The following is a 57312-nucleotide window of genomic DNA, read 5'->3' on the forward strand; positions in this document are numbered from 1 at the left end:
CCCTGCGGCGATGCCCCGGCCGCGGCGGCAACGGCCACCGGGCCGCCGGGGTAGAGCCCGGTGCGCGAGCCCGTGGGGTCGCCGCCGCTCCCGCCGGTTGAGCGCCCGTCCGCTGCACCCCCATCCGCTGCGCGCCCATCCGCTGCGCGCCCGTCGCCCAGCGCCGCGACGGTGCCGTCCGGGCGCACGAGCGCCGCGTGCACCGCGGGGTGCTGGGCCAGTGCGGTATCGAGTGACTCCTGGGCGGGAATGTCGAGGGAGGTCGCCACCGGCGCACCGCGCTGGGCCGACCCGGTGCGCTCGGGCTCCGGGAGGTCCGCATCGGCCGCGGCGGCTCCCTCGGCATCCCCGTCGGCCACCGTGCGCGAGGCCCGCTCGACGTCGGCCGGCCCCACGATCCGGACCGCAAAGCCCGGGCGCCCGCGCAGCGCGGAGTCGAAGGCCCGCTGGATCCCCGACTGCCCCACGAGCTGCCCCGCCCGGACGGCGGGGCCGCCGGCGCGGATCTGCTCCGCCGTGGCCGGACCCACGCGGCCCAGGGCGCTGGCCGCGAACCCGGTGCGCAGCGCGATCGGCCGGCGCTGGGCGTGGAAGACGGTGCCCGCCAGCGGTCGCAGCCGGCCCGCCAGCCGCCGGTATTCGCTGCGGCGCAGCGTGATCGCCTCGACGAACGCGTGGGGCTTCGCGCGCGCCACGCGGGCGGTCAGGGCCTCCCCGTCCACTCCCGTAATGGCCGCCGTGCGCCGCGCGACGGCGGCGGGGTCCTTCGCCCGTGCCCTCTCGATGCCCACGGCGACGATGTCCTGCGTGCTGGCGATCGCGGTGCCGTCCGCCGCGGTGACCGGCCCGCGCTCGGCGCCGGTGGTCTCGACGGCGAAGCCGCGGCGCTGGCTCAGCCGGGGGTGGATGATCGCGGGATCCCACACGGCGCGCCACGAGAGGCGCTCCTTGCGCACCGTCAGCGCGCTGTCATAGGTCCAGTCGGGGACCTGCGTGGCCGATCCGGGGTCCGTGATCCAGCCGATGCGCACCCGGGCCGTCGCATGCGCATCGTCGGTGCGCGTGACCTCGCCGACGTCGACGACTGCGGGATGGGCCACCCCCAGCGCGCCCAGCGGCGCAAGCGCCCGCTTGGCCCCCGCATCGGCGGCCCCGGGATCCGTCCACGGGCCGGAGCCCACGGCGCCGGACTCGAGGGACTCGGCGGCGCGGCGGGCCGCGGAGTCCGGTGTCGTGCCCATGTCCGGGTTGAGCCGGATGAGCAGTCCGAGGCCCAGCCCCAGCGCGACGAGGAGGATCGCCGCGAGCACAATGCGCGCGCGCTTCATCGGCCGGTCTCCCTCCCTGTGTTTGGATGGAGTCTAATGAACGCGCAGCCACAGACCCCCCACAGTGCCCGGAGCGGGCGGCCCGGTCCGCTTGCCCACGCCCAGCGCGGCGGCCGCATCGCCTCCCTGCGCTCGCCCGAGGGCCGCGAGCTCGTCGCCCGCATGCTCGCCGCGCTCTACGCCTATGCGGGCCTCGCCGCCGCCCTCCTGTGGCTGCTGGGCCGAGTCGCCCCGACCGTCGTGGTGTGGCCGGTCCTGGCCTCCGGGGCGCTCAACATCCCCGTCGCGCCCTCCCCGGTCTCCGTGGTGCTCCTGTGCCTGCTGGCCTGGGGGCTCAAGCGCCGCATGCGCCTGGCCCTCATCCTCGTGGTCATCACCGAGGTGCTGGGCGCGCTCATCTCCGTGCGCGCCCTGTTCTGGATCTGGACGCACGGCGTGCGGACGCACCCGCCGCAGTGGGTGGCGCTGCACACCGCGCTCGAATCCGTGGCGATCCTCGCCTGCGCGTTCTTCATCGTCGTCACCTGGTGGCTGCGGCCCGCCTATCCCGCCCGCGTGCCCGGCCGCGCCGTCGCCCGGGCCGGTGCCGTCCTGGGCGTGGGGCTGCTCGCGTGCGTCCTGTGGGCGGCGCTCATGTCCCAGCTCACCGCGCGCAGCGCCGAGCCGGGCATCCTCTCCGTGCTCGTGTCGTTCGTCCGCTCGTTCGGGCTGGGCCGCCCGCACTCGGGCGAGCTGCCGAGCCTGCCCATCTGGGTGCCCGGGACGATCTCGCTGCTCATCTCCGCCACCCTGGTGCTGGCCGCCTACGTCCTCATGCGCCCCGTCCAGTCGACCCACCGCTGGTCCGGCGAGCAGGAGGTGCGCCTGCGCGAGCTGCTGGCGCGCTGGCCCCAGGCGGACGCGCTGAGCTACTTCGCCACGCGCCGCGACCGCGAGGCAGTCTTCGCCCCCTCGGGCGCCGCCGCCGTGACCTACCGGCAGCAGGGCGCGCACTCCCTGGCCGGAGGCGATCCCGTGGGCGACCCCGCGCAGTGGGGCGCGGCGATCGCGGCCTGGCTCGAGCACTGCCGCACCCGCGGGCAGATCCCGGTCGCCTGCTCCGTCTCCGAGGCCGGGGCTCGCGCGTACTCCGCGTTCGGACTGGCCGTCATCCCGCTGGGCGACGAGGCCGTCATCGACGTCGACCGCTTCGACCTCAAGAAGGCCGCGATGACCCCGGTGCGCCGCGCCGCCGATCGAGCCGCCCGCGCCGGCGCGCAGATCCGCATCCGCCGCCAGGGCGAGATCGCCCCCGCCGAGCTCGCCGACCTCGGGACCCTGGCCGAGGCGTGGCTGCGGGGGGCCGACGACCGCGGGTTCTCCATGGCGCTCAACCGCTGGGGCGATCCGGCCGATTCCAGGACCGTCGTGGTCGAGGCCCTCGTCGACGAGGCGCCCGTGGGCCTGCTGACGTTCGTCCCGGCCGGCGCCTCGACGATCAGCCTCGACGTCATGCGCCACGCCGTCCAGGCCCCCAACGGCGTGACCGAGGCCATGGTTGCGGCGCTCGTGGCATGGTGCGGGGACAACGGGATCGCCGCCGTGTCGCTGAACTTCGTCGTGGGCCGGCGCATCTTCTCCGAGTCCGAGCGGATCGGGGCCGGGCCCGTCACCCGCTTCAACAGCCGCGTGCTCACGTTCTTCAACCGCTTCTTCCAGCTCGAGAGCCTCTACCGCTCCAATGCGAAGTACGACCCGCTGTGGTTCCCGCGCTTCATCTGCATCCCGGATGCGACCTCCCTGCTGCCGGCGGGCGTGGCGTTCTCCATGGCGGAGGGCTTCCTGCCGGAGGTGTTCGGCCGCATCCGCTCGACCGGGACCCTGGCGGCCGACCAGCTCGAGCGGATCGCGCAGCTGGGCGCGCTGCCGGCGCACGAGGCGCCCCACGGCCCCCGGCGCTCCCCCGTCTTCCACCACCGGCTCGCCCACGCGCGGGCGCTGCAGGACGCCGGGCACAGCCCGTACCCGATCGGCGCGTTCGACGGGATCGCCCTGGCCGACCTGCCCGCGGCCGGTCCGGATCCCGCCGCGCTGCTGGCCGCGTGGCCGGCCGCGCGGCCGGTGGTGGCGCGCATCCGCCGACTGCGCCGCCACGGCGGCGTCGTCTTCGCCGAGCTCGTCGACGGCCGCGCCCACGTCCAGGCGGTCCTCGAGCGCTCGGCGCTGGGCGAGGACTTCGGGGTGTGGGAGCACAACCTCGACACCGGCGACCTCGTCGCGGTCACCGGCCGCCCGGGCGCCTCGCGCAACGGCACTCCGTCGGTGCTCGTCAGCACCGTGGAGATCGAGTCGAAGGCGCTCGTGCCCATCCCCTTCGACGGGATCGCCGACCCCGAGTTCCGGGCCCGCCACCGCTCCCTCGATCTGCTCACGAGCCCGGCCGAGCTCGAGACGCTGCGCCAGCGCTCGGCGGTCATGGCCGAGGCCCGCGCGTTCCTCACGGCCCAGGGCCTGCGCGAGGTCGAGACGCCGGTGCTCAACACCGTCCACGGCGGGGCGTCCGCGCGGCCGTTCCGCACCTACATCAACGCCTATTCGGCGGACCTCACGCTGCGCATCGCCCCCGAGCTCTACCTCAAGCGCCTGCTCGTCGCGGGCTCCGGGCCGATCTTCGAGTTCTCCCGCAACTTCCGCAACGAGGGCGCCGACACGACCCACAACCCGGAGTTCACGGCGCTCGAGGCCTATGTGCCCTTCGCCGACTACACCGTCATGAAGGACCTCACGCAGGGCCTCATCAAGGCGGCCGCCACGACGCTGTTCGGCAGTCCGCGCCTGCCGCTGGGCAGCGTCCGCGGCACGGACTTCGCGTGGACCGACGTGGACTACGACTGGCCCATGGTGCCCATCGAGGATGCCCTGAGCGAGCGCCTGGGCCGGCCCGTGGGCCTCGAGACCGATGTCGACGAGCTGCTCGCGATCGCCCGCGAGCACGGCATCCCGATCGGCCCCACGATGGGGCCCGGGGCGATCCTCGAGGAGCTCTACGGCGAGCTCGTCGAGGCGACCACGACCGCACCCACGTTCTACTGCGACTTCCCCCAGGAGACGTCCCCGCTCACGGGCCCCCACCGGACGAAGCCGGGGCGGGTGGAGCGCTGGGACCTCGTCATCAACGGGATGGAGATGGGCACGGCCTACTCGGAGCTCACGGACCCGGTGGAGCAGCGCCGGCGCCTGACGGAGCAGTCGTGGAAGGCCGCGCACGGCGATCCCGAGGCGATGCAGGTCGACGAGGACTTCCTCGCGGCCCTCGAGGCAGGCATGCCGCCCACCGGCGGGATGGGCCTGGGCATGGACCGCCTCGTCATGCTCCTGACCCGCTCGACGATCCGCCAGGTCCTCACGTTCCCGTTCGTGCGCCCGCGCCGCTGAGCCGCGCCCGAGGCGCGGGCCGGTCGAACGTGCCCAGCCCGGGCGGGTGCGCGGGCTCAGCCCCCGTGCGAGAGCCGCTCGCCCTCCGCCCGCAGCTCGACCTTGCGGACCTTGCCGGAAACGGTCATGGGGAAGGACTCGCGGACCTCGACGTAGCGCGGGATCTTGTAGTGGGCGAGCTTGCCGCGGGAGAACTCGCGGACCTCGTCCGCGGTGAGCGAGGCGACGCCCTCGCGCAGGATGACCCACGCCATGAGCTCCTCGCCGTACTTCTCGTCGCTGACGCCCACGACCTGCACGTCGGCGATCGACGGGTGGGTGTAGAGGAACTCCTCGATCTCGCGCGGGTAGATGTTCTCCCCGCCGCGGATGACCATGTCCTTGATGCGCCCGGAGATGTCGACGTAGCCGTCGGCGTCCATGATCGCGAGGTCGCCCGTGTGCATCCAGCCGCCGGCGTCGATCGCCTCCGCCGTCTTTTCCGGCTCCTCCCAGTAGCCGCGCATGACCGAGTAGCCGCGGGTGCACAGCTCGCCCTTCTGCCCGCGCGGCAGGGTCAGGCCCGTGATGGGGTCGACGATCTTGACCTCGACGAAGGGCATGACGCGGCCCACGGTCTCCGTGCGGCGGGCCAGGGTGTCGTCCGTGCGCGTCATCGTGGACACCGGCGAGGTCTCCGTCATGCCGTAGCAGATGGCGACCTCGGACATGTGCATCTGGGAGATCACGCGCTTCATGACCTCCACGGGGCAAGGCGAGCCGGCCATGACGCCGGTGCGCAGGCTCGTGAGGTCGTAGTCGGCGAAGTTCGGCAGGTCGAGCTCCGCGATGAACATCGTGGGCACGCCGTAGAGGCTGGTGGCCCGCTCCTCGGCGGCCGCGGCCAGCGAGCGCTCCGGGTCGAAGCCGGGCGAGGGGATGATGGCGGAGGCGCCGTGGGAGAAGATCGCGAGGAAGCCGATGACCATCCCGAAGCAGTGGAAGAACGGCACGGGGAGCACCACGCGGTCCTCGCCCGTGTAGGCGAGCACCTCGCCGATCGAGTAGCCGTTGTTGAGCAGGTTGTGGTGGGTGAGCGTCACCCCCTTGGGGAACCCGGTGGTGCCGGAGGTGTACTGGAGGTTGATGGGATCGTCCGCGTCGAGGGCGCCCATGGCCTGGCGCAGCCGCACGGGCATCTTGGCGCCCGCGTCCGAGCCCAGGGCCCGCCCGCGCTCCATGAGCGCGGCGAACGACTCGGACGGCTGGATGGCCGCCGGGCGCTCGTCCTCGCCGGTGACCTCGGCGTGGGCGGTGTCGATGAAGACGAGTTCGAGGCCGCTTGCGCCCTGCGCGACCTCGCGGGCGATCTGCTCGAAGTTCGAATGGGGCGGGGCCGTCAGCTGGCTGATGAGCAGGCGGGTGCCGGACTGCCGGACGACGAACTCGAGTTCGTGCGTCCGGTAGGCCGGGTTGATGTTCACGAGGATCGCGCCGACCTTGGCGCACGCGTACATCGTCAGCGTCCACTCCGGCAGGTTCTGCGCCCAGATCCCCACGCGGTCGCCCTTGGCGATCCCGCGCTCGATGAGCGCGTAGGCCAGGGCGTCGACGTCCGACTCGAGCTCCTCGTAGGTCCACCGGCGACCCGAGGGGCGGTCGATGAGCGCGGTCGCCTGCGGTGAGGCGGCGGCGATCCGGGAGAAGTGGCCGCCGATCGTGTCGCCGAGCAGCGGGAACTGCGAGGGTCCCGAGGCGTAGGACAGGGCGGCGGGGGTGCGCTCCGGCTGGGTGGTTGAGGTCACGTCGCTGTGCTCCTTCGAAGGGGTCTGCTCGAGCGGGCCCGTGAGGGTGCTCCGCGTCACATCGAAGCCTAGCCCAGGGCGGCTGGCAGGATGGGGCCATGAGCGAATCCAACGCCGACACCCTGGCCCACTTCCCGACGCACGCCACGGACATCCTGCGCTACGGCGACACGGACCGGCAGGGGCACGTGAATAACGCGGTCTACGCCACGTTCTTCGAGACCGGCCGCGTGGCGCTGCTGGCAGACGCCCTGGGCCCCGGGGACGCCTGGCCGGGTGAATTCGTGCTCGCCCAGATCACGATCGACTACCTGCGCGAGGTCCACTGGCCGGGCACCGTGACGATCGGCTCGCGGGTGCAGCGCCTGGGCACCACCTCCCTCACCGTCGACCAGGAGCTCGCCAGCGGGGGCGAGGTGTGCGCGCGGGCGCGCAGCGTCATGGTCCAGATCGACGCGCACACGCGCCGCCCGCTGCCGTTGGACGAGGGTGCTCGCGGCGCGTTCGCGCGCTTCACCGCCGCGGGTGAATGACGCGAGCGAGTGATGCGGGCGAGTGACGGTGCCGGATGACGCGGCACGTCACGATTCGCAGAACAACGTCCCACCATGTGAAATGAGGCCCCCGGCAACGGCCGGTGTTACGCGTTCGAAACGGGCACGGTGCTAGTGTTCCCGGCAGATTGTTGCCCGCCTCACATGGAGTTCACATGGCCATCGACTTCCCCGCCGAGGGGGCCGCGCTGCTGCCCGACCTCGTCGAGCTCCGCCGCACCCTGCATCAGATCCCGGAGCTCGGCAACGAGCTGCCGCTCACCCAGTCCGAGGTGCTCTCCGCGCTCGACGGCCTGCCGTTGGAGATCACCCTGGGCCGCAGCGTCTCGTCCATCACCGCCGTGCTGCGGGGCGGTAAGCCCGGTCCGGTAGTGCTCCTGCGCGGCGACATGGACGCCCTGCCCCTGCACGAGGAGTCCGGCGAGGAGTTCGCCTCCGCCAACGGCCGCATGCACGCGTGCGGGCATGACCTGCACACCGCGGGCCTCGTGGGCGCCGCCCGCCTGCTCGCGGCCCAGCGGGACGAGCTGCCCGGTTCCGTCGTCTTCATGTTCCAGCCCGGCGAGGAGTCCCCCGGCGGGGCGCAGCCGATGATCGCCGAGGGCCTGCTCGACGCGGCTGGCGACCGGCCCATCGCGGCCTACGGGATCCACGTGGGACCCGGGCCGCTCGGCGAGTTCGCCACGCGCCCGGGCACCATGCTCGCCGGCGTCAACGACCTGCACGTCGTCTTCCGCGGAGTCGGCGGCCACGGCTCGGCGCCCCACCTGGCGCAGGACCCCGTGCCGGCGGCCCTGGAGTTCGGCACGGCCATCCAGTCGCTTGTCACCCGCAGGTTCAGCGTCTTCGACCCGGTGGTCGCCACTGTCACGCAGCTGCAGGCCGGCACCGCCGTCAACATCATCCCGGACACGGCGACCGTGGGCGCCACCGTGCGCACGCTGTCGAAGGACAGCACCGCGCGCTTCGGTCCGCTCGTCACCGAGCTGGCGGAGGGCATCGCCGCCGCCCACGGTGTCAGCGCCGAGGTCGACTGGGTCGAGCACTACCCGGTGACCGTCAACGACGACGCGGAGGCCGACTTCGCGCTGCGCACGCTGAGCGCAGAGTTCGGCGCCGCGCGCGTCATCACCGCACCCGATCCGCTCATGGGCTCCGAGGACTTCTCGTTCGTCCTCGAAGAGGTGCCCGGCTGCTTCCTGTTCCTGCGCTGCACGCCTGCGGACACGGACCTCGAGACCGCGCCGAACAACCATTCGGCCCACATCCGCTTCGACGACTCCGTCCTGGGCGACCAGGCGGCCGCGCTCGCACAGCTGGCCTACGAGCGGCTGCGCGCCGGCTAGAACCCAGCGCGGGCGCGGGCGCGAGCGCGCCCGCCCACTGAGCCCGGGTCGCCTCGGCGGCCCCTCCCATCCCGCACCACCGGCACCGGCAAAGGAAACCCATGACACCCATCTACGCAGCCGCGATCGTGCTGGCGTTCGTCGCCCTGGGCGAGCTCGTCTCGATCTGGTCGAAGGCCCGCGTGCCCAGCCTGCTCGTCGCCATGCTGGGCGTGTTCATCGTCGCGAAGGCCGGGATCATCCCCGACTCCGTCGTGAATGACTCGACCCTGCTCCAGGCCTACACGATCCTCTCCGCGCCCCTGCTGTTCCACATGGGCTCGATCATCCCGCTCAACACCCTGCTCAAACAGTGGCGCTCGGTGCTCATCTCCGTGGCCGGCATGGCCGTGGCCGTGGGCCTGCTGTTCGCCGTGGTCGGCCCGCTCTTCGACTTCCAGACGGTCATCGCGGGCGCCGGCCCGCTGGCCGGCGGCATCGTCGCCACGGGCCTGACGACGGAGGGCCTGACGAAGGCCGGTGTGGCCTCGACGATCGTCGTGCTGCCCGCCCTCGTGCTCATGCTCCAGTCCGTCCCCGCCATGCCGATGACGAACTTCCTGCTGCGCCGCTTCGCGATCGGCGTGCGCGACAGCGGGGAGCTCACGCGCCTCGCGGCCGAGAACCAGGCGGCCCAGGAGCACCAGGCCAAGCGCAAGAAGCTCGTCAACCTGCCCCAGGACCTCGTCGACAACCAGCTCTTCGTCCTGTTCCTCGTGCTCGTGGGCGGTTCGCTCGCCACGTTCCTGGGCGGCATCACCCACATCCCGTCGTCCATCGTCGCGCTCATCCTGGGCATCGTGTCCACGTACTTCGGCTTCACGCCGGAGCGCACGCTGGAGAAAGCGAACTCGTTCGGCCTGGCGATGGCGGCCGTCATCGCGGTCGTCATGGCCCCGCTGCTCAAGGCGACGCTGGCCGATGTCATCGCGGCGATCCTGCCGGTGCTCGCCATCCTCGTGGTGGGCGGCATCGGCATCATGCTGGGCGGCTTCCTCGCGACGAAGCTGCTGAAGTGGCGTTCGGCGCTCGGCATGTCCGTGGCGCTCACCGCCATGTACGGCTTCCCGGCGGACTACCTGCTGACGAACGAGGTGGCCCGCTCCACCGGCCGCGACGACGAGGAGCGCAAGGCCCTGCTCGACGTCATGCTCCCGCCGATGCTCGTGGGCGGCTTCACGTCCGTGAGCGCGGGCTCGGTCGTCATCGCGAGCATCCTCGTGAGCTTCATCTGAGGCGCGCTCTCGCCCGGCTCCGCTAGGAGCCCGACACGGCGAAGGGCCCGGCAGCCGAGCGGCTGCCGGGCCCTTCGCGCTGTCGCTGCGGACTGCCTCAGCGGGCCTGCACGCCGTTCTTGAACACGTGGCGCACGCGCTGGCGGATGTCGCCGACCCCGGTCTCGCGCAGGTCCCCGTCGAGGACCACGAGGTCCGCCGCCGTGTCCGCGGCGATCGTGCCGATGTCCTCGCGGCCCAGGACGGCGGCGGCCCTCGTGGTCGCCGCGCGCAGGGCGTCGACGTCGGTGAGCCCGATCGCGGCGAGCAGCTCGATCTCCTCGAGGTTCTCCCCGTGGGGGCCCACCCCGGCGTCCGTGCCCATCGCGATCGTCACGCCGGCCTCGTAGGCCCGGCGCACGGAGTCGTCGTGAGCGTCGGCGACGCGCTTGGCCTTCTCCACGAGCACCGGCGGCAGCGGCACGCCCGCGTCGGCCGCCGCGATGACCGCGCGCGGGGCCTGGAGCGTGGGCACGAGGACGGCACCGGCGTCCTTCATCATCTGGATCGCCTCGTCGTCCAAGTAGATGCCGTGCTCGATCGTCTTGACCCCGGCGCGCAGGGCGTTCTTGATGCCGTTCGTGCCCTGTGCGTGGGCCATGACGTACGTGCCCTGGGTTTGCGCCTCCTCGACGATGACCTCGATCTCCGCCTGCGTGAACTGCGAGTGGCGCGGATCGTCGGCTGGTGAGAGCACACCGCCGGTCGAGCAGATCTTGATGTGGTCCGCCCCGGCCCGCAGGATCCGGCGCACGGCCTTGCGGACCTCCTCGACACCGTCGGCCACGCCCGAGGGGCGTCCCGGGTGCTCCATGAGCATGGGCGAGTCGATGCCCGAGGGCATGTGTCCGTCACCGTGGCCACCGGTCTGGGACATGATCGTCACCGCGATCGTGAGGTCGGGTCCCTCCGTGAGACCCGTTTCGAGGGCCGCGCGCACACCGGCATCGGCGCCGCCGGCATCGCGGGCCGTCGTGACGCCGCCGTGCAGGGTCTTGCGCAGGTGGTCCGCGGCCTTGAAGAACTGGAGGGAGAACGGCTCGGAGAAGGCAGCGAGCGAGCCTGCCTGCGCGGTCGTCACGTGCACGTGCAGGTCGATGAAGCCGGGGGTGAGTGTGGCACCGGTGCAGTCGATGACCGTGCTGTCCGCGGGGCGCTCCGGTTCCCCGGCGGGGCCGATGGCCACGATCCGGCCGTCGGCGACGACGACGTCCTGGGGCGCGGGCAGGAAGTCGGTGCCGTCGAAGACGGTGGCTCCGGCGAAGACGGTGGATGCGGGTGCGCTCATGGGGTGCCTTTCGGACGGGTTGATGTGCCAGGCAGTCCTCGGGTGCCGTCGCTGCGGGTGAGGGCAGCGGCTGCGGGACCGCGGGTTGCGGCGGCTCGCGCGGTGCGCGGGCAGAGCGGGCGCGGACCGATCGTGCGGGCCTGCCCGGGCGCGCGAGTGCCGTGCTTCCCACGCTATCCCGAGGCGCGAACCGGCGCCCACCGGTCCGCGCCTCGGCGGCCTCATCCGGGACTCACCGGGTGTGGTGGGATTCCTGCAGCCCGTAGACGGGGGTCTCGATGCCCTGCTCGCGGGCCTTGAGCTGGAGGGCCAGGTACTTCGAGTAGTGGCGCGACTGGTGGAGGTTGCCGCCGTGGATCCACAGCTGCTCGACGTTCGTGGGCTTCCACATGTTGCGCAGCTCCCCCTCCCAGGGTCCCGGATCGCGGATCGTGTCCGAGCCGTAGCCCCAGCACTTGCCCACGGCATCGGCGACCTCCGGCGAGACGAGGTCGGCCAGCCACGCGTTCATCGACCCGTAGCCGGTGGCGTAGACGATGAGGTCGGCCGGGATGAGCCGGTCGCCGTCCACCACGACGCCGTCCGGGGCGATCTTCGTGACCTGGCCGCGCTCCAGTCGGATGCGCCCGTCGATGATGAGCTGGGAGGCGCCCACGTCGATGTAGTAGCCGGAGCCCCGGCGCAGGTACTTGAGGAACAGACCCGATTCGTCCTCGCCGAAGTCGAGTTCAAAGCCGGCGTCGGCCAGCGCCTGGTAGAAGTCCGCGTCCCGGCGCTTCATCTCCTCGTAGACGGGGATCTGCGCACCGGGCAGCAGCCGGTAGGGCCAGGAGGCGAAGAGCATGTCCGCCTTCTCCGTCGTCACGCCGGCCGCGAGCGCCTCCTCCGAGTACAGCGGTCCCAGTGCCAACTCCCGCAGCGAGTCGGAGCGGGAGATGTGGGTGGACGAGCGCTGGATCATCGTGACCTCGGCACCCTTCTCCCACAGGGTGGCCGCGATGTCGTGGGCGGAGTTGTTCGAGCCGATGACGACGGCCCGCTTGCCCTCGAAGGAGTCCTCGTCGCCGGTGAACTCGGAGGAGTGGCCCTGCCAGCCGGTGAAGTCCTCCGCGCCCTCGAAGTGGGGGATGTTCGGATAGCCGGACACGCCCAGGGCGAAGACGAGCTGCGTGGGATGGAGCTCCACCTCCTCGCCGCGGCGGTTGACGCGCACGGTCCACGTGCCGCTGGCCTCATCGAACTGGGCGGTTTCGCACTCCGTGCCGGACCAGTAGTCGAGCTCCATGATGTCGACGTAGTGCTCGAGCCAGTCGCCCATCTTGTCCTTCGAGGGGAAGACGGGCCAGTCGTCGGGGAACGGCAGGTAGGGCATGTGGTCGTACCAGACCGGGTCGTGCAGGTGCAGGGACTTGTAGCGGTTGCGCCACGAGTCGCCGGCGCGCTCGTTCTTCTCCACGACGATGGCGGGCACGCCCAGGCGGCGCAGGCGCGCGGCCAGGCCGATGCCGCCCTGTCCCCCGCCGATGATGAGGACGTAGGGCTGCTCCTCGTAGCCCAGGGCGGCGTCGCGCTGTGCGCGCGCCTCCTTCCACGTGGTGCGCCCACGGGTGATCTCGTGCTGGACGCCCAGTTCCCGTTTGGGTCCCTTCTTCTCCTCGAACCCGGTGAGCTCCTGGAGTGTGGTCAGCAGCGTCCAGCACTTCCCGTTGACCAGGCGCAGGTGGGCCCAGCCGCGGCCCACGGCCGTGGAGAAGTCCACCCACGCCTCGGCCTCCTCGGCCGTGCCGCTGGCGGGCTCGGCGAGCTGCCAGCCCTGGGGCTGGATGGCAGGCAGCTGGGCGGTGAGCATGTCCGCGATCGCGTCGAAGCCCTCAAGGGTGGTGAGGTTCCACGTGAAGGCCACGAAGTCGCGCCAGTAGCAGTCCTGGGCGAAGAGCCCGCGGAGGGCATCGAGGTCGCCCGCCTTCAGGTCCCGGTCGAAGCGGTCGAGCCAGTCCTGCACGGCGGCGGTGGCCGCCTGGGGATCCTCGGCCGCGGGGTCCGGCTGGGCCTGCGGGTGCTGTTCCCCGGCTGTGGGATCGATCGTGTTCGTCATGTCCACTCCCTTGTGTCCATTCGGTGCGTCCATCGCGTGTACGCTCATGACCCATCTCACACTAACCCTCTGACATGGGCCGTGCCATCGTGTTCACGACGCGAAAACGCGCCCGCCACGTGGGCAAACGTCTGGGCGGCGCGGTGTGCGCGGAGGGAGGCCGAATGGTGCAGGAGATCGCGCTGCGCGTGCGCAGCGCCGGCTTCGCAACGGTCAAGGGCACGGCCCACGCACCCCGGCCGGGCATCCGATTCGACGCGGCCGGTCCCGTGGGTGATCGCCGCTACTGCGTTGTGGACCCGGAGCGGGGCGCCGTGCTCAAGACCGTGCAGACGCCGCAGCTGCTGCGGGTGGCCGCCCGCGAGTGCGCGGCCGGCCTCGCACTCGACATCCCCGGTGCTGGCATCGTCGTCGCCCCGGTCGGCATGGGGCGCGCGCTTGACGTGGACTACTGGGGCAGGCGCGTGCGGGCCAGACTCGGAACCGGGCCCCACGCCGAGGCGCTCTCGGACTTCCTGGGCCGGCGCGTCGCGCTCGCCCGGGTGCCGCGCGGCGGGGCCGTGTACGGCGATCCGACCAGCATCGTGACGACCGGCTCGCTGCGGGCGCTCGGTGAGGCCACCGGACACCCGGACCTGCTCACGGAGTTCGTGCGCTTCCGGCCCACGCTCCTCGTCGAGTCCGACGAGCCGTTTGGTGAGGACGCCTGGGCAGGTGCCGAGGTGCGGGTCGAGCGGGTGCCGGCCGGCGCCTCGGGCGCGAAAGGCGATGGGGAGCGGACTCAGCCGGGGGCCGGTGAGGGCGGCATGGAGGGGCTGCGCCTGCGCGTGGGCGACCCCATTCCCCGCTGCGCGGTCATCGACCTGGACCCGGTCACGGGCGAGCGGGGCGGCGGGCTGCTACGGGCGCTTGCGGCAATGCGGCCGCGCAACGAGCGGGGCGAACCGCTGTTCGGCGCATATGCGCGGGTGGTGCGACCCACCGCTGAGACGCCCGGCACTGTAGGGCATTAAATTGCTTATATATAGCCAATATAAGCGTTACAGTGGCGCAATGGACTCCTCGCAGCAGGTCATTGCCGTCATTCTCGACATCGTGGGCTCTCGGCGCCTGTCCGACCGCGCGGCGGCTCAGGCCGGGATCGAGCGGGCCCTGGCCGCCAGCGCCGCGCACGCGGTGCCGCGCACCCCGCCCGCGCCCACGGTCGGGGACGAGTTCCAGGCCGTCTACGACGAACTGCCGACCGCGATCCTGGGCTGCACCCTCACCGCCCTTGCACTGCCCGAGGGCGTGGAACTGCGGGTGGGCTACGGCGTGGGGACCATCCGCAGCGTGCGGTCGGCGGACGATCACGGAGGCGCGGGCATTCAGGACGGCCCCGCGTGGTGGAATGCGCGGGAGGCCATCGAGCAGGCACACGGCCGCCAATCCGCCGGCAACCCCTGGGTCCGCAGCCGGCTGTGCGCGGGCGACGACGGCCCGCTCGCCGGCCCCGCCGAAGCCGCGGTGAACGCCGCACTCACCCTCGCCGACCACTGCCTCACGCGCATGAAGCGCCGGGAGCGCAGGGTGGCCGCGGCCGCCCTGCGCGGCACCCCGCAACGGGAGATCGCGAAGCAGGAGGGTGTATCGCAGTCCGCGGTGTCACAGCTGCTCCACCGCAGCGGCGGTGCGGCGCTGCGCGTCGCCCTGGACCTCCTGGCCGACCAGGCGAAGGCACGCTGAGGTGGGTGCGGCGATCCTGCTGGCTGCCACGCTGAGCGACCTGGGTGCGCGGCTGGTGTGCCGCGGAACCGACCGGGCGCCCCGGTGGGTGCTCCTCCTCGCGTGCGCCGTCGCCCTGTGCTCGGGCGCCGCCGTGGCCCTGAGCGTCTGGGGGTGGCCCGGCCTCGTCGCGTTCGTCGTGACGGCGATCGCGTGGGGTGCGGTGGCGGCGGCGTCCGACGCCGGAGCGCGACCCCGCCTTCACATCGGTGCGCTCTGCCTCCTGGGCGCAGCGCTCGCTGTCGCGGCCGCCATGGCCCCGTGGCACCAGGGGGCCACCGCTCCCGGCGGCGTTGCCTGGGACGCGCTCATTGCCTGGGCCGCCGCGGCGGGCTTCCTCACGCGACCTGCCAACGAGGCATGCCGCAGCGTCTTCGCGCTGCTCCACCTACGGCAGCCCAGCGGTTCTCAGGCCATCGGACCGGTGCGGCCGCCGCGCCGGTGGACGATTCGCGGATTCGCCGAGCGCACCGTCGAAGTCGAGGAGCCGGCCCCGGCGCCGGGCGCACCGCTGCTGGGAGGGGGCCGACTCATCGGCACCCTGGAGCGCGGCCTCATCGTGGCGCTCGTCATCGCCGGCATGCCGCCGGCACTGGCGGCCCTCGCGGCGGCCAAGGGCATCGTCCGCTTCCCGGAGATCGCCGCCGACCGCGAAACCGGCGCCAAGGCCGAGGAGTTCCTGGTGGGCAGCCTCATGAGCTGGTCGATCGCAGGGGCCGTGACGGCGTTCCTGCTGCTGGGGTGACGCCCCAATAAGATAAATCACTTATATCGCTACGATATAAGCGATTTATCGGCCATGTGGGCTCTGCAGGCCCAACAGCGCAAAGCCCCGGCCCGCGCTCTGCGCGGAACCGGGGCTATGGGATGAAGCGAACTGTGGAGCTATGGGGAATCGAACCCCAGACCTCTTCATTGCGAACGAAGCGCTCTACCAACTGAGCTATAGCCCCTCGGGACACCGCTACTGTACTCGCATCTGCGCGCGTGTCCAAACTGGCGCCCTGTCCCTCGCAGCAGCCGCCCGCAGCCCTGGCGAGGACAGCCACCGGACTCCGTGCGCAGGAACGCGCGCACCGCAGCCCTGCACACACGTGCAGGTCAGCTCGCCCGCCGCCGTCTCGCGCCGCGGGCCGATGCGCACGCGCCGCCGCGATCGGTGGTGGAATGGGGCGATGAGCGCAGACGGCGACGGCGGCGGCCCGCCCCCCGACGCACCGGGGGCGGCCGGCGGCGCCCCGCGCGACCCCCGGCGCCCGGGCATGCTCGTCTTCGCGATGTGCCTGGCCCCCATGGCCACGATGTTCAACTCGACGATGGTCAACGTTATGGTCCCGCAGATCGGCACGGCGTTCCGCGTGGGCTCCGGCAGCCTCGAATGGGTCAGCGCCGCCTACACGCTCAGCTACGGCGCCCTGCTCCTGCTGGGCGGCGGCCTGGGGCGGCCTGCGGCCGCAGGCGGGCGTTCCTGTGGGGCGTCGCCGTGTTCGCCCTGTCCTCTGCCGCGTGCGCCGCGGCCCCACCATGGGTCTGCTGCTGCTCTTCCGCTGCCTCCAGGGCGCCGGCACAGCGCTCATGCTCCCCCAGACGCTCGCGGTGCTCACCGCGGAGTTCGAGGAGCCGGCCCAGCGCGCCCGCGTCGTGGGCCTGTGGGCGGGGGTCTCCAGCCTGGGCCTCGCCGCCGGCCCCGTCCTCGGCGGCCTCATCACCAGCATCGCGAATTGGCGGTGGGGCTTCGGGCTCTCCGCCCTCCTCGGCCTCGCCGCCCTGGTGATGGGCGGGCGGGCGATCACCGCCGAACACGGCCGCCCCGCGGACCCGCCGAGCCTCGACGTGGTGGGCGCGGCCCTCGGGGCGCTCGGGCTGGGCGCGCTCGTCGAGGGGTTGCTGGCGCTGCCGGCCCACGGGCTGGGCGCCCCGCGGGTGGTGGGCGCGTTCGTCATCGCGGCCGTCGCGCTGCCCGGGTTCCTCGCCTGGCAGTTCGCCCGGCAGCGGGCGGGCCGATCGGCGCTCATGCCCCCGCGCCTGTGGCGCTCGCGGGCCCTCAGCGCCGCCAACATCTCCGGCGCCGCCTACTTCTTCCTGTTCTTCGGCACGATGTACTTCTACTCCGTCGACCTGCAGGACGCACGCGGGCACTCCGCGCTCAGCACCGGGCTCATGTTCCTGCCCATGATGGCCCTCACCGCCTTCATGGGCCCGGTGGCCGGTCGCATCACCGCCAGCCTGGGAGCCGGCCGCGTCATGCTCACCGGCCTGGCGATCGGAGTGCTCGGCAGCGTGCTGCTCGCCTTGCTGCCAGCGCACTACTCCGTGTGGGACTTCGAGTGGCGCATGGCTGTAGTCGGCATCGCGGCGGGTCTGATGAGCTCGCCCATGTCCAACCTGGCGGTCTCCGGGGTGCCCACGGCGGAGGCGTCGACCGCGGCCGCAGTGCACAACACGTTCCGCCAGATCGGCTCCACCATGGGCGTCGCGGTGCTGGGCGTCATCACAGCGCACGCCACCGCGGCCGCGGGCTCCTCGGGACGCGGCGCGGGTCTGCCCGGCCTCGACACCGCCATGCTCACCACCGCGGGTGTGCTCGGCGCGGCCCTCCTGGCCGCCGGTGCGCTGCTCTTCGGCCGCCGAGGCGCGGGCCGGGGCGCATAGCCCCGCTCTTCGGCGATGGCAGAGCGGGGCACCACAGCACGGCTGCGGGCAAGGCACGGCTGCGGGTGAGGCACGGCTGCGGGTGAGGTGCTGTGACGGCGCGGATTCGCTGCGGCGTCTGCTCACGCACCCTTCAGGGCGCGCACACGGGGCCCCGCTAGGGTGCGGGGCATGAACGCCGTCCTGCGCATCGCCGTCAACGCCCTGGCCCTGGCCGCCGCCGTCTGGCTCGTGCCCGCCCTCACCATCACGACGAGCTCCGGGCTCGCAGCCTCGGTGGGGACCGGCCCCGCGACCGCCGTCGCCTTCGCCGTCCTCGCGATCCTCTTCGGCCTCGTCAACGCGGTCATCCGGCCGATCCTCGCGTTCTTCGCGACGCCGCTGACCTGCCTGACGCTGGGCCTGTTCACCCTCGTCATCAACGCCGCGATGCTGGCGCTGACGGCGTGGCTGTCCCAGTTCACCCCGTTCCAGCTGGGCGTGGGCGGCTTCTGGTCGGCGGTCATCGCCGCGCTCATCGTCTCCGTGGTCTCCGCGGTCCTGGGGTGGTTCCTGCCCGACCGCGAGCGCAGCCGGGACTGACCCGGCCGCCCGCGGCGCGCCTCGGCGGCTGCCTCCGGGCGGGGCAGACGGGGCAGCTGGGGCGGGCGCCTTAGGCCAGATAGACCTTTCGCAGGCGCTCCGTGACCGTCAAGCGGGTGCGCGCGCCCGCGGCCAGGCGCACGATGCTGCCCGGGCCCACCTCGATGCTGCGGTCCTCGTCGAGGAAGTCGATGACCGCCCGGCCCACGACGACGATGAAGACCTCATCGGCTTCGACATCCGTGGCCGTGCCCTCCGTCATCTCCCAGACGCCCAGCTGCGCGCCGCGGAATGAGCCGAGCTCACCGGCGCCCGCCTCCGGGTGACCTGCCACGGTCTGCTCCTGCGGAAGCGGCTCGAGCAGCACCTCGACCGCGGTGGCCTCGATGGCCCCGTTGACCGGCAGTGCCCCCGCCGGCAGGTGCGCTGCCCCGGCTGCTTCCATGCGCTCATCGTCCATGTCCGTCTCCTCGCTCCTGCGCTCGGCCCACGCCGAGGCGGCCGTCGTCGCTGCTCTGCGCGGTGAGGCCCGCCCCGTGCGGAGCGGCCCGCGCTGTCTGCTGCGCACACCGTGTGGCTGGGGTTCGCACCGCTGGGCCTGGTTCGCTGTGCCCGGCACCGGCCGCGGTGCGCACTGCGGACCCGGCCGGCCCGCACCCTGCCATTGTCCCCGACCCCGGTGCCGAGCACGGCACCCACGCCGGGGGCACATCCGAATGGCACCAGCGCACTCGCAGCGGGCAGCGTGACCGTACCCGTCAGTGTGGCCGCACCGAGCCAGTGTGACCGCACCGAGCCAGGGCGCCCGCACCGGGCAGCGTGCGCGCACCGGGCCGGCGCACCAGCGCCGCTCGGTGCGGCCAGCTCGCGGCGGTTCAGGAGGCGCCAAGCACGGCTGGCTAAGATCGCGCACATGCCCACCACTCCCGTCATCCTCGACGTCGACACCGGCATCGACGACGCCCTCGCCCTCATGCTCGCCGTGCGCCACCCCGCCTTGGACGTGCGGGCCATCACGTGCGTCGCGGGCAACGTCGACCGCGACCAGGTGGTGCGCAACACGCTGGGGATCCTCTCGCTCGTGGGCGCGCCGGACATCCCGGTGGGCGCCGGGGCGGCCGCACCCCTCGTGCAGGAGCCCCGCCCGGCCGATCACGTCCACGGGGGCGACGGCGTGGGCGGCGTGGCACTGCCCCAGGACGGCCGCACCGCCGATGGGCGCGGGGCGCTCGAGCTCATGCGCGCAGCCCTGGAGGCGGCGCCGGCGCCCGTCACCCTCATCTGCCTGGCCCCGCTGACGAACCTCGCCCTCCTCCTGCGTGCCCACCCGGAGGCGGCCGCGCGGATCGGGCGCATCGTCTGGATGGGCGGGGCGATCGGGGCGGGCAACGCCACCGCCAGCGCGGAATTCAACGCCTGGCACGACCCGGAGGCCGCCGCGGTCGTCGTGGGCAGCGGCATCCCCCTGCTCATGTACGGCCTCGAGCCCTTCTACCAGGCCGCGGTGCCCGCCGGCGCCATCGACGAGCTGGCGAGCTCCCCGGATCCCGTGGCCGCCGCGGTGGGCGCCCTGCTGCGCCGCAGCCAGGAGATGGGCGCGGGCGAGGCGCGCCTGCCGTTCCCGGACGCTGCGACCCTGGGCGACGCCGGGGCCGTTGCGGTGGCCATCGACGAATCCCTGGCCGCCTGCACGGAGGCGCCCGTGGCCGTCGAGCTGCGCGGCGAGCTCACCCGCGGGCGCACCGTCGTCGACCTGCGCGAGGCGGCCGTCGACCTGCACGGCCACGCCCAGGCGCCCCACCGGGCGCCGCTGCGCCACACCACGCCCGGGGCCGCCACGACCGTGGTCACCGGCGTGGACGGCGGGGCCGTGCGCGAGCTGTTTTTCACCACCGTGCTCGGGCCGCACGCGCCGACCCTCGGCGAAGCGCCCCACGGCACGGCGACTGCGCCCGACACCGCCCGTGAACCGGTCGCAAGCGCATCGGCGCCCGCCCACACGTCCGCCAGCTCAACGTCGAGCGAAAGGGGGGCCCGCTGATGGGCCGCGTCATCGTCCTGGGCTCCCTCAACGTCGACGTCGTCGTCTCCGTCGACCGCCATCCCAAGGTGGGCGAGACGATCCGCGCCACGAGCATCACCACCATGCCCGGCGGCAAGGGCGCCAACCAGGCCGTCGCCGCCGCAGCTGCCGGCGCGCAGACGCACATGATCGGCGCGGTGGGCACCGACCCCCATGGGGATCGCTACCTGAGCCACCTGGCCGCCAGCGGCGTGCAGACCTCGGCGGTGCGCCGCGCCCAGGAGCCCACCGGCAGCGCCACGATCACCGTGGACTCCGCCGGCCGCAACTCGATCATCATCGACCCGGGCGCCAACGGCAGCGTGGGCCAGCCCGAGCTCGACGCGCTGGGCGAGCTCCTGGCGCCCGGCGACGTGCTCACGACGATGCTCGAGATCCCGGAGGGCATCGTGGCCGCCGCCTTCGAGCTCGCGGCCGCGCGGGGGGCCACGAGCGTGCTCAACCCCTCGCCGTGGAGCCCGGGGGCCGCAGACCTGGCAGGAGCCGCGGACCTCGTCGTCGTCAACACGCTCGAGGCCAACGAGCTGGGCCGCAGCGACGACGCCGTCGTCATGACGTTCGGCGAGCAGGGGGCACTGTGGGCCGGGGTGCACGCCTCGGCCCCGCGGGTCGAAACGGTCGACACCACGGGCGCCGGGGACACGTTCACCGGTACGCTGTGCGCCCGGCTGGCCCTGGGCGAGCAGCGCGATGCGGCCCTCCAGGCGGCGGTGCTCGCGGGGGCGGCGGCCGTCACCCGGATCGGCGCGCAGCGGTGGGCTGTGTGAGCACCGGCTCCGGGCGCGCTACGCTGGGGGCGGCGCCTGTGAACTGTGGGTGAAATCGAGTTGAATGCTCGCAACAGTCAGCGGGCGCGCAGACCACCGCACCCGCGAGACTAGGCAGCCTGTGGAATACGTTGTCCTCACCGTCGTGCTCGTCATCGTCCTGGCGCTGTTCTTCGACTTCACGAACGGCTTCCACGACACGGCGAACGCCATGGCGACCCCCATTGCCACCGGCGCACTCAAGCCCAAGACGGCCGTCACCCTGGCCGCGGGGCTCAACCTCGTGGGGGCGCTGCTGTCCACCGAGGTCTCCAAGACCGTCTCCGGCGGCATCATCCGGGAGGACCGGATATCCGGCGGGGTCTTCCCCTCGATCATCTTCGCGGGCCTGATCGGCGCGATCTGCTGGAACATGCTCACCTGGCTGCTCGGGTTGCCCTCGAGCTCCTCGCACGCGCTGTTCGGCGGACTGATCGGCGCCACGATCGTGGGCATCGGCGCCTCCGCCGTGAACTTCGGCATCGTCGTGTCCAAGATCATCCTGCCCGCCCTGCTGTCCCCGCTGACCGCGGGGATCATCGCATTCATCGCCACGAAGCTCGCCTACGCGATCACCCGGCGCTACGACAAGAAGCCCGACGGCCGCGACGGGTTCCGGATGGGCCAGATCCTCACGAGCTCGCTCGTCGCCCTGGCGCACGGCACGAACGACGCCCAGAAGACCATGGGCGTCATCACGCTCGTCTTCATCGCCGTGGGCTGGCAGTCCGCCGGCCACCACGAGCCGCAGTTCTGGGTGGTCCTCGCCTGTGCCGGGGCGATCGCCCTGGGCACCTACGTGGGCGGCTGGCGGATCATCCGGACGCTCGGCAAGGGCCTCACCGAGGTCAAGCCGGCCCAGGGATTCTCCGCCGAGACGTCGACCGCCGCCACGATCCTCGCCTCCTCCGCCCTGGGCTTCGCCCTGTCGACGACACAGGTGGCCTCCGGCTCCGTCATCGGCTCCGGGCTGGGACGGCGCGGCTCCAAGGTCAACTGGGGCACGGCCGGGCGCATCGTCATCGGCTGGGTGCTCACCCTCCCCGCCGCGGGCATCGTGGGCGCGATCTCCGCCCTCATCGTCGTGTGGCTGGGCCCCTGGGGCCTGGCGCTCGACGCGGTGGCCGTGGCCGCCGTGGTCTGCGGCCTGTTCGTGCGCTCGCGGCTCAACCAGGTCGACCACACGAACGCGGTCAGCGATGTCGCGGAGTCCGGCACCGCCGTCGTGCTCGACAGCGACCCGCCGCTCACCCCCCGGCAGGAGCGCGCCCGGCAGCGCCGCAAGCGCGCCAAGCAGGTGCGCGGGGCCGCGCAGAAGTCCCAGGAGCGCGCCGCGCAGGAGCGCTCCTCCGCCGAGGCGAAGGGAGACCGGCCGTGACCATCGACTGGTACGCCTTCCTCGTCGTCTTCGTCGTCGCCCTGGTGGGCGCTGGCGTCCTCGTCACGCTCTACGCGCTGGGCCTGCGGCTCCTCGTGGCGGCCGGCCGACCGCCCGTGGTGCCCCCCGCAGAGTTCCCCGACGCCATCACCGTCCTCACGCCCAAGCAGGCGGCGAAGGCGGAGAAGAAGGCCGCGAAGGCGGCCAAGAAGGTCGCCTTGTCCCCCGCCCAGCAGACGCTCGTGCTGGCGCTCGCCTACGCGTGCTTCGGGCTGTGCGGGGCATGCGTGCTGGCAGCGGTGGCGCTCCTGGTCTTCGGGTAGCACGGGCCTGCGGACAGCACTGGGCTTCGGGCAGCACGGTGGATCCCGCGTTCGAGCGCTGGCGCGCGGCCGGCGGCACCTGGCGGGTGCTGAATGGCGCTGGCGCGGCCGAGGTGCGGGTCGAGCTGCGCACGTGCGACGGTGGTGAGCCGATGGGCGTCCTTGCGGTCGCCGATGCCGCCACGTGCGCCTTCCTCGCCGAGCACCCCGAGGGGCCCGCCGACTGAGGTCGTGCAATGCGCGCGGCCGCGAATCGGGGGGACACCAGCCCCCATCCGGCCCACGGACGGGAGAAGCAGCCCCACCGGGACCAGCAACGCCGGGAACGCTGCGCTGGTGTCTGCTGCGGCGACGCTGTGCCGCGGATTACACTGCGAACTGAACGCCCGTTCGACAGGCACCCGGACAAAGGAGACGGACGCATGAGCTCCTTCTACAGCCAGCTCGACGACGCGGTGTACGCATCGCACCCGGCCACGGCCGGCCCGTGGAGTGCGGAAGCGCAGCACGCCGGGCCGCCCTCGGCGCTCCTGGCCCGGGCGATCGAGCGCCACGAGCCGCGCGAGGGCATGCGCCTGGCGGACTTCCGCGCGGACATCCTGGGCCCCATCCCCGTGGCGCCGCTCGAGGTGAGCGCGCGCACGCTGCGCGGCGGCCGGTCCATGGAGCTCATCGAGGCAACGGCCTCGGCCGGCGGGCGCCCGGTGCTCGCGGCCCGGGGGTGGCGGATCCTGCGCGCAAGTGCCGACTTTCCGCCCCTGCCGGCCGATGGCGCCGCCGCGGTGGCGGGATCGGGTCCCCGGCGCACCGCGTTGGAGCTGCCGCCCGCCTCCGCGACCCTGGAGGGCTCGCTCATCCCCGGCGCGCATGAGGACGGCTACCTCGCCGCCGTCGAATGGCGCTTCACCACCGGCGGGCCGGGCAGCGGGGGTGTCGCCGAAGTCTGGGGCCGCCAGCTCATCGACCTCGTCGAGGGCGAGGAGCCGGACGCGTTCCAGCGCGCGCTCGTCCTGGCCGACTCGGCGGGCGGGGTCACGTTCACGCTCGATCCCCGCCGCCACCGCTACATCAACTGCGACATCTCCGTGTCCCTGCACCGGGACCCGGAGGGCGAGTGGCTGCGCATGAGCGCGGAGTCCATCGCCTCCCCGGGCCACGGTGGCCTGGTCCGCAACGTCCTCGCCGATGGGCGCGGCGAGGTGGGAATCGGCGTGCAGACGATGGTCGCCCAGGAGCTGTGAGGGCTCAGTAGCGCTGGACGGGGGCGGAGGCGCGCACGATCTCCCGGAGGTCCTCGAGGCTCGCCGCGGGATCGATCGCACCCACCGCCCGGGCCTGGACGAGAAGATTGCCCATGGCCGTCGCCTCGACCGGGCCGGCGATGACGGTGCGGCCCGTCCGCTGGGCGGTCAGGCGGCACAGCGGCGCGTTCTGCGAACCGCCCCCCACGATGTGGATGACATCCGCGCGCCGGCCGGCAAGCGCCTCGGCCTGCTCGATGGTCTGCGCATAGGCCGCGGCGAGCGATTCGAGGATGCTGCGGACCACCTCCGGCCGGGTACGGGGCGGTTCGATGCCGCGCTGCGAGCACCACTGGGCGATGCGGGCGGGCATATCGCCCGGGGCGACGAATACCTCATCGCCCGCATCGAAGACGGGCACGGGCCGCTCGACGGCCTCGGCGGCGGCCAGCAGCTCCGCGAGGTCCGAGGCGCGCTCCGAACCGCTGGAACCGCGCTCCCACGTGCGCATCGATTCGCTGAGCAGCCACAGGCCCGAGACGTTCTTGAGGAATCGCACGCGCCCGTCGACGCCGCCCTCGTTCGTGAAGTTCGCCTCCTGCGCCGCCGTGCTGAGCACCGGTTCGTCCAGCTCGAGTCCCACCAGCGACCAGGTGCCACTCGAGATATAGGCGGCGCTGCGCGATTCCATGGGCACGGCGACGACCGCGGATGCGGTGTCGTGTGAGCCCACCGCCGTCACCGGCGTGCCGGGGGCCCCGATGCGCTCTCCCACCGCGGTGGTCAGCGTGCCAAGCCGCTCACCGGGGGCGATGAGGTCCGGCAGCAGCGCACGCGGATAGCCCAAGCGCTCGAGCAGCGCGGCATCCCAGGTGCCGCTGCGCACCCCCAGCAGACCGGTGGTGGAGGCGTTGGTCGCCTCCGCGCGGGCCTGCCCCGTCAGCCAGTAGCCCAGGAGATCCGGGATGAGCAGGAGCCGGTCGGCCAGCTCGAGCCAGCCGCCCTCGGCCTCCAGCGCCAGCTGGAACACGGTGTTGAAGTCCAGGTGCTGGAGGCCGGAGGCCGAGAACAGCTCCGCCGCGGTCAGCCGCTCGCGCACGAGCTCCACGCCGCGGGCCGTGCGCTCATCGCGGTAGTGGTAGGGCACGCCGAGCATCCGCCCGGTGCGCAGCAGCGCATAGTCCACAGCCCACGAGTCGATGCCGATCGAATCGAGGCCTCCGGCCTCCGCAGCCGCGGTGCACAGCCCGTCCTCCACGCTCTGGTAGAGCGCGGTGATGTTCCAGTGCAGGCCCACCCCGCCGTCCTCGGTCAGGCGAACCGGATCGTTTGAGAACCGCGCGATGTGGCGCATGCGCAGCCGCCCGCCCTCCACGGCGCCCAGGATGACGCGGCCGGACGTCGCGCCCAGGTCCACCGCGGCCAGCCGCGCCCCCGGGCCCGAGGTGCGGAGCGCCTCGGGTGCGGGAACGGCGCCGTTCGCGCCCGGTGCGGCTGCGCTCACCGCAGGAACGCCGCGGCGACGCCGGCGTCGACGGGCACGTGCAGGCCCGTCGTGTGGGAGAAGTCGGCCGTGCACAGCGCGTAGACGGCATTCGCGACGTTCTCCGGGACGACTTCGCGGCCCAGCAGGGTGCGCTGGGCGTAGAACTTGCCCAGGTCCTTCTCCTCGATGCCGTAGGTCTTGGCGCGCTGGGCGCCCCAGCCGCCGGCGAAGATGCCGGAGCCGCGCACCACGCCGTCCGGGTTGATCCCGTTGACCTTGACGCCGTACTGGCCGAGCTCCGCTGCCAGCAGGCGGACCTGGTGGGCCTGGTCGGCCTTCGTCGCGGAGTAGGCGATGTTGTTGGGGCCGGCGAACACGGAGTTCTTCGAGGAGATGTAGATGATGTCCCCGCCCATGCCCTGGTCGATGAGGTAGCGGGCGGCCGTCTTCGACACGAGGAACGAGCCCTTGGCCATGACGGAGTGCTGGAGGTCCCAGTCCTGCTCCGTGGTCTCCAGCAGCGACTTCGACAGCGACAGGCCGGCGTTGTTCACGACGAGGTCGATGCCGCCGAATGCCAGCACCGTCTCCTCGAGCGCGGCCTGCACCGCTGTCTCGTCCGATACATCGGCGGCCACTCCCACGGCGACGTCCGACGAGCCGAGCTCGGCCGCGACCTCCTGGGCCTTGGCCCTGTCGAGGTCGGCGACCACGACGCAGGCGCCCTCACCGGCCAGCCGAGTGGCGATCGCCTTGCCGATGCCGCTCGCGGCGCCGGTGACGAACGCGATGCGGCCGGCCAGCGGCTTTGGTGCGGGCTTGCGCTTGAGCTTGGCCTCCTCGAGCGCCCAGTACTCGATGCGGAACTTCTCCGACTCGTCGATGGGCGCATAGGCGGAAAGGGCTTCGGCGCCGGCCATGACATTGATCGCGTTGACGTAGAACTCGCCGGCCACGCGGGCGGTCTGCTTGTCCGCCCCGTAGGAGAACATGCCCACACCCGGGACCAGGATGATGGCAGGATCCGCACCGCGCATCGCGGGGCTCTCAGCGTCTGCGTAGCGCTCGTAGTAGGCGGCGTAGTCCGCGCGGTAGGCATCGTGCAGGTCCGGCAGCGCCGCGACGATCTGCTCGACCGTGGCGTCTGCGGGCAGGTCGACGACGAGCGGCTTGACCTTCGTGCGCAGGAAGTGGTCCGGGCACGAGGTGCCGAGCTCGGCCAGTGCGGGCATCTTCTCGCGGGCGAGGAAGTCGAGGACGACCGGGGAGTCCGTGTAGTGGCCCACCTGCGGTTTGTCCTGGCTGGCGATCCCGCGCAGGTGCGCGGCGATGGCCGCGGCCTTCCGGTTGCGCTTCCCGTCCGGAAGCGCCTCGTAGCCCTCGCGCACTGCGCCGAAGGGCTCGGCTGCGCCGTGCTCGCGGATGTATGCCTCGGCGGTGTCGATGATCCACTGCGAGTTGGTGCGCGCCTCCTCGCTCGTCTCACCCCACGCGGTGATGCCGTGGCCGCCCAGGATCGTGCCCACGGCCTGCGGGTTGGCCTCCTTGATCGCTGCGATGTCGAGGCCCAGCTGGAAGCCGGGGCGGCGCCACGGGACCCACACGACGCGATCGCCGAATACCTTCTTCGTCAGCTCCTCGCCGTCTGCCGCCGTGGCCAGTGCGATCCCGGAGTCCGGGTGGAGGTGGTCGACGTGGGCGGCGTCGACGAGCCCGTGCATGGCGGTGTCGATGGACGGGGCCGCACCGCCCTTGCCGAATGCGCAGTAGTCGAACGCGGCGACCATCTCGTCCTCGCGCTCGACCCCGGGGTAGACGCCGGTGAGCGCCTTGACCCGGTCGAGCTGGAGGACGGCCAGGCCCTCGGGCTTGAGCGTGCCCAGGTCTCCCCCGGATCCCTTGACCCAGACGACCTCGACGTCCTCGCCGGTGACCGGGTCGCGCTCCACGCCCTTGGCTGACGTATTGCCGCCGGCGTAGTTCGTGTTGCGGGGGTCCGAGCCGAGGCGGTTGGACCGCTCGATGAGCTCGGCGACGGTGGGATTGGTTGTGGGCACGGCTGCTCCTGCTGGTTGGTCTGGTCTGCGTTGAGAGAGGTGAGGCGGGGCTCAGGCGCCCCAGCCGGCCTGTTGGCCGCCCACGCGCTCGGCGGCGATCGTCTCCTGGTAGCCGGAGTCGAGGAAGGCGCGCATCGGGTCGGCCGGCAGGCCGCGGGACTCGCGCCACTGTGCGAGCTGCGGGCGCACGTCGGTGGAGAAGGCATCCATGAAGATCGCGTTGGCGGCCAGCACGTCATTGGCGGCCTGGGCCTGTGCCAGCGCTTCGCGGTCGAGGAGGAGGGCGCGGGCGGTCATCTCCTGGACGTTGAGCACGGAGCGGATCTGCCCGGCGGTCTTGTCCTCCACGTTGTGGCACTGGTCGAGCATGAACGCGACGGGAGAATCCGGGCCGTAGCCCCCGCCCCGGATGACCTCGACGAGGATCCGGAAGAGCTGGAACGGATCGGCCGCGCCCACGATGAGGTCGTCATCTGCGTAGAAGCGGGAGTTGAAGTCGAACGAGCCCAGCTTGCCCAGGCGCAGCAGCTGCATGACGATGAATTCGATGTTCGTCCCCGGTGCGTGGTGGCCGGTGTCCAGGCACACCATCGCGCGCTCGCCCAGGGCGCTGACCTGGGCGTAGCTCGTTCCCCAGTCCGGCACGTCCGTGTGGTAGAACGACGGCTCGAAGAACTTGTATTCGAGCACGAGGCGCTGCTTGTCGCCGATGCGGGCGTAGATCTCCTGCAGGGAGTCCTGGAGGCGGTCCTGGCGGCCGCGCATGTCCGCCTGGCCCGGGTAGTTCGACCCCTCGGCCAGCCAGATCTTGAGGTCGCGCGAACCGGTGGCGTCCATGATGTCGATGCACTCGAGGTGGTGGGCGATGGCCTTGCGGCGGATCGCGTCGTCCGCGTGGGTGAGCGCGCCGAACTTGTAGTCGTCGTCCTGGAACGTGTTGGAGTTCACCGTGCCCAGTGCGACGCCCTGTTCCGCGGCGAATTCGCGCAGGGCCGCGTAGTCGTCGACCTTGTCCCACGGGATGTGGATGGCCACGGTGGGCGCCAGGCCGGTGTAGCGGTTGACCTGTGCTGCGTCGGCGATCTTCTCCTGCGGGGTGCGGGGCGTGCCCGGTGTGCCGAAGACCTTGAAGCGGGTCCCGGAGTTGCCGAACGCCCAGGAGGGCAGTTCGATGGCCTGGGTGGCGAGCTGGTCGGCGATGTCGTCGAATGTCGGCATGGTGCGTCCTTTCGAGCCCGGGTGCCGGGCGGGGTTGAAGCAGTTGGGCTGGGCGCTCAGCCCAGGTTCGCGAGCTGGTCTTCGAGGTGGAAGATCTCGGCCAGGCGCACCTGGCCGGTGTCGAACGAGCCGCCGGCGGCGAAGAGCCGGCTCATGTGGGCCTGCCACTGGGCGTTGATCTCCGTGGCGCTCATCCTGTCCTGGGCGGTGGTGTAGTCATCCGTCTCCACGTATCCGATGATCATGCCGTCGGGTCGGGCGAAGAGGGAGTAGTTCGTCCAACCGGCGGCGGCCAGCGCGCGCAGCATGTCCGGCCAGACGGCGGCGTGGGCCTCGATGTACTCGTCGAGGCTCTCGGGGTCCACCTGCATCTGGAAGCAGATGCGCTCCCGCGGCTGTCCGACAGGCGGTCGCTGCTCGGCCGCCTGTCTCACTGCGGGCTGCCATCGCGCGCCGCCGAGGTGCCAGCGGCCGGGGCGGCCGCCGCGAGTGCTTCCGCGGCGAGCGAGGGCCGGATGGCGGCGCGGGTGCCGTAGCGCTCCTCCTCGATCTCCTCGAGGGTCTTGCCCGAGGTGTTCGGCGCCCAGATCGTGCCGATGAGCAGGGCGGCGACGAGAAGGGCGATGATGAGGGTGCCCAGCCCGTGCAGGCCGATCGATTCGAGCATGAGCGGGAACCACAGGGACAGGACGCCCACCATGACGCGGGCGAGCATGAAGAGGAAGCCCTGGGCACTGGCGCGGTAGCGCGTGGCGAAGAGCTCCGCGGTCCACAGGCCGTAGAACGCCTGGGCGCCCACACCGGACGAGATGCCCCAGCCGATCGCGAAGGCGAAGAGGGAGAAGTACCCGGGGGGCGAGTAGATGAGCACAGCCCAGGCGATGATGCCGATGAGCGCGAAGACGAAGTACAGCCAGCGCCGGGAGACGCGGTCGCCGAACTTCATGAAGCCGATGACGGTGAACAGGGAGGTGAGGCCCCAGACAAGAACCTGCAGCCAGTTCTGCTGCGCGGGATCGGTCAGGCCGGTGGCCTCGTAGACGCGCGGCTGGAAGATGCCGGCCTGGCCCGCCACCGTGTTCCACAGTCCGTAGACGCCGATGAGGAAGGCGAGCGCAGTGAGGTTGCGCTTCTTCGTGAAGAGCTGGCCGACCGATTTCCAGTAGCCCTGGCGATTCGGGTCATCGCGGTGTGCCTTCCAGCGCTCGGACTCCTCGAGGCCGCGGCGGACCCACCAGGTGATGAACGCGATGACGAAGAGGTGGGCGAAGACGATGCGCGAGCCCAGCAGGCCCAGCGGGCCCACCACGATCGCGAGGAGGAACCCGACCATCGGGCCGATCGACCAGGCGAGCTGGGCGACGCCCACGTGCGCGGCGCGCTGACCGTCCGGGGCCTCCTCGGCGATGTAAGTCCACGCCGCGGTGACGCCGGCGCCGACTGCGATGCCCATGGCGATGAACGCGGTGAGGAGTATGGCGAAGTTCACCGCGAAGACGGCGAGCAGCGCCCCGACCATGTAGAGCAGCAGATCGTAGGTGTAGATGAACTTGCGGCCGTAGCGGTCGGACAGGGGGCCGCCGATCGCCGAGCCGATCGCAGCGCCGAACGCGTTGGCCGACAGCGCGGCGAGCAGCCCGACGGCCAGGCTGGTGAGTCCGAACTTCTCCTGCCACATCGTCAGGCTCGTGGCGATCGCGATGATCGAGCCCGCTTCGATGTAGTTCGACATGGCCACCGCGACCGTGGCGCGCCAGCGCCGTCGCGAGGCCCGGATGGGCTTCTGAGCCGTCATCGGCTGCCTCCGTGGGTGATGCGGTTCGACGATGAACCGCGGTCGGTGAACGTATTGAAACGTTTCATTCGTCGGGAGCGACGCTAGCATCCTGTGATCCGTGTGACAAGATGAGAGACGCGGTTCGCCCGAATCCGCGGACACCCGTCCGGTTCGACGGTGCCACCGTCCGCCCGCCTCATCGCGGCTGGGCCGCACCGGCACTGAGGCCGGGCGGAGTCGGCGCAGCCGAAACGCAGCCCAGGCGGGCAGCCAGCGAAAGGAGCAGCGCGTGGCACGCATCGGAGTCCGCGACGTGGCGCGCGCAGCCGGCGTCTCCGTGGGCACCGTGTCCCACGTGCTCAACCACCGCGAAAAGGTCGCCGCCGACACCGTTGCCCGCGTCGACGCCGCCATCGCCGAACTGGGCTTCGTGCGCAACGGAGCCGCGCGCCAGCTGCGCAGCGGCCGCAGCCTCACGGTGGGCGCGGTCGTCCTGGACGCCGCAAACCCCTTCTTCGCGGACGTCATCCGCGGTGCGGAGGAGCAGGCCGACGCGAGCGAGCACGCGGTGCTCGTGGGCACCTCGGGTGCGGATGAGGCGCGCGAGCGGCGCTACCTCGACCTCTTCTCCGAGCAGGGCGCCGACGGCATCCTGCTCTCCCCCGCGGCGTGGCCGCCGCAGCGTCTGGCGCAGATCGCGAAGCGGGGCACGCCCGTGGTCCTCGTCGACGCGCAGCCGGAAGGCTCCGCGCTGCCGTCCGTCGCCGTGGACGACGTGGCCGGGGGCGCGCTGGCGGTGTCACACCTCATCGGCGCCGGGAGGCGCCGGATCGGGTTCGTCGGCGGCCCGCACCGCATCCGGCAGGTGGCCGACCGCTGGACCGGTGCGCAGCAGGCCGCAGAGCTCGCCGGTGGGAACGTGGAGCTCGAGCGCTTCGACACTCCTGCCACGACCGTGCTCGCCGGCCGCGCTGCCGGCGAGCAGCTCATCATGCGGCCCGCCCCGCGCCGACCCGATGCGCTCTTCTGCGCGAACGATCTGGTGGCAGTGGGGGTCATGCAGGCCCTGGTGCTGGCGGGGGCCGCCATTCCGGACGACATCGCGCTCATCGGCTACGACGACATCGACTTCGCCGCGGCGACGATGGTGGCGCTGAGCTCCGTTCGCCAGCCCGCCCGCGAATTGGGCGCCACCGCCGTGCGCATGCTACTGGGCGAGGACGACCGGACGAGTGTGACGTTCGCCCCGGAGCTGGTGGTGCGGGAGTCCACGGACGGCTGAGGGGCCGAGCTGCGCTCCCTCAGCGCCGTTTGATCGAGCGCAGCTCGCCGGCCCAGAACTTCGCGATCCGCGCGCGCCGAGCCGAATCGTCGGTGAGGACGTCGGCCAGGCCCAGGCCGCGGGCGAGGTCGAGGGTGAGCTGGATGAGTCGGCGCGTGCGCTCATCGGAGATGTCCGCATCGAGCAGCTCGACCGCCTGCTCGAAGACGCCGCGGGCGAACTTCGCCTCGAGCGGCAGGATGCGGTCGCGCAGCGCGGGCTCCCCCGCCGCCGCCGTCCACACGTGCAGCGCCGCCGTGAACGCATCCGAGGTGTAGTAGTCCATGATGCGCGCGACGAGGACGTCGAAGCGCTCGTCGCCGTCGGGCAGCCGCTCCTCATCGCGCATGGTCAGCTGCAGATTGCGCTCGAACATCGCATCGAGCGCCGTGAGGAAGAGGTCCTCCCGCGTGCGGAAGTGGTGCTGGAGCGCCCCCCGGCTGATCCCGATGCGCTCGGCGACCACCGTCGTCGTCGTCGCCTGCCAGCCGCGCTCGGCGAGCGCCTCGATCGTCGATTCGAGGATGCGCTCGCGCGTCACGCGGCTGCGATCCTGCTTGGGCGCGTGGCCGTGCTGCGGAGCCGGCGAGGCGGGGGCGGGGTCTGCGGCGGTCATCGCGCTCGATTCTAGGGCAGGGGCGCCGCCCGCCGTCACGAGCGACCCGCGGCCCACGGCGGGTCCGCCTTGCGCGCGAACGCTGCCAGCCCGGCCTGGGCATCGGCCCCGGTGAAGAACTCCGCCGACAGGGCGACGAGGTCCTCCCCGCGCTCATCGACGGCGGCCAGCGCGCTGCGGTTGACCAGTGCCTTCGACGCCGCAATGGCCTTCGGCGCACCGCGCAGCAGGTCGGCCACGACCTCGTCGACCGCGGCGGTGACGCTGACCTCCGCACCGTCCACGGCGCGGGTGATGAAGCCCGCGGTCGCTGCCTCCGCGGCGCCGACGGGGCGCCGCGCAGCATCCAGTCCGCCGCGGTCCGGTCGCCCAGCCGCGCGAGCACCGGCGCCGCGATCATGGCCGCCACCACGCCGATCCGCACCTCGCTCAGCCCGAACGTGGAGCGGGGGCCGGCGATGACGATGTCGCAGCATGCCACCAGGCCCATCCCGCCGGCCCGCACGTGGCCGTCGAGGGCCGCAATGACCGGCAGTGGGGAGGCCAGCAGGGCCCGGTTGACCGCCTGGCTCGCCCGGCCGCGTTCGCGCATCGCGGCTTGGGCATCACCCGGGCCGCTCGGGGACTCGCTCCCCTGGCCCGCCTCGGCGCCGGTCGCTCCTTCGGTGTCCTGGCCCGGGCGGCGGGAAAGGTCGGCTCCGGCGCAGAACGTGGTGCCGGTGTGGGCGAGTACGAGGGCGCGCACCCGCTCATCGGCCTCCGCGGCGGCGAGGCCGTCCGCGATGCCGGCCAGCAGCTCGGGCGTGATCGCGTTGCGGTTTCTCGGCTCGTCCAGGGTCAGAGTCGCGACGCTGCCCTCCACCGCGTACTGCACGCTCATGATTCGCGTCCTTTCGCACCCGTGGCAGCTGGTTCGCCACCGGCACTGTCGGCTCCGCCTTCGGCCGGTGCCCCATCGTCCGCGATGACCGCGACGAGCGCCCCCACATCGACCTGGTCGCCCTGGGCCACCCGCAGCTCGGTGAGCGTGCCGGCCACGTCCGAGCGGATCGTGTGCTCCATCTTCATCGCCTCGATGGACAGCAGGGGCTGCCCGGCCTCCACGCGCTCGCCCACCCGGGCCTCCAGCCGGATGACGGTGCCGGGCATCGGCGCCAGCAGGCTGCCCGGCACCGCCTCGGCGGCCGGGTCGCTGTAGCGGGGCAGCCATGCGAGCGCCTGCGCCTCGGTGGGCGAGGACACGAGTGCCCCGCTCGCGGTGGGCTGGACAGCGAAGCGGCACTCCACCCCCGCGGCCCGCAGCGTCACCTCGCTCGGCGCCACCGCGACGACCTCCACCGCCTCGCCGACGGGCAGCGTCCCCGGCTCGAGCTCCCACCCGCCGCGCAGCCGGCGGTAGCCGATCTGGGCCTCGAGGCCGGCCACGCGCGCGCTGCGCCGGGTCCAGTCCGTGTGGAAGAGCCGCCAGCCGCCGATGTGCGGGCGGGGGTTGTCCCGCGCGATCGCGAGCGCGAGCGCGTCTTCACCGCTGCGCTGCCCCCCGGCCCGCTCACCGGCTGCAATGCTGCCCGGTGCAGGGACCGGCATGTCCGACAGCCCGGTGGGCTGGCCGGCCTCGACGGCAGCGGCCTGGGCGAGCGCCGCCGCCGCGGCCATCCACCCGGCCTCACGGCGCACACGATCATCGGGCCCCTGGGCCCCGAGCACCTCGGGGTGCTCTGCGAAGTACGTGGTGGCGGTCTCACCGGTGAGGAACGCCTCGTCGCCCAGCACGCGGATGAGCATGGCGGCGTTCGTCACGGGGCCGTCCCATTGCATTGTCCGCAGCGCCGCTGCGAGCACCCGGGCCGCCACGCGGCGGGTGGGGGCCACACCGATGATCTTGGCGATCATCGGGTCGTAGAACGTCGTGATCGCCTCGCCTGCCTCGATGCCGGCGTCCAAGCGGACATAGGGCTCCCCCGCATCGGCCAGGCGGAAGGCGGTGCGCGCACTCGGCAGCGCGAACGCCGTCACGGGGCCGGACTGGGGCTGCCAGTCCTCGGCCGGATCCTCCGCGTAGAGGCGCACCTCAATCGCATGCCCCCGGGGCGGGCCGGGCTCGGCACCCAGGGCTGCGCCGGCGGCGATGTCGAGCTGGAGGCCCACGAGGTCCAGCCCGCACGTCGCCTCCGTCACCGGGTGCTCCACCTGGAGCCGGGTGTTCATCTCGAGGAAGTAGAACGACCCGTCGTCGGCGGCGAGGAACTCGACGGTGCCCGCGCCCACATAGCCAATGCGCGCGGCGGCGGAGCGGGCGGCCTCGTAGAGGTCCGCGCGCATGGCCCTGCCCACCCGCTCCACGAGCGGCGCGGGCGCCTCCTCGACCACCTTCTGGTGCCGGCGCTGGATGGAGCACTCGCGCTCGCCCACGGCCCACACCGTCCCGGCACGGTCGCCGAACACCTGGACCTCGATGTGGTGGCCGGTGGGCAGGTAGCGCTCGCAGAAGACCGTGTCATCGCCGAAGGCGCTCGCGGCCTCGCGCGCCGCGGCGGCGACGGTCTCGTCGAGGTCGGCCAGCCGCTCGACGACGCGCATGCCGCGCCCACCGCCCCCGGCCGAGGCCTTGACGAGGATCGGCAGGTGCTCCTCGCCGATCGCTGCGGGGTCGAGGCGCTCGAGCACGGGCACACCCGCCTCGGCCATGAGCGCCTTCGACTCGACCTTCGAGCCCATCGTCTCGATGGACTCCGGATCCGGGCCGATCCACGTGAGCCCCGCCGCGGCGACGGCGCGGGCGAAGTCCGCGTTCTCGGAGAGGAACCCATAGCCCGGGTGGACGGCGTCGGCCCCGGCGCTCAGCGCGGCCGCGACGATGAGGTCGCCGCGCAGGTAGGTCTCCGCCGGTGTTGTGCCGGGAAGGGCCACCGCCGCATCGGCCTCGCGGACGAAAGCGGCCCCGGAGTCGGCATCGGAGTGCACCGCCACCGTCTCGATGCCGCGGGCGCGGCAGGTCGTGAAGATCCGGCGGGCGATCTCGCCCCGGTTGGCCACGAGCACGCGGCCGATCTCACCTGCGGTTCGCAGTGCCTGGTCGCTCATCGTCATCACATCCTGAAGATTCCGTAGGTGCGGTCGGACTCGATCGGCCCGTTCGCGATCGCCGACAGCGACAGTCCGAGCACCGTGCGGGTGTCGCGCGGATCGATGATGCCGTCGTCGTAGACCAGCCCGGAGAGGAACAGCGGCAGGGACTCAGCCTCGATCTGGCGCTCGATCGCCTGGCGGCGCAGTTCGTTCTTCTCATCGTCGAACGGCAGTCCGCGCGCCTCGGCCGAGGCCTTCGCCACCGAGGTCACGACGTCGGCCAGCTGCGCGCCCCCCATGACGGCGGACTTCGCCGAGGGCCAGGCGAACAGGAACCGCGGATCGAAGGCGCGACCGCACATGCCGTAGTGCCCAGCGCCGTACGAAGCACCCACGAGCACGGAGATGTGGGGCACCTCGGAGGTGGAGACGGCGTTGACCATCATGGACCCGTGCTTGATGATGCCCCCTTCCTCATAGCGCCGGCCCACCATGTAGCCCGTCGTGTTGTGGAGGAAGAGCAGCGGGGTGCGCTGGCGATTCGCGATCTGGATGAACTGGGTGGTCTTCTGCGCCTCCTCGCTGAAGATGACCCCCTTCGAATTCGCGATGACGCCCACGGGGTAGCCGTGGATGCGCGCCCAGCCGGTGACGATGCCCGAGCCGTAGAGCGGCTTGAACTCGTCGAAGTCCGAGCCGTCGACCACCCGGGCCAGGACCTCTCGCGGATCGAAGGGGATCTTGAGGTCACCGGGGACGACCCCCAGCAGCTCCTCGGCATCGAAGAGCGGCTCGACCGAGGGGCCCGGCGCCGGCCCCGCCTTGGCCCAGTTGAGCCGCGCGACGATCCGCCGCCCGATGCGCAGGGCGTCCTGCTCGTCGCGGGCGAAGTGGTCGGCCAGCCCGCTCGTGCGCGCGTGCATCTGCGCGCCGCCCAGGGACTCGTCGTCGCTGATCTCGCCGGTGGCGGCTTTGACGAGCGGTGGGCCGCCCAGGAAGACCTTCGAGCGGTTCTCGATCATGACGACGTGGTCGCTCATCCCGGGGTGGTAGGCCCCGCCCGCCGTCGAATTGCCGAACACGATCGCGATCGTGGGGATCCCGGCTTTGGAGAGCTCGGCCAACCTGCGGAACGTGTCGCCGCCGGGGATGAAGATCTCCGACTGCGTGGGCAGGTTCGCCCCGCCCGATTCGACGAGGCTGATGTGCGGCAGCCGGTTCTTCAGGCTGATGTCCATGAGCCGCAGGCTCTTCTTCAGCGTCCGGGGGTTCGAGGTGCCGCCGGCGATCGTCGGGTCATTGGCGGTGATGAGGCACTCGACGCCGGAGACCACGCCGATCCCGCCCACCATGCTGGCACCCACCGGGAAGTCCGAGCCCCACGCGGCGTAGGGGCACAGCTCCAAGAACGGCGTATCGCGGTCGATGAGCAGGTCGATGCGCTCGCGGGCGGTGAGCTTGCCGCGGCCGCGGTGGCGTTCGACGGCCTTCTCCCCGCCCGCCTGGGCGAGCTCGGCGTTGACGCCGTCGAGCTCCGCGAGCTTGGCCTCCATGGCCTGTGCGGCGGCGGTCCATTCGGCGCTGCCCGCCAGGGCCGAGGTGAGTGCGGTCATGCGGTGTACCCCATTCTCTTCGCGGCCAGGGCCGTCAGGATTTCGGTCGTGCCGCCCCCGATGCCGAGGATGCGTGTGTCGCGGTAGATCCGCTCGACCTCCGATTCGGCCATGTAGCCCATCCCGCCGAACAGCTGCACGGCCTGGCTGGCACACCATTCGGCGGCCTCGACGGCCATGTTCTTGGCAAAGCACGCGGTTGCCACGAGATCGAGCCCGCCCTGCGGCTCTGGGGCTGCCTGCTGATCGTCGTAGCGCGCGGCCAGCACGCGGGTGTAGACCCGGGCGGCGTCGATCCGCGCGGTCATCTGGGCGAGCGTGGCCTGGACGGTGGGGCGCGCGATGAGCGGGTCGCCGAACGTCACCCGGTCCCGACACCACTGCACGGTGAGGTCGAGTGCGCGCTGGGCGCCGGAGTACGCCTGCGCGGCCAGGCCCACGCGCTCCGTGACGAAGGCCTGGGAGATGTAGGCGAAGCCGGCGTTCTCCGCGCCGATGAGGTGGTCGGCGGGCACGCGCACCGCGTCGTAGTGCAGCTCCGCGGTGTCCGAGGAGTGCCAGCCCATCTTCGCCAGTTTCTTCGCGACGCTGAAGCCGGGGGAATCGGCGGGGACCACGAGGAGGGAGACTCCCTTGGCCCCGGGGCCGCCGGTGCGCGCGGCCGTGACGACGAAGTCGGCGCGGGTGCCGGAGGTGATGAACGTCTTCTCGCCCGAGATGACGTACGCATCGCCGTCGTGCTCGGCCCGGGTGCGCAGTCCGCCGACGTCGGAGCCGCCGGAGGGCTCGGTGATGGCGAGCGAGCCGATGAGCTCACCGGCGAGGGTGGGCCGAACGTAGGCGTCGATGAGCTCGCGCGAGCCGGCCGCGATGAAGTGGGGCACCGCGATCCCCGCGGTGAACAGCGAGGCGAATGTGCCGCCGGACATCCCGGCCTCGTGCGCCGCCTCATTGATCGTCAGGGACGCGCGCAGGCCACCGCCGCCGCCGCCCACGTCCTCGGGGAAGCTCGCGCCCAGCAGGCCGGCGTGCGCGGCGTGTTGGTGCAGTGCGCGGGGCAGGACACCCCGTGCCTCCCATTCCTCCTGGTGGGGCAGCACGTGCGCTGCCACGAAGCGCCGGGTGGTCTCCGCGAGAGCCGCGAGTTCCGCGGCATCGGGCCCGGTCTCCGGCTGCGCTGCGGCCGAGGCGGCATCAGGGCGCTGGGCTGCGGATCTCATGGGTTCTCCTCTCCGGCGCGGGTGTCGCGCCCGCCCGCCGGGGCGGTGCCGTCTGCGGGGCCGGTGCCGTCTATGGGCGCTGGGTTGGCCGTGGGTGCGTCGGCCGTGGGTGCTGCATCTGCTGTTGGTGCTGCGTGTGCCGTTGGACCGGCGCCTGCTGCCAGCTCGGCCGGCACGCGGATCGTGCGGCTGCGCAGCCATTCGGCCAGCCCCTTGGCCTGGGCGTCGAAGCGCGCACCGTAGGCAACGCCCTCGCCCAGAATGTCGTGGATGACGAAGTTGACCGCGTGCAGGCCGGGCAGCTCGGTGCGGTCGATAGCCAGGCCGGCGGTTTCCGGCAGCAGGGCGCGCAGGGCATCGGCGGTCAGCTCATCGTGCAGCAGCGGCCATGTGTCCGGCGTGCGGGCCCACACGCCGATGTTCGCGCCGCCGCCCTTGTCGCCGCTGCGAGCGCCGAAGAGCGCGCCGAGCGGCAGCGCCGCGCGGCCCGCCGCGGCGTCGGGGGCGCGTCCCGCCGGGTCGGTGCCCGCATCGCCGGCGGCCTGCGGCCCGGCCGGCACGGGGGCCGGTGCCGTAACGGGGCTCCCGGGCGCCTCGACCGCGGGGTGGCTCGTGTCCGCAGGGGTGGCTGCAAGCCGGCGGAACTCCGGCGGGGGCGCGATGGGCGCAGTGCTCCCATCGGGGGCGTGCACGGTGTGGGCCGGGGCGTCCTGAGGCACGCTTCCCGCGCGGAAGCGGCCGTAGACGCTCGCCTCCCCGGGGGGCGCGGCCATGAAGAAGCCGGGGATGGAGCCCAGCGCGAACTCGACACAGGTGTTGGCGAAGGCGCGCCCCACCGCCTGGGGGTCGCGGTCCCGGGCGATGAGGCGCAGGCGGGCGGTGGCCTGCTCCTGGGTCGCGGCGTCCGAGCGGTCGGTGCGCGAGAGCTCCCATTCGAGCTCCGCGGGCTCGGGCAGTCCCGCGGCGGCCAGTCCGGCTGCGAACTGTGCGCGCACCAGGGCGGCCTTGGCCTCGATGTCCAGACCGGTGAGAAAGAAGGTGAGCTCCTGGCGGAAGCCCCCCAGCTCATTGACCGAGACCTTGAGGTCCGGCGGGGGCGCCTCACCGCGCACTCCGCAGATGCGCACGCGGTCGGGGCCGGCGGCCTCGAGTCGGATCGAGTCGAGGCGCAGCGTGGCATCGGGGCCCGGGTAGCGGGCGCCGGCGACCTCGTAGAGGAGCTGGGAGAGGACGGTCTCCACCGTGACCGCGCCGCTCGTGTGGGCGGGCTTCGCGATGATCGACGAGCCGTCGGCGGCGACCTCCGCGATGGGGAAGCCCGGGCGGATAAGGTCCGCGATCTCGGTGAAGAAGGAGAAGTTGCCGCCGGTGGCCTGCATGCCGCATTCGATGACGTGCCCGGCCGCCATGGCCCCGGCCAGCGCGTCGTAGTCTGTGCGCTCCCAGCCGTGGAACCAGGCTGCGGGTCCCGTGACGAGCGAGGCGTCGGTGACCCGGCCGGTGACGACGACCTGGGCGCCCTCGGCCAGTGCGCGCGCGATGCCGAACCCGCCCAGGTAGGCGTTGGCGGCAAGCGGCTCGCCCAGGCTCAGCTCACCGGCGCGGGTGGTCAGGTCGTCGCCGTCGACGAACGCAACCGGCAGGTCGATCCCGGCCTGCGCGGCGGCCTCGGCTATGGCGGCGGCGAGTGCGGCCGGATTCATCCCGCCGGCGTTGGCGACGACGCGGGTGCCCGTTTCCGCCAGGCGCGACATGGCGCCGGTGACCTGGGCGAGGAAGGACTTGGCGAACCCCGCGGCCGGGTCCTTCGCCTTCTGGCGCGCGAGGATGAGCATGGTGAGCTCGGCCAGGTAGTCGCCCACGACCACGTCGACCCCGGCGTCGACGAGTTCGCCGAAGGCCGCGAGGCGGTCGCCGTAGAAGCCAGATGCGCAGCCGATGCGCAGCGTGCGCGGCTGGGCACCGGCTCCCGGCCCCTGGGCGGCTGACGCTCGCGCACGGCCCGGCGCCGCGGCGGTCTGGGGCTGCACAGCGCTCATGCGTTCGCGCTCCCGACCGCGGGGGCGCCGATCGCAGGTGTGCGGACCAAGGGGTCACCGGTCGCGGAGGCGCCGGACGCCCGGCCGGCACCCGTGGTGCGGGCCGGTCCGCGCTCCCCGGGTGCGGGCCCCTGGGTGGGCGCGCCCGCGAATGCCTGTGCGATCTCCATCCAGTGCCGCGCGCCCTCACCCACGATCGCCAGGTCGACGTCGGCGGGACTGCGGCGCTGCGTGACGACCGCGGCGAACCCCCAGGCATTGCCCATGATCCGCTCAGGCGCATCGGCCGGGCCCTCGGCGAACGAACCGTGGGGCAGGGCCAGCTCAACCCGCACTTCGGCGGTCGACACCTCGAGGCCGCGGGAGGCGAAGGCGAACCCGCGGGTGCGGCAGCCGATCCGCGCGACCGCGGCGAGCACGTCGGTGGCGGGCTTGTCGAGGCCGAGCGCATCGCAGACGTCGAGGCTGTGGGCCCAGGTCTCCATGACGCGGGCGGTGGCCATCGTGAGCGGCCGCATGGGCGGGCCGAACCACGCGATCTTCGCAGCGGGATCGGCCGCGGCGAGGGCCTGGGCGAGGGCCTCGCGCCCCGCGCGCCACTGGGCCAGGAGCTCCGCGGGCGCCTGGCCGGCGAGCCGGTGCGCCTCCTCGTCGACGAGGGCGGGCCGGGGATCGGCGCGCATGTCCGCCACGAGCGCGGCGAAGGCCGGGTCGCCGCGCACCGTCTGCACGCTGACGAGGTCTGTCCAGTGCAGGTGGGCGATCTGGTCGGCGATCGTCCAGCCCGTCGCCGGCGTGGGCAGCTTCCACTGCTCGGCGGGGAGGTCGGCGACGACCGCGTCGAGCCGCTGCGACTCATCGGCCAGGAGCGCAAGGGCCTCGTTGACGTCCATCGTGTGGCCTCCTGGTGCCGTGGAAGGGGGGTGTGGCTGCGGACCGCTCACAGGGGCGTGCAGCCTCTGCGCTGCCGCCGTCGCCGGTCCGGTCTGCGGCTCAGCGTGCCACAGTTCACACGAACAATCAATCACGTTTGCTTGTTTTGTCGAATGGCCCTAGTGTGTTGTCCACATCACACGTGGGCCGTGTTCCCCACGGTGACGGGATGGCCGCGCAGTGCCGCGCGGCCACCGCGACGACGCGAGGAGATCGCATGAGCGTTCCGCTCGGATCCTGGCCCGCCATCCACGCCCTGCGCTTCCCCGAGAGCACCGCGCTCATCGACGCGGATACCGGCGCGGCGCTCACCCACGCGGAGCTCGACGCGCTCACCACCGCTCTGGCGGCGGGCCTGCGCTCGAAGGGCGTCCTGCCCGGTGACCGGGTGGCGCTGCTCGCCCTCAATTCCGTCGAGATGCTCGCGCTCATCGTCGCGACGGCGAGGGCCGGGGCGATCGGAGTGCTCATCAACTTCCGGCTCACCGCGGAGGAGGTGCGCTACATCCTCAGCGACTCCGGGGCCGTGCTGCTCTTCGCGTCGTCCTCGCTCATGGACGTGGCGGATGCGGCCCAGCCCGATACCGGAGTCCGCGAGGTGATCGCCCTGCCCACGGCGGTGCAGCGCTCGCGCGGCCAGCGCACCGGATATCACGAGCTGGTCGACGCGGGTTCGGCCACCGCCGCGAGCACAGGTTCCGAGTCGCCGGAAGTCGATCCCGACTCCCTCGCCCTGCTCATGTACACCTCGGGTACTACGGGCCAGCCCAAGGGCGCAATCATCACCCACGCCAACCTGTTCTGGGCCTCGATCCTGCACAACTACAACGATGGAGGCTTCGACCGCTCCGATGTCTGCCTTGCCTCCGCACCGCTCTTCCACATCGGGGCCCTGGCGGTCAACACAATCGCCGCACTGTACTGGGGCGCCTCCTCCGTGGTCATGGAGTCGTTCGATCCTGGCCGGTGGGCACACCTCGTCGAGCACTACAAGGTGACAAGGGCCTTCAACGTGCCGGTCATGTGGGGAGCGATCCTCTCCTCCGGAGCTTTGGACCGCCACACGACGTCAACACTGCGGGCCTCTATGAGCGGCGGGGCCGCATGCCCCATCACGATCATCGAGGCTCTGCAGGACAAGGGGCTGAGCTTCTCCGAGGGCTACGGGCTCACGGAGACGACCGCCGGGGCCGCCATTCTGGCCGCTGCCGACGTGGTCGACCACGCCGGTTCAATCGGCCGACCGTGCATGCACGTCGACGCTGCCATCGTCGACCCGCTGGGCGAGCCGGTGCCTGTCGGCCAGGTGGGTGAGCTGGCGATGCGCGGGCCGAACATCTCCCCCGGTTACTGGCGGCGACCGGAGGCCACCGCTGAGGCCTTCCGCGACGGTTGGTTCTACAGCGGCGATCTCGCCACCGTCGATGAGGACGGCTACTACCGCATCGTCGACCGGAAGAAGGACATGGTCATCACCGGCGGTGAGAACGTCTACCCCACGGAGATCGAACAGGTCCTCTACCGCCACCCGCGGGTGAGCGAGGTCTCCGTCTACGGGCTTCCCGACGAGCAGTGGGGCGAGGCCGTCACCGCAGCCGTCGTGGTCAACGACGGCGAGGGCTCCGCCGAGGGGCCGGGTGAGCTCGTCGACGAGGCGGATCGCGCCGCACTCGCCGAGGAGCTGCGCGCCTTCGCCCGCGAGCGGCTCGCGGGCTTCAAGATCCCCAAGCGATTCGTGTTCCTGCCCGCGCTGCCGCGCACCGCGACCGGGAAGGTCCGCAAGGTCGAGCTCCGGCGAGCAGGCGGCGGCACGGGATCCGCGGTGCAGCGATGACGCCCCCGGACCGTCGGCCGCCGGTGCCCCATTCGCCGTTCCGCGCCGATGCGCTGGCCGAGCGCCGCATCCTCGTGACCGGCGGCGGCAGCGGGCTGGGCCGCGGCATGGCCGCCCACCTCGCCGCGCACGGTGCTCACGTGGTGCTCTGGGGCCGCCGGGAGTCCGCGCTCGCCGAGTCCGCCGAGCACGCCAACGCAGGAGCCGGTGCCCGGCTCGTGGCCTATCAGACCGTCGACATCCGCGACGCCGCGGGGGTCGACGCGGCCATGGCAGAGCTGTGGGCCGAACACGGGCCGCTCACCGGGCTCATCAACAATGCGGCTGCGAACTTCGTTGCCCCCACGCAGGACGTGAGCCCCAACGGCTACGAGGCGATCGCCTCCACGGTCATGGACGGAACCTACTTCACCACCCAGGCGGCCGGCCGGCGCTGGATTGCCGAGGGCCTGTCCGGCAGCGTCCTGTCCACGCTGGCGACCTGGGTGTGGACGGGGTCGGCCTACACAGTGCCCCTCGGCCATGTCGAAGTCCGCGGTGCACGCGATGACGATGTCGCTGGCCGTGGAGTGGGCGAAGTACGACATCCGCCTGAACGCCATTGCCCCGGGGCCCGTTCCCCACCGACTTCACGTGGACCGTGCTGGGCGCGGACAGCAGGGCCAGGCGGCTCTCCGATGCGCAGGCCGTGCCCGCGGGGCGCACCGGGGAGATCTGGGAGCTCGGCAACCTCGCGCTCTTCCTGCTCTCCGGGGCCGCGGACTACATCACGGGCCAGACCATTGCGATCGACGGCGGCCAGATGTTCGCCGGGCCCGGCACGTTCGCCTCCCTGTCGTCCATGACGGACGGCGAATGGGAGGACGTGCGCGAAGCCGCGAAGGCCGCCACCGCCGCCTCGAAGGCCCAGCGCAGCGTGTAGCCCACAGCCCTCACCGCCGGCGCGCAGCGCCGGGAAGCCCCACGACGGCCCCGCCCCCGAAGCACCCCAATGACCCGGAGGTCCACCACATGCCCACCGAACTCGCAGAATTCCGCTCCACCGTGCGCGCCGTCTGGGAGCGCGAGGTGCTCGCCCACATCGACGAGTGGGAGGCCGACGGCTTCTTCGACGCCCACGCCCTGTTCCCCATCCTCGCCCGGCACGGGCTGCTGGGACTGAGCCACAGCGCCGAGGACGGCGGCGAGGGCGCGCCCATGGAGTACCAGATGGCGATGGCGGAGGAGCTGGGCCGCGGCAATGCGGCCGGGGTCGCGATGGCGGTGAATGTGCAGATGCACATGGCCACGCCGTCGCTGGCCCGCTTCGGCACTCCCGAGCTCAAGGAGCGCTACCTGCGCCCGGCCATCGCCGGCGAGCAGGTCGCCGCGATCGCCGTGACGGAGCCCGGAGCCGGCTCGGATGTCGCCCACCTGGCGACGAAGGCCCACCGCGACGGCGATCACTGGGTCATCTCCGGGCAGAAGATCTACATCACCAACGGCACCCAGGCCGACTGGTTCTGCATGCTCGTGCGCACCTCTGACGAGGGGGGCTTCCGGGGCATGTCGCAGATCATCGTCCCGGCGGGCACGGAGGGCTTCGAGGTCGTGCGCAAGCTCGACAAGCTGGGCAACCGCGTCTCGGACACCGCGGAGCTGCGCCTCGAGGACGTGCGCGTTCCGGTGTCGAACACGATCGGCGAGGCCGGGCGCGGGTTCCAGCAGCAGATGCAGCAGTTCGTCATCGAGCGGCTCTCCGCCTGCTTCGCCGCCGTGGGCGCGTGTGAGTGGGCGCTCGGGCGCACGCGGGACTACCTGCGCACGCGCGACGTCTTCGGCGGGCCCCTCGCCCAACGCCAGTATCCGGTCTTCCGGCTGACCGAGGCATCGGCCCAGCTCGAGCTGCTGCGCGCGCTCAACGAGAAGATGGCCCTTATGCTCGACGCGGGCGAGGACATCACCCGCGAGGCAACGGCGGGCAAGCTGGCCGCAGGGCGCCTCATCCGCGAGGTCGCGGACCTGGCCGTGCAGTACCACGGCGGGATGGGCTACATGGAGGAGAACTGGACGGCGCGGTTCTACCGCGACGCCCGGCTGTCCTCGATCGGCGGCGGCGCGGACGAGGTCATGCTCCAGGTCCTCGCGCGCCTGGACGGATACGAGGTGTGACGATGGCGCCGCCCTGACCCGTCCGGTCCCGCTGTGCGCGGCCACCGCCCGCCCCCGCTGTGCCGTGCGGCAGCCGCGCGGCCGACGATCCTCCCCTCGCGCTGCGGCGCATCCCCCGGCACTCCCCTCATCCCCGCTGGCTCCGTCCCGGTGCCGCCCCCCAGACCGAGGCCCGGCCCGCACCCGAGCGGGTCCGGCCGCGCCTCATCGCCCGCCCCCGCACCCACCCATCCAAACCCGCTCATACCCGCGCATTGCCTCACGAAAGCGCGCGACAGCACCGGCACGGACAACGAGGTCCACGAGTCCCAGGAGGAAACCCTATGTTCGCCGACACCGCCCAGGTCGATCCGGTCGATCTCAATCTGGCCCGCCGGACGACGATCGGCGATGCGCTCACCCGCACCGCCGACCGCGTGCCGCATTCCATCGCCGTGGTCGATCGCGACCGCCGGATCTCCTACGCACAGCTCGAGCACGACGCCGAGGCGATCGCGCGAGGGATCATCGCCCTCGACGACGGGCCCGCGCAGGGCGAACCCTGCGCCATGCTCATGCGCAATTCCTCGGAGGTGCTCGCGGTCTACTTCGGCATCGTCAAGGCCGGCCGAGTGGCACTGCCCGTCAACGACGGCCTGACCGCGGAGGACATCGCGTGGATCCTCACGGACGCGCAGGCCACGACACTATTCGCCGACGAGGCGCTCCTGCCGCTCGTCCGCGAGGTCGCCGCGGCCGGAGCCACCCTCACGACGATCGTCGTCCACACCGAAGAAGCAGGCACGGCCGAGCCCGCAGCCGCCGAAGCGCCCGGCGGCGAGGTGCCGCAGGGGGCTGCGCGCCATGAGCTGAGGCAGCTTGTGGGCACGGAGGTCGGGCCCGAGCTGTGCCTCGCGCCATCGGCAGCGATGATGCGGCACAGTGCCTCTACACCTCGGGCACCACGGCCAACCCCAAGGGTGCCCTCGCGGCGCACGCGGCGGTGGTCACCGGTGCGATGTCGAACGCACTGCAGATGAGCGATGGCTGGGGCCGGGAGCCGGGCACCATGCTCATCGTGCTGCCGCTCTTCCACGTCACCGCGCTCAACACCCTCGCCATGCCGGTGCTGTTCACCGGCGGCACGGTGGTCATCCAGCACGGGTTCGATCCGGCCGCTGTGCTCGATGCGATGGAGGCCGAGCGCATCACGATGTTCACCGGCCTGCCCATGATGTGGGCGGCGCTCATCGCCGAGAACCAGCGGCGCCCGCGCGACCTCAGCTCCATGGACACGGCCATGTACGCGATGGCGCAGATGCCCGAGCGGGTCCTGGCGGGCATGGACGAGATGATGCCGGATGCCAAGAAGGTGCTGGGCTCGGGCCAGACCGAGGTCATCCCGGCCACCACCTATCAGCGGCCCCACCACCGGCACGGCAAGAACGGCTCGTGGGGCATCCCCTCGCCCACGGTGCGCACGCAGATCATGGATCCGGACGGGAACCTGCTGCCGGTCGGCGAGGTGGGCGAGATCGTCTACCGCGGCCCGCACGTGACCCTGGGCTACTGGAACCGGCCGGATGCCAACGGCGAGGCGTTCCGCCACGGCTGGTTCCACTCCGGTGACATCGGCTACCTGGACGACGAGGGCGTCGTCTGGTTCACCGACCGGGTGAAGGACATCATCAAGACCGGGGGCGAGAACGTCTCGTCCATGAAGGTCGAGCGGGTCGTGGCGAATGCGCCGGGCGTCGTGGAGTGCTGCGTCATCGGCACCGAGCACGCCCACTGGGGCGAGGCCGTGACCGCCGTGGTGCTCAGCGACACGGTGCCGGCCCGCGGCGAGGTCGGCGACGAGGAGCGCGAGCGCGCGCAGCGGGCCACTGAGGAGGGCATCCTCGCCTACGCCCGCGAGCACCTGAGCGGGATCGAGGCGCCCAAGCGCGTCGAGTTCGTCGACGCGCTGCCGAAGACGACGACGGGCAAGATCCGCAAGAACGTGCTGCGCGGGCTGTTCTGATCGAGCGGGCCGACCGCTCGGCTGCGGGGCCCGTTCCCTGAGACGCACACGTCCCAGGAACGGGCCCCTTCTGCACCACCAGTGTGACCAATCCCCCACCGCAGCGCTCACCAGCGCTAACGCGTCCACCACCGCCCCACGCCATCCCCGCGTCGCCTCCGCTTGCTACCGTGAAGGCTCGCACCACTCCCCGGCGCCGACCCCTAGGAAGCGATGAGCAGACCCCGCGAAGCAGAGGAACCGACCACGGCGGAAGCGCCTACGCCCCCATCGAAGGCCATCGCTCCCCCACCCAATTGGCCGGTCCTTGCCATCTCCGGGGCCATGATCATCGCGATCGCCGCATGGGCGATCATCGCGCCGGAGAACGCCAACACGGTCATCACGACCATCGTGGGCTGGCTGTCGGCGAACTTCGGCTGGTACTACATCCTCACCGCGACGCTCATGGTCGTCTTCGTCATCATCATCGCCCTGTCGCGGATGGGGCGGATCAAGCTGGGCCCGGACCACTCCCGCCCGCAATTCAACCTGTTCACCTGGACGGCCATGCTGTTCGCCGCGGGCATCGGCATCGACCTCATGTTCTTCTCCGTCTCGGAGCCCGCCTCGCAGTTCCTCAGCCCGCCGGAGGGCGCGGTCGACCAGCCGCTCGACCCCTCGACGGACCCCGCTGGCCGCGCGCGCATGGCCGTGGTCTGGACGCTCTTCCACTACGGCATCACCGGTTGGGCGATGTACGCGCTCATGGGCATGGCATTCGCCTACTTCGCCTACCGCAAGGGCATGCCGCTGTCGATCCGCTCGATCCTCTACTGGGCGCTGGGCAAGCGGATCAACGGCTGGCTCGGCCACACGGTCGACATCGCCGCCGTGCTCGGCACCGTGTTCGGCATCGCCACCTCACTCGGCATCGGTGTCGTGCAGCTCAACTTCGGCCTCTACCTCATGTTCGGCATCCCCCAGGGCGTGGCCGCGCAGATCGGCCTCATCGCGCTCTCCGTCATCCTGGCCACCATCTCCACCGTCACCGGCGTGGAGAAGGGCATCCGGCGCCTGTCCGAGCTCAACGTCATCCTCGCGATCGTGCTGCTGGGCTGGGTGACGGTCACCGGCAACACGCGCTTCCTCTTCGACTCGCTCGTCACGGACATCGGCGACTACGCGGCGAACTTCCCGCACATGATGCTCAACGTCTTCCCGTTCATCCAGCCCGATGACTGGATGGCCTCGTGGACGCTGTTCTTCTGGGCGTGGTGGATCGCGTGGGCCCCGTTCGTGGGCCTGTTCCTGGCGCGCATCTCGCGCGGGCGCACGATCCGCCAGTTCGTCACCGGTGTGCTCGTGGTGCCGTTCGCCTTCATCGCGATCTTCATCTCGATCTTCGGCAACAGTGCCCTTCACCGCATCCTGGGCGGCGACCTGCAGTTCGCCCAGACCGCCATGGACCAGCCGGAGAGCGCATTCTACATGCTGCTCGAGTCCTATCCCGGTGCGTTCTTCGTCATCGGCCTGGCCACCGTCGTGGGCCTGCTCTTCTACGTGACCTCGGCGGATTCCGGCGCGCTGGTGCTCGCGAACTTCACGTGCACCACCGACGACCCCAAGCAGGACGGGCCCAAGGGGCTGCGGGTGTTCTGGGCGGTGGCGACGGGCGTGCTCACGCTCGCCATGCTCATCGTCGGCGGCGTGGCCACGCTCCAGGCGGCCACACTCATCATCGGGCTGCCGTTTTCCGTCGTGCTCTACCTCGTCATGATCTCCCTCTACCGGGCGCTGCACCAGGAGACGCTCCAGGCCGACGGCCGCATGGCCTCGCTGCCCACGCGCCTGGTCAGCGGCGATGGCCTGTCGTGGAAGCAGCGGCTCAAGCGCTCCACCTCGTTCCCGGCGGTGGGAGCCGTGCGCAAGTACGCGGACACCGTTGCCAAGCCCGCCCTGCAGGAGGTGGGCCGCGAACTGGCCGAGTCGGGGGCCGATGTCTCCGTCGACACCGCCGAGGTGCCCTCGCTGCACCTGCCGCAGGTGTCCCTGCGCGTGGAGTTCGGCGAGGACGGCCCGTTCGTCTACCAGATCTACCCGGTGGCCGCGGAGACGCCGTCGTTTGCCATCCGCTCCCAGTCACCGGGGGCGGACACGTACTACCGCCTGGAGGTCTTCACCGCCGACGGTTCGCGCGGCTACGACGTCTTCGGGTTCACGAAGGAGCAGCTGATCTCCGACGTCATCAGCAACTACGAGTCCCACCTCGAGTACCTGCGGATCTCCGACGGCACACCGGTGGACCTCACGGAGTCCCGCCAGACCATCACGACCGACTGGGCCGACGACTTCGCCTCGGAATCGGAGGAGCCATCGTGAGCCCCGCGCCCCCGCCCAGCCAGCCGAGCACCCCAACGACCTCAACCCAAAGGAGCACTGACATGCCGAACACGCTGTTCATCGACGGCGAATGGGTCTCCGCCCAGGAGGGCGGCACCCGGGACATCACCTGCCCGGCCAACGGCGACTTCGTCGCCACGGTCGACGAGGCCACGGAGGCGGATACGATCCGCGCGATCGAGGCCGCCCGCCGCGCCTTCGACTCGGAGGTGTGGTCGGCAAAGCCCACCTCGGAGCGGGCGGACCTGCTGCTCAAGGCCGGGGCCGCCATCCGCGAGCGCCGCGACGAGTTCGCCCGTGCGGAGTCCCTCGACACCGGCAAGCGCTTCGTGGAGTCCCAGCAGGACATGGACGACATCGCAGGCTGCTTCGAGTACTTCGGCAAGATCGCGGCCGCCGATGCCGGGCGGATCGTCGATGCGGACTCGCAGGACGTCTTCTCCCGCATCAGCCACGAGCCGGTGGGCGTGTGCGCGCTCATCACCCCGTGGAACTTCCCGCTGCTCCAGGCCTCGTGGAAGATCGCCCCCTGCCTGGCCGCAGGCAACAGCTTCGTCCTCAAGCCCGCGGAGCTGACCCCCCACACCGCCATCCTCACGATGGCGCTCCTCGAGGAGCTGGGGCTGCCCAAGGGCGTGGGCAACCTCGTGCTGGGCTCCGGCGCCAGCGCCGGCGGCCCGCTGTCCACCCACCCGGACGTGGACATGGTCTCGTTCACCGGCGGCCTTGCCACCGGCAAGAAGATCGCGGCCAACGCCGCGCAGACCGTCAAGAAGGTCGCACTCGAACTCGGCGGCAAGAACCCCAACGTCGTGTTCGCGGACGCGGACTTCGATGCCGCGGTGGACAACGCGCTCAACGCGGCGTTCGTCGACTCCGGCCAGGTCTGCTCGGCCGGCGCCCGGCTCATCGTCGAGGAGTCCATCGCGGAGCGGTTCACCGACGCGCTCGCGCAGCGCGCAGGCTCGATCCGCCTGGGCGGCCCGTTCGACGAGGCCGCGGAGAGCGGCCCCCTCATCTCCAAGGAGCACCGGGACAAGGTCACCGCCTATGTCCAGTCCGGTGTGGAGGAGGGCGCGCGCGTGCGCTGCGGCGGTCAGTGGGGGCAGGGCGAGCTCGAGTCCGGCTACTACTACGAGCCCACCGTCATCGACCAGGTGAAGCGCGGCATGTCCGTCGTGACCGAGGAGGGCTTCGGCCCCGTCGTCACGGTCGAGACGTTCACCACCGAGGACGAGGCCGTCGCGACCGCCAACGACACGATCTACGGGCTGGCCGGGGCTGTGTGGACGCAGGACGCGGGCAAGGCCCAGCGCGTGGCCAACCGGCTGCGCCACGGCACCGTGTGGATCAACGACTACCACCCCTACCTGCCGCAGGCGGAGTGGGGCGGCTTCAAGCAGTCCGGCATCGGCCGCGAGCTCGGGCCCACCGGCCTGGCCGAGTACCAGGAGGCCAAGCACATCTACCAGAACCTGCGCCCCGGCGTGACCGGGTATTTCGGCGCCCACTGACCGCCAAGCCAGGCGTGCCGGGACCATCGCGCCCCGGTGAGCCGGCTCGGCCGGGCCCGCGTTCAGCGCGGGGCCCGGCAGGCCGTTCCCGAGGCGCCCCAGACCGGCGCTGGCACGCGCGGCCGGGGCGCGCCTCGGGCGCGGGAAGCACGGAATCCGCACACAGCGCACTGACATGAGCGGCCCGGCACTGCGGGCCGCGGAGCACACCGAAGAGGAAGGATCGAGATGGAGACGACGCACACGTTCGACTATGTGGTGGTGGGCGCTGGCTCGGCCGGCGCCGCCGTGGCCGCGCGCCTGAGCGAGGATCCCAGCGTGAGCGTGGGGCTGCTGGAGGCGGGTCCCACGGATACGGACAAGGACGTGATCCTCCAGCTCAACCGGTGGATGGAGCTGCTGGAGTCCGGCTACGACTGGGACTACCCCATCGAGGAGCAGGAGCACGGCAACTCGTTCATGCGCCATGCCCGCGCCAAGGTGCTGGGCGGCTGCTCCTCGCACAACTCGTGCATCGCCTTCTGGGCGCCCCAGGAGGACCTGGACGCGTGGGAGGCCCGCTACGGCGCCTCGGGCTGGGGCTCGAAGGAGACGTTCGAGCTGTTCACCAAGCTCGAGACCAACGAGGACGACGGCCCGCTGCACGGCCACGATGGGCCCGTCCACCTCATGAACGTCCCGCCCCGGGACCCGTGCGGCGTGGCGATCCTCGACGCCTGCGAGCAGGCGGGCATCCCCCGTGCCGCGTTCAACACCGGTGAGACGGTGACGCGCGGCGCGAACTTCTTCCAGATCAACCGCAGGGCCGATGGCACGCGCTCGTCGTCGTCCGTGTCCTACCTCCACCCCATCCTCGACCGGGAGAACCTCACGGTGCTGCCGGACACGTGGGCGCGCGAGATCGAGTTCGATGAGGACAACAACGCCGTGGCCGTGCACGTGGTCAACAACGCGTTCGGCACCACCCACCGGATCGAGGCGAGCCGCGAGGTCATCGTGTCCGCCGGTGCGATCGACTCCCCCAAGCTCCTCATGCTCTCCGGGATCGGGCCGGCCGAGCATCTGAAGTCCGTGGGCGTGGACGTGCGCGTGGACTCCCCCGGGGTGGGCGAGCACCTGCAGGACCACCCGGAGGGCGTCATCCAGTGGGAGGCCAAGCAGCCCATGGTCGACGAGTCAACGCAGTGGTGGGAGATCGGGATCTTCGACTCATTGGGCGTCGCGGGCTCCGACGAGGGCGTGCCGGACCTCATGATGCACTACGGCTCCGTGCCCTTCGACATGCACACGCTGCGCCAGGGGTACCCCACCTCCGACAACGCGTTCTGCCTGACCCCCAACGTCACACACGCGAAATCGCGGGGCACGGTGCGGCTGCGCTCGCGGGACTACCGCGACAAGCCCAAGGTGGATCCGCGCTACTTCACGGACCCGGACGGCTATGACATGACGATCATGGTGGAGGGCATCAAGCGCGCCCGCGAAATCGTCTCCCAGCCGGCCATGCAGGACTGGGCCGGGCGCGAGCTCTACCCCGGCGCCGATGTGCAGACCGATGAGCAGATCGAGGACTACATTGTGCGCACGCACAACACGGTCTACCACCCCGCGGGCACCGTGCGCATGGGCGCGGCCGACGATGCGCGGTCGCCGCTCACCCCGGACCTCCGGGTCAAGGGCGTGGAGCGCCTGCGCGTGGCCGATGCCTCGGTCATGCCGCAGCTGACCGCGGTGAACCCGAATATCACGACGATGATGATCGGCGAGAAGTGCGCGCAGCTCATCAAGGAGGGCTGATGCGCTGAGGTGGGGCGGCTGCGCGATCGCGCGGCTGCGGGGTTGTGCGCCGCCCAATGACCGCGAGGGGCCGGTGACCTGCAGAGATGCAGGTTGCCGGCCCTTCGGTGTGCTGGGTGCAGTCGTTGAGAACCGCGGAGGATCGTCCGGGTCTTACGATTGTGCGAGAAGAACAGGCCCGACTGAGGGCGCACGCGACGCACGGACGGAAGTCACATGGCATACCAGTACCCGCCCGCCTCACCTGCCGGCCAGAACCCCCAGTGGCAGCAGCCCTGGCAGCCTGCCGCGCCTGCGAAGTCCTTCGTCGCCACCTGGCTGCTCAGCCTGTTCCTGGGCAGCCTCGGCATCGACCGGTTCTACCTGGGCAAGATCGGCACCGGCGTCCTCAAGCTCATCACGGGCGGTGGCTTCGGCATCTGGTCGCTCATCGACCTCATCATGACGCTGTGCGGTGCGCAGCGCGACAAGCTCGGCCGGCCGCTCGAGGGATACCAGCGCAGCCGGAAGATGGCCTGGATCGTCACCATCGTCCTGTGGCTGCTGGGCATCATCATCGGCATCATCGTCGGCTTGACCGCCGGCGCACTCGGGGCGGCTGCGTTCAAAGCCGCGGAGAACGGGAGCGATTCGTCAGCGGCGCCCCAGAGCCCGGGCGCCACCGCATCCACCGGCCAGAGAACCGCAGACCCGAATGTTCCCGCGGAGTACTCCGACGCACTGTCGAAGGCCGAGTACTACGCCGGTGACGGGCATATGAGCAAGAAGGGCCTGTACCGCCAGCTGACCAGCAAGAACGGCGAAGGCCTCTCAAAGGCAGCCGCGACCTACGCGGTCAACCATGTCGATGCCGATTGGAAGAAAAACGCGCTCGAAACGGCGAAGGCCTTCAGCAAGAACCCGTCATACTCGCGGAGCACGGTCTATGAACTCCTCATCAACGAGAAAGTCGGCGGTTTCACCGAGGCCGAGGCGAAGTACGCACTCGACCACCTGGACGACTGACGTTCAGATGCGAGGCACCACCCGTTGAGTGCACCGCGTGTGTCAGTGCGCAGCTCTGACGAACTCCCCGGCCCTGCGCCCAGTCCACTGGCCGGCTGCCACGGCGCGCACGCCGTTGACGAGCACCTCCTCAACGCCCTTCGGAGCGCAGGTCGGCTCCTCGAAGATGGCCCGGTCGCGCAGCTCCTGCATGTTGAGGATGACGACGCAGTCCAGAGACTCATCTCGCACGGAGCCCGCTCCACGGCACGAGAAAGGCCCCGGCAGATGCCGGGGCCTTCAGCGTTTCGGTGGAGGTAACGGGATTCGAACCCGTGACCTTCTGCATGCCATGCAGACGCGCTACCAACTGCGCCATACCCCCGAAAGGTCGTCCCCGCTCCCGCGGCGACTCGAACAATACTAGGACACCGTCCTGCGTCATGCCAAATCGGCCGCTCGCCTCGAACGCGGTTACGCGCACGGCCACCACGACGGGGTCGCCATGCACCCGCCAGAAGCCCGAGACCACCCCCCATAGACTGCCCCCATGGCACCCGCTCACCCCGCACCTCGGCCCCCGCGCCTGGCCGCCAGCGCCGTCATCGCCGACGCCCAGGGCCGCGTGCTTCTCATCCAGCGCGGGAACGAGCCGTCGAAGGGCAAGTGGTCGGTGCCGGGCGGCTCGGTGGAGCCCGGGGAGACCCTCGTTGAGGCCGCCCGGCGCGAGGTGCACGAGGAGACCGGCCTGCGCGTTGCCATCGGCCGCGAGCTGTGGTGCGTGACAGCGCCGGACGGCCGCGGCGGTGAGTTCGAGATCCACGACTTCGCCGCCACGGTCACCGGCGGCACGCTGCGACCGGCCGATGATGCTGCCGACGCCCGCTGGTGCACCGCCGCAGACCTCGACGAGCTGGAGCTGACCCCCAACCTGCGGGAACTCTTCGAAGGCGCGGGCGTCATCCCCCGCGATCCCGGTGCGCCGCTAGGCTGAGCGGCAATGTCCGACTACATCAGCCCTGCGCGCCACGACCTCGAACTCGACCTCCACGACCGAGGCACGGCAGCCCACCTCACAGCCCCCGCCTGGGTCCACGCGCCCCGTGTCCCGGCAGCCACCGCAGGAATCGGCAACCGCCGGCCGCTCCTGTTCGTCCACGGCTTCCGCGGCGACCACCACGGCATGGACCTCATCGCCCACCACCTGCCCGCACATCCCGTCATGGTGCCCGATCTGCCCGGCTTCGGACTCGCTCCTCCGCTGCCCGGCGGCCTCACGCTGGAAGGCTACGTCGCGTTCGTCGACGCCGCGGTGCGCGCCGTCGAGGCCGAATACGGTCAGGCCCCCATTGTCGTCGGCCACTCGTTCGGCTCCGTGCTCGCCGCCCACTGGGCGGCCGACCATCCGCGCGCGAGCGCACTCGTCCTCATCAATCCCATCGCGAGCCCAGCGCTGGAGGGGCCGGCGCGCGTGGGCACGCAGCTCGCCCGCGCCTACTACGCGCTCGGGCGCGCGCTGCCGCCGGCGGCGGGCAGCGCGCTGCTGTCCAACCCGGGCGTCGTGCGCGTCATGAGCGAGGTCATGGCCGCCACCTCGGATCCGGGCCTGCGCCGCTACATCCACGACCAGCACGCCCGCCACTTCTCCGCCTATGCGGACCGCGCCTCGCTGGCGCAGGCGTTCGACATCTCGGTTGCCCACACCGCCGCCGAGGTGTCCGCCCGGTTGGTCATGCCCGTGCTCGTCATCGCGGGCAACCGGGACCAGATCGCGCCGCTGGGCCCCACCCAGCAGTTCATCGCGGACCTGCCCAACTCCACGGCGCGGATCTTCGACGGGGTGGGCCACCTCATCCACTACGAGCGCCCCGAGGCCACGGCACAGGCCATCGCGGAGTTCGTGGCCGATATCGACGCCGTCGAGGCCGGCGAGGCCTGACGACCGGCCGCCGCGCGCTCCGTCCCACATGGCGTTGCCTTGCGTACCCCATCGCGATACGGCGCGCTCAGGCAGGCCTTACTCCCCTAGACTCGAAGCGCCAGGAGCCGCCGGGGCGGCACGAGCAGCGGCCCCACGATTGAGGAGTCCGCCATGTCGCTTGTGAAGATCAACGTGCTGTCCGTGCCGGAAGGCGACCGCAGCGAGCTCGAGGCCCGCTTCGCCGCCCGCAAGCACTCCGTGGACTCCGAGCCCGGTTTCGAGGGCTTCGAGCTGCTGCGCCCGGTGCGCGGCGAGGACCGGTACTACGTGCTCACCCGCTGGGCCGATGAGGAGAGCTTCGAGGCGTGGCGGGACAAGCGCACGCCGCGCGCCCCCGGCACCGCGGTCTCTCAGTCCGACGGGATGCTCGAGTTCGAGGTCGTCGACCTCCCCGACTGACCGCCGAGCTCGGCACGGACCAGCACTGCACTCACCACAGCGCCCTGCGCGCCGCCCCACGGGAGCGGCGCGCAGGGCGCTTGTCGTGGCTCAGTGCCCGCCGCCGGACTGCTCGGGCGGCTGCTGGCGGAAGCCCTTGGACAGGCACGCCAGGATGATGAGGCCGAGCACCAGCCAGCCCGAGCCGATGAGGAGCGCGTGCGCGTCGAGCTGGGTGAAGAGGAAGATCGTCACGAGCGTGCCGATGACCGGCAGCAGGACGTGGCGCACGGGGGTGGTAAAGCGCACCTCGGCGTCGTCCTCCCCTCCCCCGGCACCCGCATCGGCATCGGCACCCGTGCGCGCCCCCGCCTTCCGGTCCTTGCAGAAGAGCACGACGACGGACACGTTGACCATGGCGAACGCCAGGAACGCGCCGAAGTTGATGAACGACGTCGACGTCTCCACGGACAGGAACAGCCCGCCCAGGCCTACCGCGGCGGAGACGAGGATTGCGACCCACGGGGTGGCGAAGCGCTTGGCGACCCGGCCGAACACGCGGTTGGGCAGCACGCCATCGCGGCCCATGGCGAACATGAGGCGCGCCGCCGAGGCCTGGGCGGCGATGCCGGAGGCGAACTGCGTGACGATGAAGCCGGCCAGGAACACGGCGGCGAAGAACGCGCCGCGCACCTGCAGCGCGATCTCCGAGGCGGCGGTGTCCTCGTTGGCGAACTCGGTGCCCGGGTGCACAAGCGTCGTGACGTAGGTGACGATGACGAAGATGACGCCGCCGATGAGCGCGACGAGCATGATGGCCCGCGGGATCGTGTGCTTGGGCCGCTTCGCCTCCTCCGTCAGCGTGGTGATCGCGTCGAAGCCCAGGAACGAATAGCAGGCCACGGCTGCACCGGCCCCGATGACGAGCGGGGTCGTGTGCTCGTTGATGAACGGGTGCATCTGCACGAGCGAGCCCGCCCCCTGGCTGC

At 71.8% G+C, this 57312-nt stretch carries 47 protein-coding genes, 2 tRNA genes and 3 pseudogenes (1 of these 52 only partly in view); 30 read left to right on the forward strand and 22 right to left on the reverse strand.

The features are described 5' to 3' along the window. The coding region (locus tag GSY69_RS03650; RefSeq protein ID WP_328698752.1) for an NTF2-like N-terminal transpeptidase domain-containing protein at nt 1-1328 on the reverse strand (1328 nt) is incomplete at its 3' end. 36 nt (nt 1329-1364) lie between these two features. Here GSY69_RS03650 and lysX point away from each other — a divergent pair. Continuing rightward, nucleotides 1365-4742 (forward strand): bifunctional lysylphosphatidylglycerol synthetase/lysine--tRNA ligase LysX, encoded by a 3378-nt coding sequence (gene lysX, locus GSY69_RS03655; RefSeq protein WP_160952531.1) that lies wholly within the window; start codon nt 1365-1367, stop codon nt 4740-4742. 56 nt (nt 4743-4798) lie between these two features. Here the strand turns inward: lysX and GSY69_RS03660 are convergent, their stop codons facing one another. Continuing rightward, the gene (locus tag GSY69_RS03660; protein WP_160952532.1) at nt 4799-6526 is read right to left on the reverse strand and encodes an AMP-binding protein; all 1728 of its coding nucleotides are present in this window, start codon (nt 6524-6526) and stop codon (nt 4799-4801) included. A 98-nt stretch (nt 6527-6624) separates the two neighbouring features. Between GSY69_RS03660 and GSY69_RS03665 the strand changes: the two genes are divergently transcribed. The 3 genes from GSY69_RS03665 (at nt 6625) to GSY69_RS03675 (ending at nt 9700) form a co-directional block, all read left to right on the forward strand. After that, on the forward strand, nt 6625-7059 hold the full coding sequence (locus tag GSY69_RS03665) for an acyl-CoA thioesterase (protein ID WP_160952533.1): 435 nt from the start codon (nt 6625-6627) through the stop codon (nt 7057-7059). A gap of 176 nt (nt 7060-7235) precedes the next feature. Next, nucleotides 7236-8426: a M20 metallopeptidase family protein gene (locus GSY69_RS03670; RefSeq protein ID WP_160952534.1), complete on the forward strand. Its 1191-nt coding sequence runs from the start codon at nt 7236-7238 to the stop codon at nt 8424-8426. A 101-nt stretch (nt 8427-8527) separates the two neighbouring features. After that, entirely contained in the window at nt 8528-9700 is a 1173-nt protein-coding gene (locus tag GSY69_RS03675; RefSeq protein ID WP_160952535.1) for a hypothetical protein, read from the forward strand. Nucleotides 9701-9797: 97 nt separating this feature from the next. Here GSY69_RS03675 and GSY69_RS03680 read toward each other — a convergent pair whose 3' ends face one another. Together GSY69_RS03680 and GSY69_RS03685 are read right to left on the reverse strand one after the other, a co-directional pair. Then, nucleotides 9798-11027, reverse strand: a complete 1230-nt coding sequence (locus GSY69_RS03680; RefSeq protein WP_160952536.1) for a metal-dependent hydrolase family protein — start codon at nt 11025-11027, stop codon at nt 9798-9800. Nucleotides 11028-11259: 232 nt separating this feature from the next. Next, on the reverse strand, nt 11260-13170 hold the full coding sequence (locus tag GSY69_RS03685; protein ID WP_235936263.1) for an NAD(P)/FAD-dependent oxidoreductase: 1911 nt from the start codon (nt 13168-13170) through the stop codon (nt 11260-11262). 116 nt (nt 13171-13286) lie between these two features. Here GSY69_RS03685 and GSY69_RS03690 point away from each other — a divergent pair, with 116 nt between their 5' ends. Genes GSY69_RS03690 through GSY69_RS03700 form a run of 3 tightly spaced genes read left to right on the forward strand, consistent with a single transcriptional unit; the run spans nt 13287 to nt 15631 of the window. Continuing rightward, the gene (locus GSY69_RS03690; RefSeq protein WP_160952537.1) at nt 13287-14135 is read left to right on the forward strand and encodes an MOSC N-terminal beta barrel domain-containing protein; all 849 of its coding nucleotides are present in this window, start codon (nt 13287-13289) and stop codon (nt 14133-14135) included. Between the two features lie 40 nt (nt 14136-14175). Next, a complete protein-coding gene (locus GSY69_RS03695; RefSeq protein WP_160952538.1) occupies nt 14176-14847 on the forward strand; it encodes a SatD family protein in 672 nt (223 codons plus the stop codon). A gap of 1 nt (nt 14848) precedes the next feature. Then, nucleotides 14849-15631, forward strand: coding sequence for a hypothetical protein (locus GSY69_RS03700; protein WP_160952539.1), 783 nt, complete (start codon nt 14849-14851; stop codon nt 15629-15631). Nucleotides 15632-15766: 135 nt separating this feature from the next. On the opposite strand, the gene GSY69_RS03705 is transcribed toward GSY69_RS03700, so the two are convergent. Further along, nucleotides 15767-15839: transfer RNA gene (locus GSY69_RS03705), tRNA-Ala, on the reverse strand. A 553-nt stretch (nt 15840-16392) separates the two neighbouring features. Here GSY69_RS03705 and GSY69_RS03710 point away from each other — a divergent pair. Beyond that, the gene (locus tag GSY69_RS03710) at nt 16393-17538 is read left to right on the forward strand and encodes an MFS transporter (RefSeq protein WP_160952540.1); all 1146 of its coding nucleotides are present in this window, start codon (nt 16393-16395) and stop codon (nt 17536-17538) included. Nucleotides 17539-17709: 171 nt separating this feature from the next. Further along, nucleotides 17710-18120, forward strand: coding sequence for a phage holin family protein (locus tag GSY69_RS03715; protein WP_160952541.1), 411 nt, complete (start codon nt 17710-17712; stop codon nt 18118-18120). A gap of 70 nt (nt 18121-18190) precedes the next feature. On the opposite strand, the gene GSY69_RS03720 is transcribed toward GSY69_RS03715, so the two are convergent. Further along, complete coding sequence (locus tag GSY69_RS03720; protein ID WP_235936264.1) at nt 18191-18580, reverse strand: cupin domain-containing protein; 390 nt, start codon at nt 18578-18580, stop codon at nt 18191-18193. 453 nt (nt 18581-19033) lie between these two features. On the opposite strand from GSY69_RS03720, the gene GSY69_RS03725 reads away from it, so the two are divergent. The 6 genes from GSY69_RS03725 (at nt 19034) to GSY69_RS03750 (ending at nt 23951) form a co-directional block, all read left to right on the forward strand. Further along, on the forward strand, nt 19034-20161 hold the full coding sequence (locus GSY69_RS03725; protein WP_160952542.1) for a nucleoside hydrolase: 1128 nt from the start codon (nt 19034-19036) through the stop codon (nt 20159-20161). Beyond that, complete coding sequence (locus tag GSY69_RS03730; RefSeq protein ID WP_160952543.1) at nt 20161-20970, forward strand: PfkB family carbohydrate kinase; 810 nt, start codon at nt 20161-20163, stop codon at nt 20968-20970. Before GSY69_RS03725 ends, GSY69_RS03730 begins: the two co-directional genes overlap by 1 nt. 121 nt (nt 20971-21091) lie before the next feature. Continuing rightward, nucleotides 21092-22387, forward strand: coding sequence for an inorganic phosphate transporter (locus GSY69_RS03735; RefSeq protein WP_268527658.1), 1296 nt, complete (start codon nt 21092-21094; stop codon nt 22385-22387). Then, nucleotides 22384-22710 (forward strand): peptidase, encoded by a 327-nt coding sequence (locus GSY69_RS03740; RefSeq protein WP_160952545.1) that lies wholly within the window; start codon nt 22384-22386, stop codon nt 22708-22710. Before GSY69_RS03735 ends, GSY69_RS03740 begins: the two co-directional genes overlap by 4 nt. A gap of 38 nt (nt 22711-22748) precedes the next feature. Next, nucleotides 22749-22937, forward strand: coding sequence for a hypothetical protein (locus GSY69_RS03745; protein WP_160952546.1), 189 nt, complete (start codon nt 22749-22751; stop codon nt 22935-22937). Between the two features lie 195 nt (nt 22938-23132). Next, nucleotides 23133-23951 (forward strand): thioesterase family protein, encoded by an 819-nt coding sequence (locus tag GSY69_RS03750; RefSeq protein ID WP_160952547.1) that lies wholly within the window; start codon nt 23133-23135, stop codon nt 23949-23951. Nucleotides 23952-23955: 4 nt separating this feature from the next. Here GSY69_RS03750 and GSY69_RS03755 read toward each other — a convergent pair whose 3' ends face one another. The 5 genes from GSY69_RS03755 to GSY69_RS03775 are packed head-to-tail and all read right to left on the reverse strand — an operon-like array spanning nt 23956 to nt 30507. Beyond that, nucleotides 23956-25455, reverse strand: coding sequence for a rhamnulokinase (locus GSY69_RS03755; RefSeq protein WP_160952548.1), 1500 nt, complete (start codon nt 25453-25455; stop codon nt 23956-23958). Then, entirely contained in the window at nt 25452-27494 is a 2043-nt protein-coding gene (locus GSY69_RS03760) for a bifunctional aldolase/short-chain dehydrogenase (protein WP_160952549.1), read from the reverse strand. Before GSY69_RS03760 ends, GSY69_RS03755 begins: the two co-directional genes overlap by 4 nt. A gap of 51 nt (nt 27495-27545) precedes the next feature. After that, a complete protein-coding gene (gene rhaI / locus GSY69_RS03765) occupies nt 27546-28712 on the reverse strand; it encodes an L-rhamnose isomerase (protein WP_160952550.1) in 1167 nt (388 codons plus the stop codon). A 56-nt stretch (nt 28713-28768) separates the two neighbouring features. Then, nucleotides 28769-29146: an L-rhamnose mutarotase gene (locus GSY69_RS03770; protein WP_328698753.1), complete on the reverse strand. Its 378-nt coding sequence runs from the start codon at nt 29144-29146 to the stop codon at nt 28769-28771. Further along, nucleotides 29143-30507, reverse strand: a complete 1365-nt coding sequence (locus GSY69_RS03775; protein ID WP_202410786.1) for an MFS transporter — start codon at nt 30505-30507, stop codon at nt 29143-29145. Before GSY69_RS03775 ends, GSY69_RS03770 begins: the two co-directional genes overlap by 4 nt. 271 nt (nt 30508-30778) lie before the next feature. Between GSY69_RS03775 and GSY69_RS03780 the strand changes: the two genes are divergently transcribed. Further along, nucleotides 30779-31771: a LacI family DNA-binding transcriptional regulator gene (locus GSY69_RS03780; RefSeq protein WP_268527637.1), complete on the forward strand. Its 993-nt coding sequence runs from the start codon at nt 30779-30781 to the stop codon at nt 31769-31771. A gap of 19 nt (nt 31772-31790) precedes the next feature. On the opposite strand, the gene GSY69_RS03785 is transcribed toward GSY69_RS03780, so the two are convergent. From GSY69_RS03785 to GSY69_RS03815, 8 genes and pseudogenes are all read right to left on the reverse strand, one after another. Then, a complete protein-coding gene (locus GSY69_RS03785) occupies nt 31791-32426 on the reverse strand; it encodes a TetR/AcrR family transcriptional regulator (protein WP_160952552.1) in 636 nt (211 codons plus the stop codon). 35 nt (nt 32427-32461) lie between these two features. Beyond that, nucleotides 32462-32710, reverse strand: coding sequence for a Clp protease/crotonase-like domain-containing protein (locus GSY69_RS14120; protein WP_202410787.1), 249 nt, complete (start codon nt 32708-32710; stop codon nt 32462-32464). Between the two features lie 62 nt (nt 32711-32772). Continuing rightward, nucleotides 32773-33306 (reverse strand): annotated as a pseudogene (locus GSY69_RS15335) (enoyl-CoA hydratase-related protein); the annotation flags it as partial. Beyond that, a complete protein-coding gene (locus GSY69_RS03795) occupies nt 33303-35510 on the reverse strand; it encodes an ATP-binding protein (RefSeq protein ID WP_202410788.1) in 2208 nt (735 codons plus the stop codon). The gene GSY69_RS03795 and the pseudogene GSY69_RS15335, both read right to left, overlap by 4 nt. Nucleotides 35511-35515: 5 nt before the next feature. After that, nucleotides 35516-37108 (reverse strand): acyl-CoA carboxylase subunit beta, encoded by a 1593-nt coding sequence (locus GSY69_RS03800; protein ID WP_160952554.1) that lies wholly within the window; start codon nt 37106-37108, stop codon nt 35516-35518. Beyond that, entirely contained in the window at nt 37105-38328 is a 1224-nt protein-coding gene (locus tag GSY69_RS03805) for an acyl-CoA dehydrogenase family protein (protein WP_160952555.1), read from the reverse strand. The genes GSY69_RS03800 and GSY69_RS03805 overlap by 4 nt, the downstream gene beginning before the upstream one ends. After that, a complete protein-coding gene (locus GSY69_RS03810; RefSeq protein WP_160952556.1) occupies nt 38325-40367 on the reverse strand; it encodes an acyclic terpene utilization AtuA family protein in 2043 nt (680 codons plus the stop codon). Before GSY69_RS03810 ends, GSY69_RS03805 begins: the two co-directional genes overlap by 4 nt. Next, nucleotides 40364-41260, reverse strand: coding sequence for a TIGR03084 family metal-binding protein (locus GSY69_RS03815; protein ID WP_160952557.1), 897 nt, complete (start codon nt 41258-41260; stop codon nt 40364-40366). The genes GSY69_RS03810 and GSY69_RS03815 overlap by 4 nt, the downstream gene beginning before the upstream one ends. A 257-nt stretch (nt 41261-41517) precedes the next feature. Here GSY69_RS03815 and GSY69_RS03820 point away from each other — a divergent pair, with 257 nt between their 5' ends. The 11 genes and pseudogenes from GSY69_RS03820 to GSY69_RS03860 all read left to right on the forward strand — a co-directional run bounded on the left by GSY69_RS03820 (nt 41518) and on the right by GSY69_RS03860 (nt 53985). Beyond that, the gene (locus GSY69_RS03820; RefSeq protein WP_160952558.1) at nt 41518-43134 is read left to right on the forward strand and encodes an acyl-CoA synthetase; all 1617 of its coding nucleotides are present in this window, start codon (nt 41518-41520) and stop codon (nt 43132-43134) included. Next, nucleotides 43131-43592: pseudogene (locus tag GSY69_RS15340) on the forward strand (SDR family NAD(P)-dependent oxidoreductase); the annotation flags it as partial. The gene GSY69_RS03820 and the pseudogene GSY69_RS15340, both read left to right, overlap by 4 nt. Before the next feature lie 143 nt (nt 43593-43735). Then, on the forward strand, nt 43736-44056 hold the full coding sequence (locus GSY69_RS14135) for an SDR family oxidoreductase (protein ID WP_202410793.1): 321 nt from the start codon (nt 43736-43738) through the stop codon (nt 44054-44056). Nucleotides 44057-44145: 89 nt separating this feature from the next. Further along, nucleotides 44146-45285, forward strand: a complete 1140-nt coding sequence (locus GSY69_RS03830; protein ID WP_160952559.1) for an acyl-CoA dehydrogenase family protein — start codon at nt 44146-44148, stop codon at nt 45283-45285. A gap of 323 nt (nt 45286-45608) precedes the next feature. Next, on the forward strand, nt 45609-46304 hold the full coding sequence (locus GSY69_RS14880) for an AMP-binding protein (protein ID WP_160952560.1): 696 nt from the start codon (nt 45609-45611) through the stop codon (nt 46302-46304). Further along, nucleotides 46235-46777: pseudogene (locus tag GSY69_RS14885) on the forward strand (AMP-binding protein); the annotation flags it as partial. The gene GSY69_RS14880 and the pseudogene GSY69_RS14885, both read left to right, overlap by 70 nt. A 204-nt stretch (nt 46778-46981) precedes the next feature. Next, nucleotides 46982-47287: an AMP-binding enzyme gene (locus tag GSY69_RS14450; protein WP_235936269.1), complete on the forward strand. Its 306-nt coding sequence runs from the start codon at nt 46982-46984 to the stop codon at nt 47285-47287. A 324-nt stretch (nt 47288-47611) separates the two neighbouring features. Beyond that, complete coding sequence (gene betT, locus GSY69_RS03845; protein ID WP_235936265.1) at nt 47612-49648, forward strand: choline BCCT transporter BetT; 2037 nt, start codon at nt 47612-47614, stop codon at nt 49646-49648. Nucleotides 49649-49710: 62 nt separating this feature from the next. Further along, a complete protein-coding gene (locus GSY69_RS03850) occupies nt 49711-51183 on the forward strand; it encodes an aldehyde dehydrogenase family protein (protein ID WP_160952563.1) in 1473 nt (490 codons plus the stop codon). A 228-nt stretch (nt 51184-51411) separates the two neighbouring features. Continuing rightward, complete coding sequence (locus tag GSY69_RS03855) at nt 51412-52980, forward strand: GMC family oxidoreductase (protein ID WP_160952564.1); 1569 nt, start codon at nt 51412-51414, stop codon at nt 52978-52980. Nucleotides 52981-53196: 216 nt separating this feature from the next. Further along, entirely contained in the window at nt 53197-53985 is a 789-nt protein-coding gene (locus tag GSY69_RS03860; RefSeq protein ID WP_160952565.1) for an Ltp family lipoprotein, read from the forward strand. Nucleotides 53986-54027: 42 nt separating this feature from the next. Here GSY69_RS03860 and GSY69_RS03865 read toward each other — a convergent pair whose 3' ends face one another. Both GSY69_RS03865 and GSY69_RS03870 read right to left on the reverse strand, forming a co-directional pair. Then, nucleotides 54028-54216 carry a hypothetical protein gene (locus GSY69_RS03865; protein ID WP_160952566.1) on the reverse strand — a complete coding sequence of 63 codons (189 nt, stop codon included), beginning with the start codon at nt 54214-54216 and terminating at the stop codon, nt 54028-54030. Between the two features lie 60 nt (nt 54217-54276). Continuing rightward, a tRNA-Ala gene (locus tag GSY69_RS03870) sits at nt 54277-54349 on the reverse strand. Nucleotides 54350-54514: 165 nt separating this feature from the next. Here GSY69_RS03870 and GSY69_RS03875 point away from each other — a divergent pair. The 3 genes from GSY69_RS03875 (at nt 54515) to GSY69_RS03885 (ending at nt 56344) form a co-directional block, all read left to right on the forward strand. Continuing rightward, nucleotides 54515-54958, forward strand: coding sequence for an NUDIX hydrolase (locus GSY69_RS03875; protein WP_160952567.1), 444 nt, complete (start codon nt 54515-54517; stop codon nt 54956-54958). A 6-nt stretch (nt 54959-54964) separates the two neighbouring features. Next, nucleotides 54965-55903: an alpha/beta fold hydrolase gene (locus GSY69_RS03880; protein WP_160952568.1), complete on the forward strand. Its 939-nt coding sequence runs from the start codon at nt 54965-54967 to the stop codon at nt 55901-55903. Nucleotides 55904-56056: 153 nt separating this feature from the next. Beyond that, a complete protein-coding gene (locus tag GSY69_RS03885) occupies nt 56057-56344 on the forward strand; it encodes an antibiotic biosynthesis monooxygenase family protein (protein WP_160952569.1) in 288 nt (95 codons plus the stop codon). A gap of 90 nt (nt 56345-56434) precedes the next feature. Here the strand turns inward: GSY69_RS03885 and GSY69_RS03890 are convergent, their stop codons facing one another. Then, a protein-coding gene (locus GSY69_RS03890; RefSeq protein ID WP_160952570.1) for an APC family permease crosses the window boundary here: on the reverse strand, nt 56435-57312 show its 3' portion. 610 nt of this gene lie beyond the right edge of the window; only the last 878 of its 1488 coding nucleotides appear in the window; its start codon lies beyond the right edge, outside the window; the stop codon is at nt 56435-56437.

The organism is Brevibacterium rongguiense (genome assembly GCF_009857845.1).
Lineage (GTDB): Bacteria > Actinomycetota > Actinomycetes > Actinomycetales > Brevibacteriaceae > Brevibacterium > Brevibacterium rongguiense.

Excerpts from the sequence above, each read along its gene's own strand:
- lysX (WP_160952531.1), top strand. The coding sequence starts at position 1,365 with ATGAACGCGCAGCCACAGACCCCCCACAGTGCCCGGAGCGGGCGGCCC.
- GSY69_RS03665 (WP_160952533.1), top strand. The coding sequence starts at position 6,625 with ATGAGCGAATCCAACGCCGACACCCTGGCCCACTTCCCGACGCACGCC.
- GSY69_RS03670 (WP_160952534.1), top strand. The coding sequence starts at position 7,236 with ATGGCCATCGACTTCCCCGCCGAGGGGGCCGCGCTGCTGCCCGACCTC.
- GSY69_RS03675 (WP_160952535.1), top strand. The coding sequence starts at position 8,528 with ATGACACCCATCTACGCAGCCGCGATCGTGCTGGCGTTCGTCGCCCTG.
- GSY69_RS03680 (WP_160952536.1), bottom strand. The coding sequence starts at position 11,027 with ATGAGCGCACCCGCATCCACCGTCTTCGCCGGAGCCACCGTCTTCGAC.
- GSY69_RS03685 (WP_235936263.1), bottom strand. The coding sequence starts at position 13,170 with ATGAGCGTACACGCGATGGACGCACCGAATGGACACAAGGGAGTGGAC.
- GSY69_RS03690 (WP_160952537.1), top strand. The coding sequence starts at position 13,287 with ATGGTGCAGGAGATCGCGCTGCGCGTGCGCAGCGCCGGCTTCGCAACG.
- GSY69_RS03695 (WP_160952538.1), top strand. The coding sequence starts at position 14,176 with ATGGACTCCTCGCAGCAGGTCATTGCCGTCATTCTCGACATCGTGGGC.
- GSY69_RS03715 (WP_160952541.1), top strand. The coding sequence starts at position 17,710 with ATGAACGCCGTCCTGCGCATCGCCGTCAACGCCCTGGCCCTGGCCGCC.
- GSY69_RS03720 (WP_235936264.1), bottom strand. The coding sequence starts at position 18,580 with ATGGACGATGAGCGCATGGAAGCAGCCGGGGCAGCGCACCTGCCGGCG.
- GSY69_RS03725 (WP_160952542.1), top strand. The coding sequence starts at position 19,034 with ATGCCCACCACTCCCGTCATCCTCGACGTCGACACCGGCATCGACGAC.
- GSY69_RS03730 (WP_160952543.1), top strand. The coding sequence starts at position 20,161 with ATGGGCCGCGTCATCGTCCTGGGCTCCCTCAACGTCGACGTCGTCGTC.
- GSY69_RS03750 (WP_160952547.1), top strand. The coding sequence starts at position 23,133 with ATGAGCTCCTTCTACAGCCAGCTCGACGACGCGGTGTACGCATCGCAC.
- rhaI (WP_160952550.1), bottom strand. The coding sequence starts at position 28,712 with ATGCCGACATTCGACGACATCGCCGACCAGCTCGCCACCCAGGCCATC.
- GSY69_RS03775 (WP_202410786.1), bottom strand. The coding sequence starts at position 30,507 with ATGACGGCTCAGAAGCCCATCCGGGCCTCGCGACGGCGCTGGCGCGCC.
- GSY69_RS03785 (WP_160952552.1), bottom strand. The coding sequence starts at position 32,426 with ATGACCGCCGCAGACCCCGCCCCCGCCTCGCCGGCTCCGCAGCACGGC.
- GSY69_RS03795 (WP_202410788.1), bottom strand. The coding sequence starts at position 35,510 with ATGAGCGACCAGGCACTGCGAACCGCAGGTGAGATCGGCCGCGTGCTC.
- GSY69_RS03800 (WP_160952554.1), bottom strand. The coding sequence starts at position 37,108 with ATGACCGCACTCACCTCGGCCCTGGCGGGCAGCGCCGAATGGACCGCC.
- GSY69_RS03805 (WP_160952555.1), bottom strand. The coding sequence starts at position 38,328 with ATGAGATCCGCAGCCCAGCGCCCTGATGCCGCCTCGGCCGCAGCGCAG.
- GSY69_RS03810 (WP_160952556.1), bottom strand. The coding sequence starts at position 40,367 with ATGAGCGCTGTGCAGCCCCAGACCGCCGCGGCGCCGGGCCGTGCGCGA.
- GSY69_RS03815 (WP_160952557.1), bottom strand. The coding sequence starts at position 41,260 with ATGGACGTCAACGAGGCCCTTGCGCTCCTGGCCGATGAGTCGCAGCGG.
- GSY69_RS03820 (WP_160952558.1), top strand. The coding sequence starts at position 41,518 with ATGAGCGTTCCGCTCGGATCCTGGCCCGCCATCCACGCCCTGCGCTTC.
- GSY69_RS03830 (WP_160952559.1), top strand. The coding sequence starts at position 44,146 with ATGCCCACCGAACTCGCAGAATTCCGCTCCACCGTGCGCGCCGTCTGG.
- GSY69_RS14880 (WP_160952560.1), top strand. The coding sequence starts at position 45,609 with ATGTTCGCCGACACCGCCCAGGTCGATCCGGTCGATCTCAATCTGGCC.
- GSY69_RS14450 (WP_235936269.1), top strand. The coding sequence starts at position 46,982 with ATGAAGGTCGAGCGGGTCGTGGCGAATGCGCCGGGCGTCGTGGAGTGC.
- betT (WP_235936265.1), top strand. The coding sequence starts at position 47,612 with ATGATCATCGCGATCGCCGCATGGGCGATCATCGCGCCGGAGAACGCC.
- GSY69_RS03850 (WP_160952563.1), top strand. The coding sequence starts at position 49,711 with ATGCCGAACACGCTGTTCATCGACGGCGAATGGGTCTCCGCCCAGGAG.
- GSY69_RS03855 (WP_160952564.1), top strand. The coding sequence starts at position 51,412 with ATGGAGACGACGCACACGTTCGACTATGTGGTGGTGGGCGCTGGCTCG.
- GSY69_RS03860 (WP_160952565.1), top strand. The coding sequence starts at position 53,197 with ATGGCATACCAGTACCCGCCCGCCTCACCTGCCGGCCAGAACCCCCAG.
- GSY69_RS03875 (WP_160952567.1), top strand. The coding sequence starts at position 54,515 with ATGGCACCCGCTCACCCCGCACCTCGGCCCCCGCGCCTGGCCGCCAGC.
- GSY69_RS03880 (WP_160952568.1), top strand. The coding sequence starts at position 54,965 with ATGTCCGACTACATCAGCCCTGCGCGCCACGACCTCGAACTCGACCTC.
- GSY69_RS03885 (WP_160952569.1), top strand. The coding sequence starts at position 56,057 with ATGTCGCTTGTGAAGATCAACGTGCTGTCCGTGCCGGAAGGCGACCGC.